Genomic DNA, 41,305 nt, shown 5'->3' with positions numbered 1-41,305 from the left:
CCGGCTTATCACACGCCATAAAACACTTATGTACGACAGGAAAGTGACATACCGAATTTGTGCACGCAAGAAACGTGCCGATTTTCCCAGCTTCAGCGCGCCTCAGCCCGACGAGCTGAAAGAGCAACAACCGCCTGCACTTCGGTGAGCAACCTGACCGGATCTACCGGTTTCACCATGACGCGATTGGCGCCGTTGAGCAAGACCTGTCGCCGCGATTCGTCGCTCTTGTCCGCAGTCAGAACGATGACCGGTACGGGCAGAAGATCGAGCCGACGTTCATGTCCCCGAAGGCGTCCCAGCATGTCGATGCCGTTGCCGCCGGGCATGGAAAGATCGCTGATGATGATATCAGGCCTGTCGTCACCAAGCGCATAGTCGAGCAGGGTCTCGAAATCATCCACATGCCTGACGGAGTGGCCGCCCTTTTCCAGCATGACACGCACCAGCATGGCATTGATCGGATCGTCCTCGCCGAGAAGGACGGAAAAGCCGACGCCCATCGCCGTCCGCTCTGCAATAGAGGGACCAAGGCCAGGCTGGTTGTCGTTCAGCGCATCGCGCTTCTCCATGCCGCGCATGCGCCCACGCAKCACGTCGATCAGCGACTGCTCACGCAGCGGCCGGATCAGCCATGCATCGAACAGGTCGAGCGAATGCGAATTGCGCTCTTCCGGATTGACGAGCAGCACCTTGCGCAGGCCAAGCGCTGCGATCTCCGTGCGATCGGCAATATGCAGCGAGAATTCCTCGGACATGCGGTGATCGATGATGATATCGGTCGGCCTGTCGCCGCTGCGGGCTAGCGACAGCAGGCTTTCGCGCGCCGCCTCGCCGCTGGCGACCAGGTGGCAGCGCCCTCCAAGCGTCGTAATCGTCTCGGCGATCGCCGTGCGCGCCGCACCGGCCGGGGCGAGCAGCACGATACTGTTGCTCGCCAGCAATGTTTTCCGGCTAGCGGTATCCTCTTCCGAAAGTTCGATGGGGAAGCGAATGGTGAATTGACTGCCCTTACCCCTCTCGCTTGCAACTGTCAGCGAGCCGCCGAATTCGCGCATGATGCGGGCGGAGATCGCAAGGCCAAGCCCCGTGCCGTTGCTCTTCTGGGCAAGCGAGCCGCCCTGTTCGAATTCCCCGAATATACGCGCCTGCTCCTCCGCCGTCATGCCGGGGCCGGTATCGGTCACTGATATCAGCAACTCGCCGGCGGCCCTGGAGATGCGGATGAAGACGCCGCCCGCCTGGGTAAACTTCACGGCATTGCCGATGACGTTGAAGAGCACCTGCCGCAGCCGCGCCGGATCGAAGCTCATCAGCTCCGGTACATCGGAGGAAACCGTCGCGCCGATCTCGATACCCTTCTCATGGGCGCGGTGGGCCAGCATCTCCACGACGCTTTCGACAAGCTTGCGCAGCGATTCCGAGCGCGGGCGGAGCTGGAACCGGCCAACCTCGATGGTGGAGAAGTCGAGCAGGTCCTCGACGAGCTGGGTCAGCGCGTGGCCTGACTGGCGGATGCTGGTCAGATAATTCTGCTGTTCCTGCGTCAGCTTCGTCTCTGAAATCAGATGCGCCATGCCGAGAATGCCTGACAGAGGCGTGCGGATTTCATGGCTGACGGTCGCAAGGAGCCGCGATTTGGCCGCGCTGTTATATTCGGCCTTCTGCCGCGCCTCCTCGCGGCTCTCCGCGGCAAGCCGCTCTTCGGTCACGTCGCGCGCGATGCTCTGCAGGAGCAGGCGCCCGTTTGCCGGGTCGCGAGTGACGACATCATGCCAGAGAAAGATGCGCTGCCCGGCCGGTGTCGAGATCTCCACGTCATAGCGATGCGGCTGCGGGCCGGGACGGAAGGCAAGGCCGATCTCTTCGCAGGTCTGGCCTTCGGGTTTGGCACGTCCGGTCAGGCGGCGGAACGTCTCATTGGAGCCGATGATGCGCCGGTCCATCATGCGGGTGACGACGATATCGCCGAGCACGTCGTGGACAGTGCCGAGCAGGCCGGTCGCATCGACGCGTTCCGGCCTCTCCGGGCTGCGGCCTCCGGGTCTGTTTCCGTTCCTGAAAAAAAGAGCAAGATAACCTGCAATGGCGGCGATCAGAATGATGCCGAGGCCTGCCATGAACGGGCCGCCCCAATGAGAAAGAAGCAGCAGCAGGATGGCCGAAAGAAGACCCGATCCGCCGAGCCACTGGAAGAGCAATGGATGCCGGGAGCGAAAARCAGCCGACGACAATTCCGCAGCCGTGCGGCCGCGATGGGCCTTAACGGCAGTTCCGCCGAATGCGGCGGACAATCGTTCCTGGAGCTGCGCCAACCTCTGCATGCAATACAGCTAACATATTGCCCGTTCCGAATGTTTTCAGGAATCCGCTAAAAATTTAGTGATCCGCCTTTTTCGGCTTCTGCACCATCTCGTCGAGGATGACGCAGCCGGCGCCGACGGTGATGAAGCTGTCGGCGAGGTTGAACACGGCGAAGGACCAGGTTTCCGTATGGAAGAGGATGTAGTCGATCACATGCCCATAGGCGAAACGGTCGATGAGATTGCCAATCGCCCCCGCAATGATGAACGCATATCCAAGATGCGCCAGCCAGCGGTCCTTCGAGGTGCGATGCCAGAGGTAAAGCACGAAGGCGACGATGACCAGGCGCATGCCGACGATGAACCAGCCATCCATACCTGACAGCATTGAGAAGGCGACGCCGAGATTGTAGGTGCGGTAGAGCGCCAGCATCGGAATAACGGGGACGGCTTCCTGCAGCGGCAGGTAGTGGTCGACGGCGATCTTGACGATCTGGTCGAGGATGACCGCGATCACGATGAAGATCAGGATCGGCAGCGGTCGAGAGAAGAGCGCCGGGCGTGCGGTCGTCAGATCGGTCATTTGCCCTCGGACAGTGAGAGGAGATGGCGGCGTGCCTCAAAAAGCATGACGGCGGTGGCAACGGCGAGATTGAGGGAATCGGCGCGGCCCTGCTGCGGAATGCGGGCAAGCGCGTCTGCCTGCCCGGCAAGCTGGTCCGGCAAGCCGGATTGTTCGTTGCCCATCAGCAGCACGACCGGCTTTTTCTTGTAGTCGATCGTGCGGTAGTCGACCGAACCGGCAAGATGGGTCGCAACGACAGAAACGCCGGCCTGCTTCTTCCAGGCAATGAACTCCTCCGCCGTCGCATGGGCAACCGGAACGGCGAAAACCGAGCCCATGGTGGCGCGCACCGTTTCCAGCGAGAAGGGATCGGTGGTCTCGCCGACGAGGATGACGCCGGAGGCACCTGCTGCATCGGCGGTGCGGATGATCGTTCCGAGATTACCGGGATCGCGCACGCGGTCGAGCGCTACCCAGGTCTCGCCCTCCTTCGGCCGGACATCCCTGAGCTTCGTCCAGCGCGTTTCGAAAATGCCGACCACCATCTGCGGATTGTCACGCCGGGTGATCGAGGAGATCACCTTCTCGTTGACTTCGAGCACGAGCCCGCCGGAGGCGACGGTCTTTGCCGCCATCTGCTCGACCAGCGGCTTACCCTTGGCTGCCTTGGCATAGACCAGTGTGCGGATCGTCCAGCCGAGTTCGATCGCATCGATGACGAGCTTCAGACCTTCGGCCATGAAGGTGCCGCTCTCCTCGCGCGACTTCTTGTTCGTCAGCGTCTTGATATCCTTGATGATAGGATTGGCGAGCGAGGTCACTTCCTTCACCTGCCCGACCTTGCGGGGGCCGCGATCGTGGAATTCGTTCATTTCGGCACCCAGCGGGAAAAGAGGGAGGTGGAGAGCGCCCGGCCAGGCGTCTTGCCATCGAGGCCAGCCTCGCGGATGACCAGTTCGCCGGATTCGACCACGCCGCCCGCCCCGCGCATCGTCTCGCGCATCAGTTCATGGATGGAATAGAAGCTTGCCCGGATCGAATAGGCCGTCAGCACCAGGCCGACCGCCTTCGGCGACAGGATTTCTCGGCAGATGTCCAGCATCAGCGGCAGGTGCTCGAAGAGGTGCCAGACCTCGCCATTCGGGCCGCGGCCGAATTTCGGCGGGTCGGTGAGGATGATGTCGTACTGGCTGCCGCGGCGTTCTTCGCGCAGGATGAATTTCATCGCATCCTCGCAGATCCAGCGGATCGGCAGCTTTTCCATGCGTCCCAGCGCCTGGTTTTCGCGCGCCCAGCCGATCGCCTTCTTCGAGGCATCGACATGGGTGACTTCCGCACCGGCAGCCGCAGCGACCAGCGAGGCGACGCCGGTATAACCGAAGAGGTTCAGCACCTTCAGTGGCCGTCCGGCGCTTTCMACCTGTTGCTTCATCCAGCTCCAGTGAACGATCTGTTCCGGGAAGACGCCCACATGGCGGAAAGAAGTGAAGCGGCCGAAGAAATCGACGCCGAGCAGGTTCAGAGGCCAGGTCTCGCCGTGTGCTTCCTTTGGAAAACGCCAGCGGCCGCTGCCTTCTTCATCCGTGTCACCGGTAAAGACGGCATCGACCTTTTCCCATACATGGGCAGGCAGCGATGGCTGCCAAAGCGCCTGGCCTTCGGGACGCACGATCCGGTAAGGGCCGTATTGTTCGAGCTTCTGGCCGTTGCCGCTGTCGATCAGATGGAAATCACCCGCACCCGTCGATTCCAGGATGACAGGCACGCGCTCGGCCGGCCGCTCGCCGTGGCGCGCCGTGAGCGGGCGTTCGATTGCCGCCGGAACCGCCGCCGGTGGGAGCTGTTCCCGCGCAGGTGCAGCCTTTATGGCCGTCTTTTCCGGCTGTACAGGCCGCGCATCGGAGCGGCGTCCGCCGGAAGGGCCTGCCGCCATCTTCGCGCCGGGCCGGCGTTCTCTTTGTTTCAACGTGGTCTTCCGCGTCTTAAATTCAATTGAGCCAGTGCAAATAGCATTCCGTCCGACCTTGGCAAAGCGCTTTCCCGTTATGATATGGTCCGGCTATGGAAATGGGGAACTGCTGATGGACTTGATCGGGGAGGAACGCATCGCCGCGCCGCGGGATGTCGTGTGGGCGGCCATGAACGATCCCGATATCATCAGGCAATGCATTCCGGGCTGCCAGAGCGTCGAAAAGCGGTCGCCAACGGAATTCGTGGCAACCGTCAAGGTCGGCTTCGGCCTGTTTTCGGTGACATTCAACGGCGATATCACGCTTTCGAATGTCGATGCGCCGCATAGCTATACGATTTCTGCGGAGGGGCGGGGTGGCATTGCCGGTTTTGCCAAGGGCGAGGCCGACGTTACGCTGGTCAATGAGGGCCTGCATACGCTGCTGCGCTATGAAGCCGACGGTGATACGGGTGGCCGGATTGCCGAACTCGGCGGCCGGCTGATCCGCGCCACGCTGGAAAAGCTCGCCCGCCGCTTTTGGGGAAATTTCAATGCGGCGGTCATCGAAAAGGCTGCAGGCTAGTCCCGCGGGCTTGGCATGTCAGACAATCCCTTTTACGCAAGATCGATGACTTGGAAAATCCGACCCAACTGCCCCGAAGACGTGACGCAGCTTGCCGACATCTATCTGTCCGTCCGTCGCCAGACCTTCACCTGGGTCGATCCAGGTAAATTTCATCGGGAGGATTTTGCCGCCCATACCAACGGCGAAGTCGTTTCCGTCTGCGAGGCGGCTGACGGGAAGATAGCCGGCTTCATCTCGATCTGGGCGGCGGATGATTTCATCCATATGCTCTATATCCTGCCCGAATTTCAGGGCAAAGGTGCAGGAACCGCCCTGCTGCAATCGCTCCCCGGTTGGCCGGCGCATAAATATCGGCTGAAATGCCTCGTCAACAACCGCGACGCCAAGGCCTTCTATCTGGCACATGACTTTCAGGTCACCGGCAGAGGCGCCTCAACCGAAGGCGATTATGAAGAGCTGAGTTTCACGCCGGCGTCAGTGGAATAGCGGCAATCACCGCGAGGGCAATTGCCCGACGATCTCTTCCGCGCGCGTCTTGTGACGATCTGCTTCGCCCTGCCAGCGGATAGCCTCTTTGGCTTCGACGCGTGCGCGCTTGCGATGCTTACCCTGGTTGAACCAGGTCGCAGCCGAGCCCACCAGCATGCCGACGATGAATGCGATGAGCAGGAAAACGAAGAGGGGCGCGGCGAGCGAAAGAACCTGATCCTCTGGCCGGAACGGATTGAAAGCGAGCGTCACACTCTGCCGGTTGGCGACGCAGAAGATGATCAGGATGACGCCGAGCGGCAGCAAAATCAAAAGGTTGATGATCTTCTTGGCCATATCGTTCTCCACGCCGGTTTGGCGAAGGCAAGCTTCATGGACGCCAGAATAGAAGTGCGGCGGCGAAGTTCAAGTGCGGCTTGATGCCCGTTTCAGAGGATCAATCCTCTTCGTCGGCCTGTCCGGGGTTCAGCCGCTCACGCAGTTCCTTGCCAGTCTTGAAGAAGGGAACCCACTTCTCCTCGACGAACACGGTATCTCCGGTGCGCGGGTTGCGGCCGGAGCGGGAAGGGCGGTTCTTCACGGAAAATGCGCCGAAGCCGCGCAGTTCGACGCGATTGCCAGCCGCAAGCGCATCAGTGATCTCGTCGAGGACCGCATTGACGATATTTTCGACATCCCGATGATAGAGATGCGGATTGCGTGCTGCAACAATCTGCACCAATTCGGACTTGATCACGTTCGCCCCCTTAAATTATTGATTTCTTATTCAATCCTGGCCAACCTGCCAAACTGAAAGCAGMCCGTCAAGGAGCAACTTTGGGGGCAGGATGCCGTTAATATCCTGGCCTTTGACAAGATCGCCATAACCAAGGATGGTAATCAACCGGGAAACAGCTCCAGCGAGCAGGAAGGGCGTGTTGCTCTTCTTGTCCCAGTCGACGACCGGCAGCTTGTCGCTGACATCTCGCGAGGTCAGATAAGCGCGGATTTCGTCTTCTCCACCGACGGCATCGATAAGTTTCACCTTGAGCGCCTGCCGGCCCGTAAAGATCGTGCCGTCGGCAAGCTTCAGCACCTCGTCGCGCGGCAATTTGCGCCTGTCCACAACGAGATTGACGAACCAGTCGTAACTGTCGAGAACCATATTGCGGATCATGGCTTTGGCCTCTTCACTCGTATCGTGAAAGGGCGAGGGCTCGGCCTTGAGCGGGGAGGATTTGATTTCCTGCAACGAAACGCCGAGCTTGTCGAGCAACGGCTGGATCTGCGGATACTGGAAGATGACGCCGATCGAACCGGTGATCGAGCTTTCGCCGGCAATGATCGTGTCGCCGGCCGTGGCGATCATGTAGCCGGCGGAGGCTGCAAGCGTCCTGACGTCGGAGACGACGGGCTTCTTTTCCGCGATCGCTCGGACCGCCTTGAAGATTTTCTCGCCGCCATAAGTCGTCCCGCCGGGTGAGGAGATCGAGATCACGACTGCCTTCACCTGATCATTGTCCCTGATCTTTGCCAGCCGCTCGAGCAGTTCATCGTCATCGGTGATGAGGCCGGAAATCGTCACATGGGCGATATGGGGCCGGGCGGTGCTGCCTTCGCTGAAGGCAAAATTATAAAGCGCAAAGCCGAGCGCGACGAGCAGCGCGATCGCGGCAAGGCGCCAGAAGCCAAGCCTGCGGCGCAGCAGCCGGCGGTCTGCGATGATCGAGCTATCCATTCCAACCTCCAGAGACGAAACCCAGCGGGCGGTTTGTCACCGCCGGGGAGATAAGGCGCAAGCTGCCGCGAGAAAATGCCCGGAAACCTGTGTTTTTCGGTTTTGTTGCTTGTTGCAGAAAAAAATCCATATTGGCAAGCCAATGTAATAATGCGAAACGAACTGTGATTGGAGCCCGGCATTGCTATATAAGCGGCACGATCATCACACACGGACCAGGCATATGCTCGATACCCTCAGGAACAACGGGAAACCCGCATACGCCGGGTCCAAGGATAGCGCCTACGGCGTTGCCCGGTTCCATTCGACGCGTGTGCGCCGCCTGAAGATATTGTTGCCGGTCGCAGCCCTCATCATTTCCTTGATCTTCATCGCCGTCTCGGTAATCCGCACTTATCTGCCGGATACCATCAAAATCGAGGGCGCCAAGATCGAGAACGGCAAGGTTGTGATGGAGAAGCCGGCCATTGCCGGCCGCAACTCCGACGGTATCAACTATTCGATGCTCGCCGAGCGCGCGCTGCAGGATATCCGCAATCCGGATCTCATCACGCTGGAGACGATCAAGGCTGCGGTGCCGATGAATGACGGCCTGATGGCCCGTGTTACGGCTGCGACTGCAGATTTCAACCGCGCCACCGACAACCTGCACATGACGGCGCCGTTCACCCTCGTTCTGAGCAACGGTCTCGTCGCGAATTTCCAGACCGCACATCTTGATATCAAGGGCGGAAATATGTCGACGGACGATCCCGTCAGAATCACCAAGGACAATGCTTCGATTGTTGCGCGGTCGATGAATATAACCGATAAGGGGCGTGTGATCACATTCGAGGGGAACGTTCGCATGAATGTTGAATCATCCGCCATCCACAAACAGGGCACCTAAAGAGCCGGGTCAAATGACAAAAGATTGTCGCATTTCAACGCGTAAGACTGGCGTAGCTTTCATCACCGGCGCACTTGCCATCGTCCTGTCGGTCGCGGGGGCGGCCGCCCAGTCGACGACCATGCCTGGGATGAAACTATCCAGCGATCAGCCGATCCAGATTGAAAGCAACAAGCTGGAGATCCATGATCAGGAACACACGGCGCTCTTCACCGGCGACGTCAAGGTCGTTCAAGGAACGACGACCCTGCAGGCCGGCAAGATGACGGTCTATTACAAGGACAAGTCGAAGCAGCCCGCAGCAGGCGATGCTGCCACCAAGCCGGCGCCTGCTGCCCAGACGGCTCCGGCCGCGGCGGAACAGTCGAACTCGCTTGCCTCCGGCAGTGCCGATATCGACAAGATCCTGGTGACCGACAAGGTTTACCTGACGTCGGGAACGCAGACGGCGACCGCCGATGACGGCAATTTCGATATGACTTCCCAGGTCTTTATCCTCACGGGCAAGAAGGTCGTTTTGACCGATGGCCCGAACGTCTTTACCGGCTGCCAGCTTACCGTTCATATGGCGACTGGTCAGGCGGAGCTTGAAAGCTGCGGTGGTCGTGTCCAGATTCAGCTCGATCCAAAATCGCAGCCGAGTCAGCAGCCAAAGCAGAATTGAGAAGTCGGCCTTACACGTGAAGCTATTCTCCTTATCCACCAAGTCCGGCAGAGCCGCGACGGAAGCTGCGGCCGCCTCCGTCGATAAGGCCCGCTACCAGGGAACGCTGATTGCACGCGGTCTCACCAAGACCTATGCGACACGGCGTGTCGTCAACGGCGTTTCGCTGGTGGTGCGGCGTGGTGAGGCCGTCGGCCTGCTGGGGCCAAACGGCGCCGGCAAGACGACCTGTTTCTACATGATCACCGGCCTCGTGCCKGTCGATGAGGGAACCATAGAAATCGACGGCAACGACGTGACGACGATGCCGATGTATCGTCGCTCCCGCCTCGGCGTCGGCTACCTGCCGCAGGAGGCCTCGATCTTTCGCGGCTTGACGGTGGAGGAGAATATCCGCGCCGTCCTCGAGGTCCATGAAAAGGACAAGGCGGCGCGTGAGCGCAAGCTCGACGAACTGCTCGAGGAGTTTCACATCGCGAAGCTCCGCAAGAGTGCCGCCGTGGCTCTCTCGGGCGGTGAGCGCCGACGCCTGGAAATTGCCCGCGCGCTTGCGACCGACCCGACCTTCATGTTGCTCGACGAGCCCTTTGCCGGTGTCGACCCGATCTCGGTTGCCGATATTCAGAACCTCGTGCATCATTTGACGGCACGCGGCATTGGCGTTCTCATCACCGATCACAATGTGCGTGAGACGCTGGGACTGATCGACCGGGCCTATATCATCCATGCCGGCGAAGTGCTGACCCATGGACGCGCCAACGATATCGTCAACAACCCGGAAGTGCGCCGGCTTTATCTGGGCGACAATTTCAGTCTTTGAGCCAAACCTGGACGACAGAAAATTACGCTGTCGTTTAGGTTCCGCTTGACCAAATAGGATAAAAAAGCAATTTTTGGGCCAACTCGGATTTCCGTGGCCCGAAGCCTTGATCGGACGCGGTTTCTTGGAGGAGTCGAGGGAGTTTCGCGTCCGCCATGGCCCTGTCTGCCAATCTTTTTCTGCGACAGAACCAGTCCCTGGTGATGACACCGCAACTGATGCAGTCCATTCAGTTGCTGCAGATGACGCATGTCGAACTCACTCAGTTCATCGCCCAGGAAGTGGAGAAGAATCCGCTCCTCGAATTTCCGTCGGGCGAAGGCGATGCCGGTGAACGCGGAGAGGCTGTCGAAGAACCCCACCCCCAGCAATCGGAGGACGCGGGCGACAGCGACTATGAAGGCCGCGACGAAACGCTTTCCGCCGACTGGTACGATAATGGCAGCCCGAGCCGGCTGAGCGATGAGCTGGACGCCAACTACGCCAATGTCTTTCCGGATGATGGAGCGCCGCAGCGGCTCGATGCGCCGGAACTCATCAGCCAGTGGAAGTCGATGCCCGGCAGCGCCGAAGGTGCTGACAATTACGATCTTGATGATTTTGTCGCCGGCCAGGTGTCCTTGCGCGAGCATCTTGCCCAGCAGATACCCTTTGTATTGCCCGATATGACCGATCGCCTCGTCGCCCAGAATCTGGTCGATCAGCTTGATGAGGCCGGCTATCTGCAAGCCGATGTTGGCGAAGCCGGCGAGCGTCTCGGCACTGATGCAGAAGATATCGAGCGCGTGCTCTCAGCGCTGCAGACGCTTGATCCGCCTGGCGTCTTTGCGCGTAGCCTTGCCGAATGCCTGGCTATCCAGCTTCGCCAGAAGGATCGTTTCGATCCCGCCATGCAGGCTCTCGTCGAAAATCTCGAACTTCTGGCACGGCGCGACTTCGTCACCCTGAAACGCCTCTGTGGCGTCGATGAGGAAGACCTGCTCGATATGCTCGGCGAAATCCGCCAGCTCAATCCGAAGCCCGGCAGCGGTTTCGAGGCCGGCGTTTCAGAGGCGATCATGCCTGACGTCGTCGTCCGCCCCTCCTCGGACGGCGCCTGGCTGGTCGAGCTCAATCCGGATACGCTGCCACGGGTCCTCGTCAATCAGTCCTATTTTTCGCACGTAGCGAAGAACGGCGAGGATCACGCCTTCCTCTCCGAATGCCTGCAGACCGCCAATTGGTTGACGCGCAGCCTCGACCAGCGCGCCAAGACCATCATGAAGGTGGCGAGCGAGATCGTGCGCCAGCAGGATGCCTTCCTGTTGCATGGCGTTGATCATCTGCGGCCGCTGAACCTGAAAACGGTGGCCGAGGCGATCAAGATGCATGAATCGACGGTCAGCCGGGTCACCTCGAATAAATATATGCTGACGCCGCGCGGGCTTTTCGAGCTGAAATATTTCTTCACGGTTTCGATCAGCGCCGTCGCGGGGGGCGACAGCCATTCGGCGGAAGCAGTTCGCCACAAGATCCGCGCCCTGATCCTGCAGGAAAGCCCCGATGCGGTGCTTTCCGACGACGACATCGTCGATATGCTCAAGAAGGGTGGGATCGATCTCGCGCGCCGTACGGTCGCCAAATACCGCGAGGCAATGAACATCGCCTCTTCTGTCCAGCGCCGCAGGGAAAAGCGCGCGCTGGCCAAGGTCGCCGGTTTCTGACTTGCAATGCTAGGGCGAGCAAATGATCGCCGCTAGGAACCGCTGATGGCGAAGACCTCCCCATTTCATGGGATTTTCATTGCACGTTTTCCGCGTATGATAGGTCTCGCTGTGCCGGGCTATTGACTTTCCGGGAGGCTGTCGCTAGAAGCCCGCCGCAATCGGAGCAGCGAAGGGCGTCCGGGCATTATCCCCATCATCCTCAGGACAGCAGGGACACGCGGACTTGAGCTCATCTTGCTTGAGATTGCGCGAAGTGCTTGGATGAGCCTGAGGCTTGGCGTAAACTGGTACTCGCAAACTACTATAAGAAGGGAAACTCCATGAGTGTGCGTGTATCCGGTAAACATATGGAAATTGGTGACTCCTTCCGTCAAAAGATCGAGGACCAAATCGGTTTGGCCGTCACGAAATACTTCGACGGGGGATATTCCGGTCAGGTAATCGTGGAAAAACAGAACTCTCGTTTTTCTGCCGATTGTAAGCTTCATCTCGATAGTGGCGTCGTGCTGCATGCAGCAGGCGAGGCCATGGATCCGCAGATTGCCTTTGATGCGGCATCCGAGCGCATCGAGAAGCGCCTGCGCCGCTACAAGCGGAAGCTCAAAGATCACCACGCCGGAAATCATCTGAACGGTAACGGCTTTGCAGAAGTCGCCTATACCGTCATGGACGCGGTTCCCGATCACGAAGACGAGGTCCCGGACGATTTCGCTCCGGCCATCGTCGCCGAAAGCACGAAGCAGCTCAAGACGATGTCCGTCGCAACCGCCGTCATGGCGCTCGACATGACCGACGAGCCGCTTCTCCTGTTCCGCAGCCCCGGCAAGGAGCAGCTCAACATCGTTTACCGTCGTCACGACGGAAATATTGGCTGGATCGATTCGGCCAATATCAAAGGCTGAGATCAGGGCGAGGGAGCGGCGCAGGCGCTGCTCCCTCAACCACTTGATTTCGGCGACAAAAGGAAAAAGAAATGGCATTGGCAGATTTGCTGCACCAGGATGCGATCATTCCCGCCCTCAGGGTAAATTCCAAGAAACAGTTGCTTCAGGAATTGGCAGCAAAAGCCTCCAGGACTACGGGGCTTTCCGAGCGGGAAATCTTCGATGTGATCCTGCAGCGCGAACGTCTGGGCTCGACCGGCGTCGGCAACGGCATCGCCATTCCTCACGGCAAGCTCGTCAATATCCATTCCATCGTCGGTATTTTCGCCCGGCTGGACCAGCCGGTTGATTTMGAAGCGCTGGACGACCAGCCGGTCGATCTGGTGTTCCTGCTCCTGGCGCCGGAAGGCGCCGGCGCCGATCACCTGAAGGCGCTTTCGCGCATCGCCCGGGTGCTGCGCGACCATGATCTGGTCGCCAAGTTGCGCGCGACCGATTCCGCTTCGGCAATTTATGCCTTCCTCAATGAAGAGCAGACGTCGAACGCAGCCTGACGGCTGGCGATCCACCCGGAATGCAAAAAAGGCGCCCGAATGATCAGGCGCCTTTTTCTTGTCATGAGATCGGCAATCAGAACTCTTCCCAACTGTCCTGGGCAACGGCGGCAGAACTGCGAGACTGGGCAACGGCCCGGCGCGGGGCCGGAGCAGCCGAACGTGGCGTCGGCGCAGCCGGTGTGCGCATCTGCTGTGTGGCCGAGCGCAATGCCCCGGCATTGCCCTGGCCGGAGACCCGGAAGCGGGTGACCAGTGCCTTCAGCGTCTGAGCCTCGTCGTTCAGCGTCACGCTGGCTGCGGTGGTTTCTTCCACCATCGCGGCGTTCTGCTGTGTGACCTGGTCCATCTGGTTGACGGCCTGGTTGATTTCCTTCAGGCCGACGGCCTGTTCACTGGCCGAGGCGGAGATCTGACGGATGAGGCCGTTGATGCCCATCACCTGCTCGGCAATCTTGTGCAGCGTGTCGCCGGCGCGGCCGACGAGATCGACGCCGTCCTTGACCTGGACGGCCGAGGTGTTGATGAGCGTCTTGATCTCCTTGGCGGCATTCGCCGAACGCTGGGCGAGTTCCCGGACTTCCTGTGCGACGACTGCAAATCCCTTGCCTGCTTCGCCGGCGCGGGCCGCTTCGACACCGGCGTTCAGAGCCAGAAGATTCGTCTGGAAGGCGATCTCGTCAATGACGCCGATGATGCGCGAAACCTCAGTGGAGGACTGCTCGATGCCGTGCATGGAGGCAATCGCCTTCTGCACAACTTCGCCTGATTTCTCGGCGTCTTCGCAAGCGAGATTGACGTTGTCGGCTGCCGTACGGGCGTTCTCGGCGCTGGAATTGACCTGGGCGGTGAGCTCGTTGAGCGCCGCTGCCGTCTCTTCCAGACTTGCCGCCTGCTGTTCGGTGCGCTTGGCAAGGTCGGAGGCGCTGTTGCTGATTTCGCCCGTGCCGGAGCCGATATTGACGACGCTGAGGCTCATCGTGTTGATGGTTTCCTCAATGCTTGCGAGCGCAGCGTTGAAGTCCTGCTTCAGCTTGCCGTATTCGCCGGGGAATTCCTCGGTAATGCGGTGGCCGAGATTGCCCTGTGACAGTTCGGAAAGGCCAGCACCGACGATCGAGACGATGTGACGCTGCAGGCTGACCGATTGCTGGCGTTMCGATTCCGAGCGACCGCGTTCGGTTTCGGCTGCAAGGCGCTGGCTGTCGGCCTCGGCTTCGAGACGCCGCGTATCGGCAAGCGCGAAGCGGAAGCCTTCGAGAGCCTTGGCGACCGAGCCGATTTCGTCGGCGCGGTTCTGGCCGGCGACCGTTTCGTCATATTTGCCGTCGCTCAGCGCCTTGACGCTGGAAACGAGGCCAGCGAGCGKACGCTGAACGAGCGAGCGGACGGCGAAGTAGAGGGCGATCAGCACGGCGCCGAGCACGATGATGCCGTTGATGACCATCATGAAGGTCTGATCCTGAACCGGCGCATTCATCGCAGCATGCGGAACGTCGACCAGCACGACCCAGTTGGCGTTCAGGCCGGGAACTGCGAAGGGATAGACAACACGGTCGAAGGGATCGAGGCCATCGAAGCTGAGATTCTTGACGAGACCGACTTTCATGGACGAAAGCGCAGCCTTCACGTCAGCAGAGCCGGGATTGTCGCCATAGGGCTTGGACATCAGGTCGGGGGCCGGAGCGACGATCCAGTTGCCGTTCTGGGCGATGAGCGTCACACGGCCGGAGCCGAAGGGYCGCAGCGCCTGCACCTTGTCGGTAAGCGACTTCAGCGAGATATCGACGCCCTCCACACCGATCATCTTGCCGCCGGACATGACCGGATAGGCAATCGACGTCAGCAGKGTCGGGACGTCGGTGCCTTCGGCGAGGTAGGGCGCCGTGATCGCGCCCTYGCCACTGTCGGCGGCGAGCTTCCACCACTCGGCGGTATAGTCGTTCTCGAAAGTCGAGAATTGGATGTCACCGGTCCTGGTTTTCGACCAGTAAGGCGTGAAGGCGCCGACCTTGTTGGTGCCCTCGTCATTGTTGTTGGCAATTTCCGTGGTCTTGCCGTCGAAGGTGCCAAGCTGCTCGCAGAACCAGCTGCCGAAGGCGAAGGCGTTCTGTTCGAGATTGGCCTTCAGAATGCTGATAATGCCCTTGCGATCGAGAATCTTGCCTTCATGTCCGCGTCCTACGACGCCCGACATGGTGCGGGCCGCACTCGCGAGTTCGCCGACATTGGCTGCAATCTCGTTGGCGATCGACTTGGCTTCCGAGTTGGCCTGATCCAGCGTCAGGGTCTGGACGCGGTTACGGGTCTGGTCGATGAGGAAGAGGTTCGAAACGACAAGCACCAGTGCAATGGCGGCACCGGTAATGACTATGAGCTTCGCCGCAAGCGATTTCATTCTGAAAATGAACATAGGTTCCTCGGGGCAAGGACGCACCGAAGGGCCATTCTCCGGCGCAGCGGGTAAGGCACGCTCTATCATGGAGCAGCCATGGGGGTGACCGCCTCGAAGATGAACGAAGTCGCGATCGCCCGAAGGATCGCCAGAAACCTCTTAAATTTGAATGAAATTCGCTATGTTTCGGCAGCAAATCCGGAAAGCCACCCCAAAACTAGGGGTAGCTTTTCATCGATTGTTCGCGGCTGGACTGGACTATATTCTGTCTGCGACTTCGGCTGCGAGCGGAATGGAGGGCTGAGCCCCCGGCTTCAGGCAGGCGAGCGAGCCGGCAACCGCTGCACGGCGCAGCGCCGAGTCGAAATCCAGACCCTCATCGAGGCTTGCTGCGAAATAGCCGCAGAACGTATCGCCAGCGCCGACGGTATCGACGGGTTCGATGACAAGGCCCTGCGCACGGGAAATCTGGCCATCCCGGATCGCGATGACACCATCRCCGCCGAGCGTAACGATCAGCGTCTGGCCGGTCTCGGCATGCAGCCGCTCCAACGCCGCCTCACGGTCGCCGGGACTCATGTTCTCCTCTCCCGCCAGCCGCTCGAATTCGGTCTCGTTGGCAATGACGATGTCGGCCAGCCGGCCGAGTCGCGGCGCATCCGGAATGAGCGGCGCAAGATTGAGAATGCTGGTGATGCCCTTGGCACGGGAGGCAGTAAGCGCACGCTCGACCGCCTCGACCGGAACTTCAAGCTGCAGCATCAGAATATCGCCTTCATTCATGGCGTTGACGGCGGCCTCGGCATTGCCACCGCTGACCTTGCCGTTCGCGCCGGGAATGACCGCGATCATGTTTTCGCCGTCGCCGCCGACGAGAATGAGGGCCGTGCCCGTCGGCCCCTCGACATGGCTGACGCGCGAAAGATCGGTGCCGGCGCCGTCGAGCAGTTCAAGGGCGCCTTCGGCAAAGGCATCCTTGCCGACAGCGCCCGCCATATGGACATAGCGGCCCGCGCGGCGGGCGGCGAGCGCCTGATTGGCACCCTTGCCGCCGGCAGCCGTTGCAAAGCTATTGCCGGCAACCGTTTCTCCGGGCTTCGGCAGGCGCTCGGTGGTGGCGATAAGGTCCATGTTGATGGAGCCGAAAACTGTGATCATGGAATGTCTGTCCCTTGCTTCGGGTCGCGACACTGCCGAAGCGATCACTCCTCGTCAACCACCCTGAGCTTGAGCAGTCCGGTCCTGCTTTCGACTGATTTCGCCGCCGGCTCGCTCACTTGCGCCGGCTTGCCGTCGCCGCCTGCCTCGAATTCCAGCGCCTCGATCTTCGCGCCGCGCTTGGTAAGCTTGTCCGCCGAGGTAATAATCTGGTCCACGTCGCGCTGCGTCTGGGAAAAATGTCCCTGCAGCTTGCGCACGCGCTCGTCGAGCCGGCCGAGATCGTCCATGAGCAGGGCAACTTCACCCTGGATGACATGCGCCTGCGCCCGCATACGTTGGTCTTTCAGCACAGCCTGAATGACCTGGATCGACAGCATCAGGAGCGAAGGCGAGACGATGACGACGCGTGCGCGGTGAGCCTTCTGCACGATCGCTTCGAAATTCTCGTGAATTTCAGCGAAGATCGATTCCGAGGGAACGAAGAGGAAAGCCGTCTCCTGCGTCTCGCCCTGAATCAGATATTTGTCGGAAATATCCTTGATATGGACTTCCATGTCGCGACGAAACTGCTGGCCGGCAAGCTTGCCGGCGTCCGCGCCGCCTGCATCACGGATCGCGTTCCACGCTTCGAGCGGAAATTTGGCATCGATGACGAGCGGTGGTGCCCCATTCGGCATTCGGATCGTGCAGTCAGGTCGCGAGCCATTGGAAAGCGTCTGCTGGAAGGTATAGGCGCCCATTGGCAGGCCATCGGCGACGATCGTTTCCATACGCGACTGGCCGAAAGCCCCACGCGTCTGCTTGTTGGAAAGAATGGCCTGCAGCCCGACGACATCCTTGGCGAGCGTCTGGATATTATTCTGGGCTACATCGATCACCGCCAGGCGCTCCTGCAGTTTCTGCAGGTTGTCATGCGTCGATTTCGTCTGCTCGGTCAGCGTCGAACTCATGCGCTGTGACATGCCGTCGATCCGCTGGTTGATCGCATGATTGAGCTCGGCCTGCCGTGCACCGAAGACCTCCGTCATGGTCGAGATGCGTCCCTGCATCTCCGCCTGGATTTTCAGAAGCTCGCCCATGCGCGCTTCGCTTTCTGTGGCGCGAAGATTGGCCTCCTCCGCCTCCTCGCGGCGGATGCCGGCATTGCGAAAGGCAAACACGATCGCCACGAGAATGAGAACGGCGAGCGCGGCGCCCGCGACTGCAAGCATGGCCGGGTTCGGCACGGGCAGGGAGAAGGTGAGTGAGTCGGGTGTCATGGTCATATTGCACCATAACAAAATGGACAGCGATATCCAGATCAAAACGTGAACAATCCGCGCCGGCCTGTCAGGCGCCGTCAGCGCTACTTCGCTGTAATCTGAGAAAAATTAGCGGGCATACTTAACGATTGCTAAACCATATTCGCCAAATCTGGCGCGGAAATTCCCCTCCGCATCCGCGCCAGATAGAGATCCTCCATGACTCCCCAGCAGACCGATAATGCCCTCAAGCAGCGCCTTGACTTCATTGAGCTCGACGATGAGGCACGCAAGAATCTGCGGGAGCTGCGGCCGGCGATCTCCGAGCTGCTCGGCGGCGCCCTGGACAAGTTCTACAATAAGCTTGCCAAGACTCCGGCTGTTGCAGGCTTCTTTTCCGACAAGGCCCATATGGGTCACGCCAAGAAGCGTCAGCAGGAACATTGGGGCAATCTTTCCGGTGGCAATTTCGACCAGAGCTATGTGAATGGCGTCACGGCCGTCGGCCGCACCCATGCCCGCATCGGCCTAGAGCCGCGCTGGTATATTGGCGGCTATGCGCTTGTCATGTCGGAGCTCGTCCGGGGCCTGATGGAAAAGCAGTGGCCATCGCTCTTTGCCCGCCAGCAAGGAAAGGCGCTTGCCGAAAAGCTGACCGCCGTCATCAAGGCTGCGATGCTCGACATGGATTATTCCATCTCCGTCTATCTCCAGGCGCTTGAAGAAAAGCGCCAGGCGCTGGAAGAAGAACGCGCTCGCTCCGAAGCCGATCAGGCGCTGGCACTGGAACATCTGCGCCGCGGCCTCGAAGCGCTGTCGCGCGGCGATCTCGAGGCGACCCTTCCTGCCGATCTGCCCGGCAATTTCCGGGAGATGGCCGAGGACTACAACAGGGCCGTCAACGCTCTTCGCAATTCCTTCACTTCCGTCCGCACGACGTCCGGTCACATTCTCGAAGGCGCCGATGTGATGTCGAAGGCAACGGACGATCTTGCCTTGCGCACCGCGCAGCAGGCTGCGGGCGTCGAAGAAAGCTCGGCTGCGCTACAGCAGCTCTCCGTCAGCGTCAGCCAGACCGCCGCCAATGCCGAGAAGGCGTCCGGCGCCGTGCGCGAAACACAGGAAAAAGCCAAGAATTCCGGCGAACTCGTCAACAGCGCCGTTTCGGCCATGGCCGGTATCGAGAAGTCTTCCACCGAAATCGCCAAGATCATTGGCGTCATCGATGAGATCGCTTTCCAGACCAACCTGCTGGCGMTGAACGCCGGCGTCGAGGCCGCCCGCGCCGGTGATGCCGGCAAGGGCTTCGCCGTCGTCGCACAGGAAGTCCGTCAGCTTGCGCAGCGCACGGCCGATGCCGCCAAGGAGATCAAGAATCTGATCTCCGAAAGCTCGACACAGGTGAACGAGGGGGTGAACATCGTCAGCAGCACCGGTGAGGCGCTGAGCGACATGATCAGCCGAATCGACATCATCAACAGCTTCGTTGCCGATATTGCGGCTGCCGCGCGCGATCAGGCAACGGGCGTCAACGAGGTGAGCGTAGCGATCCGTAATATGGACACCATCACCCAGCAGAATTCCGGCATGGTCGAGCGTACCTCGGCCGAAACCCGCAAGCTGAAGGATGGGGTCGAAAACCTCATTGAACTGCTGCAGCGTTTCCGTGCAAGCGCCGAAGGCCGTCAGGTTGCTCGTGCCGCTCGCCGCGCAGCCTGACAATCCGGGCGAAAACCGGGCAGGCGCTGCAAAAAACCGCAATCCCTGCCCGGCGGATAATTCCCTAGTGTGAAAAGATGGGTTATGGGAACGCCATGACCATCAAGCCACTCATCATTCTTCCCGATCCCGTTCTCCGTCAGGTTTCCAAGCCGATCGAGCGGGTTGATGCTGATCTCCAGCGCGTTGTCGACGACATGCTGGACACTATGTATGACGCACCGGGCATCGGCCTTGCCGCAATCCAGGTCGGTGTTGCGCGCCGGATGCTCGTCATCGATCTTTCGAAGGAAGGCGAGGAAAAACAGCCGCTCGTCTTCATCAATCCGGAGATCGTCAGCTCCTCGGACGAACGTTCCGTCTATGAGGAAGGCTGCCTTTCCATTCCCGATTATTATGCTGAAGTGGAACGGCCCGCCAAGGTTACCGCCAAATATCTCGACCGCGAAGGCAAGGAGCAGAGCGTGGAGGCTGACGGGCTTCTGGCGACCTGCCTCCAGCACGAGATCGATCACTTGAATGGCGTGCTTTTCATCGATCATATCTCGAGGCTGAAGCGCGAGATGGTGATCAAGAAGTTCACCAAGTCCGCCAAGTCTAAGGCGCTTTGAACCGCCAAGGCGGGAGAATACAAGGCTTCGAAGGGCTTGATCTCAAGCTCGTAAACCCGTTTGAAGACGGCTGATCCTCAATTGGCGAGATAGAATGTCTCTTCGTATTGTTTTCATGGGAACGCCCGACTTCTCCGTCCCGACGCTGCGCCTGCTCGTCGACGCCGGCCACCAGATCGTTGCCGTCTATACCCAGCCGCCGCGGCCGGGCGGGCGGCGCGGGCTCGATCTTCAGAAATCGCCGGTGCACCATGCGGCCGAACTGCTCGGCCTGCCGGTTTTCACACCAATCAATTTCAAAGATCCCGAAGAGCGTGAGCGCTTCCGCGCGCTGGGTGCCGATGTCGGCGTCGTCGTCGCCTACGGGCTGCTGCTGCCCGAAGCTATCCTGACCGGCACGCGTTACGGATGCTACAACGGCCATGCCTCGCTGCTGCCGCGCTGGCGTGGCGCGGCCCCCATCCAGCGGGCGATCATGGCGGGCGACGCAAAAACCGGCATGATGGTCATGAAGATGGACAAGGGCCTCGATACAGGCGACGTGGCACTGACCCGGGAAGTCGAGATCGGTGCCAATATGACGGCAGGCGAACTGCACGACAGGCTGATGCATGTCGGCGCCAAAGCCATGGCAGAAGCCATGGTCAGGCTGGAGATGGACGATCTGCCGCTCACACCGCAGCCTGCCGAAGGCGTGCTCTATGCCGCCAAGATCGACAAGGCGGAAACGCGCATCGATTTCGGCCGCAACGCCAAGGACGTTCACAATCACATCCGCGGCCTCGCACCCTTCCCGGGTGCCTGGTTCGAACTTGAAAGCAACGGCAAGCCCGAGCGTATCAAGGTGCTGGGCTCCGAGCTTGATACGGGTGAGGGCGCAGCCGGTGAACTTTTGACGGATGACCTTGTGGTCGCCTGTGGCGCCGGCGCCATCCGCTTGACCAAGCTTCAGAAGGCTGGCGGCAAACCGCTCGCCGCCGCCGATTTCCTGCGCGRCACGCCGCTTGCCGCGGGCACGAGGCTCGCCTGATGCCACGTTACCGCATGATCGTCGAATATGACGGCGGACCCTATGTCGGCTGGCAGCGACAGGACAACGGGCCGTCGGCGCAAGGCGCGATCGAAGCCGCGATCTTCTCGGCGAGCGGCGATACCGTTTCTATCCGTGGTGCAGGGCGCACCGATTCAGGCGTTCATGCCATGGGTCAGGTCGTCCATGCCGATCTCTCGAAGGAATGGTCCCCCTTCAAGCTGCAGAATGCGTTGAACGCCCATCTGAAGCTCGCCRGCGAGAAGGTGGCGATCCTGAGCGTCGAGCTAGCGAGCGAATTCTTCGACGCCCGGTTTTCGGCGCTTCGGCGGCACTATCTCTATCGTATCATCACCCGCCGGGCACCGCTCGCACTGGAGGCGGGCAAGGCATGGTGGGTGCCGAAGTCGCTGGATCATGAGGTCATGCATGCTGCCGCCCAGACACTCGTCGGCAATCATGACTTTTCCACCTTTCGTTCGGCTCACTGTCAGGCCAACAGCCCGGTGCGCACTCTCGACAGGCTGGACGTGACCCRCAATGGCGAGCTCATCGAGATTCGCGCCACCGCCCAGAGCTTCCTGCATAACCAGATCCGTTCCTTTGCCGGAACGCTGAAGCTGGCAGGCGAAGGCAAATGGACGCCAGAGGATGTGCGGGCAGCACTCGACGCGCGCGACCGAAAAGCCTGCGGCCCTGTAGCGCCGCCCGACGGGCTCTATTTCATGCAGGTGGATTATCCCGAAGTGATCACCGATCGCCGCAAGCCGATGGATGAAAACGATGACGGTGACGATCTATCATAATCCGGCCTGTGGCACGTCGCGCAACACGCTGGCCATGATCCGCCAGTCCGGCGAGAAGCCCGAGATCATCGAATATCTGAAGACGCCGCCGACACGCGAAAGGCTTGTCGAACTGATCGCCACGATGGGCATGTCCGTCCGCGATCTTCTTCGTCAGAACGGAACGCCTTATGCCGAACTTGGCCTGGATAATCCTGCTCTGACCGACGAAGAGCTGCTCAACGCGATGATGGCGCATCCGATCCTCATCAACCGGCCGATCGTGGTGACGGAAAAGGGCGTGCGGCTGTGCCGACCGTCCGAAGCGGTCCTGGGCATTCTGCCCAATCCGGACATCGGCACCTTCACCAAAGAAGATGGCGAAGTCGTCAAACCACGCTGACTACGATGGATAGATGCCCAGGAAGTTCTGCAGATATTCCGATAGCAGCATCGATGGGACCAGGAGCACCAGCGTCAGAGCGCCGAYCATCAGGGCATGGCCGTGGCAGATCATCCTCAGGACGCGCGCCAGCGCGAAGACCTGCGCCAGCATGAAGACGAGCAGCAGCAGCGACACGACACCGACGGAGCCCGGCAGGAAGAACACGAGCGCCAGTAGCAGCCCGTTGATATAGGCGAGCGGCACGTTGAGCCAGTTGAAGCCGACGACGACAGGCGCGAAACGCTCGCCCATGCGGAAAGCAAGCAGCAGCAGGCCGGCAAAAACCAGGGGCACGAACCAGTTCGCAAGCTCTACGAGCCCAAGCCGAAAATAGAAGGGAAAGCCGACGTCGGCCTCCGGCGGCATGGACCGGAGATAGGCATTGCGCCACCAGAGCCACGAAATGCCCGTCGGCGGCAGGCACCAGATGATCGCCCAAAAGGAGCGGTTCACGCCGCGATCCGATATGTCGAGGAAGCGGAAACCGCGCGGGTCGAGCTTGATCAGCAACCAGATGCCGGCGAGATAGTATTGAACCTCTCTAAAGCCCGGCATTCGCAAACCATCGTTCGATGAAGGTCTCGTAGATCGCCGTCAGCGTCTCCAGATCGGCAACCGCGACCCGTTCGTCGACCATATGCATGGTCTGGCCGACGAGGCCGAATTCCACGACCGGGCAATAATCCTTGATGAAGCGGGCATCCGACGTGCCGCCCGTCGTCGACAATGCCGGCGATGCACCGGTGACGCTTTCCACTGCCGAGGACAGCGAGGCGATCAGTGCGTTGTTGCGCGTCAGGAAGACATGGCTCGGGCGGTCTGCCCAGATGATCTCGTAGTTCACCGGCTCGCGGCCCGGCCGCAATGCACCGTCCGCCGCTGCCGCGTCGAGCCGCCGGACAATCTCGGCTCGCAGCGTATCGGCCGTCCAGGTGTCGTTGAAACGGATGTTGAAGCTCGCCGAGGCCTTTGCCGGAATGACGTTGGTCGCGGGATTGCCGACATCCACAGTTGTCACTTCGAGATTGGACGGCTGGAAATTATCCGTGCCGGTATCGAAGGGCGGATCCATAAGCGCTTGCGTGAGTTGCAGCATGCCGCGCACCGGATTGTCGGCAAGATGCGGATAGGCGGCATGACCCTGCACGCCATGCACGACGATCTTGCCGGACAGCGAACCGCGCCGGCCGATCTTGATCATGTCGCCGAGCTTGTTCGGATTGGTCGGCTCGCCGACGACGCAGGCGTCCCAGCGCTCGCCGCGTTCGGTCGCCCACTGCAGCAGCTTGATCGTGCCATTGATCGAAGGGCCTTCTTCGTCGCCGGTAATCAGGAAGGAAATCGAGCCCTGTGGCGCGCCGTGTTTTTCGACATGGCGGGCGACAGCGGCGGCAAAGCAGGCGATGCCGCCCTTCATGTCAACCGCGCCGCGACCGAAAAGCTCGCCATTGGCAATCTCGGCGGCAAAGGGGGGATGTGTCCAGGCGGCTTCATCGCCGACGGGCACGACATCGGTATGTCCCGCAAACATCAGGTGCGGACCTTCGGTGCCGAGGCGGGCATAGAGGTTTTCGACATCGGGCGTGCCGGCCTCTTTCGAAACCATCCGGTCGACYTTGAAGCCGAGGGGCGAAAGCATCGCTTCGAGCGCCGAAAGCGCTCCGCCCTCTGCCGGCGTCACGGACGGGCAGCGGATCAAGGTCTGAAGATTGGCAATAGGATTCGTGGCGGTCATGATGGTCGAATTATCCGGTGGGAATGGCAAAGGCGTGGCAAGGCGCGAGCTCGCCTTGCCCAAAAAGACGCCGATTGTTTACCGAATCAATGTCGGGCTGTCATCAATCTCTGAGCAGTTCGTTGATGCCTGTCTTGGAGCGGGTCCGCTCATCGACGCGCTTGACGATCACGGCGCAGTAGAGGTTCGGAGCCTGCTGGCCGTTTGCCATCGTCTTGTCCGATGGCAGCGAGCCGGCAACGACGACGGAGTAGGGCGGCACTTCGCCATAGGTAATTTCGCCGGTGGCGCGGTCGACGATCTTGGTCGACTTGCCGATGAAGACGCCCATGCCGAGCACGGAGCCTTCACGCACGATGCAGCCTTCGACGACTTCCGAACGGGCGCCGATGAAGCAATTGTCCTCGATGATCGTCGGGCCGGCCTGCATCGGCTCCAGAACACCGCCGATACCGACGCCGCCGGAGAGGTGTACATGCTTGCCGATCTGCGCGCAGGAACCGACTGTGGCCCAGGTGTCGACCATCGTGCCTTCGCCGACATAGGCGCCGAGGTTGACGAAGGACGGCATCAGGATGGCGTTCGGAGCGATATAGGCCGAGCGGCGCACGACCGCATTCGGCACGGCGCGGAAGCCGGCGGCGCGGAACTGGTTTTCGCCCCAGCCCTCGAACTTCGAGGGAACCTTGTCCCACCAGGTCGACTGGCCGGGACCGCCTTTGACGACTTCCATGTCGTTGAGGCGGAAGGACAGCAGCACGGCCTTCTTAAGCCACTGATTGACTTTCCAGACGCCGTCGGCGCCGCGCTCGGCCACGCGCGCCTTGCCTTCGTCGAGCAGGTTAAGAGCCGCCTCGACCGCATCTCGTACTTCACCCTTCGTCGACGTGTTCACATTGTCGCGATTGTCGAAGGCGGTTTCGAGGGTCTTTTCGAGGGATGCGAGGTCGATGGCGCTCATGGGAATTCCTTAAACTTCGATCTTTATCGTGGAGACGGCAGAGTCTCCGGAATTGCGGTTGGCGGGCTGTCACCCGATCTACAGCATGCGCCCGTAAAATGGAATAATTTTTCGGACAAGATCATATCTGGATTCAAGGCGTTATAGCGACATATCCGATCACTCGTGACCGGTGATACTGAAAGGCATTTCGACATGGCAAAGGCAAGAAACGGCGGTGCGCGGCGCAAGGACGGCGTCTGGGACCCGCTAAAGAGCAGTTCGACCGACAGGCAGCGCGCGGAAGCGGTTCCGAAGACGCCGCAGACGCTCTCGCCGGCCTATCGCCTTGCCTATGTGGACGAGGACTTCCTCTGCCGCGAGGAGCTGCGGCCGATCCGCCTGCAGCTCGAGCTTCTCAAGGTCGAGATGATGCTGGCTGAGCGCGGCATCAAGTCGACTGTCGTCATGTTCGGCGGCGCCCGCATTCCGGCACCCGGCCAGAGTGCCTGGGCTGCCCGCAACGAGACCCAGCGTGTTAACCTCGAAGCGGCATCGGTCTATTATGACGAGGCCCGCAAATTCGCCCGTCTCTGCTCGCGCTATGCGGCCGGTTTCGATTTCCACGAATATGTCGTGGTCACCGGCGGTGGCCCCGGCGTCATGGAAGCGGGAAACCGCGGCGCGGCGGATGAGGGAGCCCCTTCGATCGGCCTCAACATCGTGCTGCCGCACGAGCAGGCGCCGAATGCCTATGTGACGCCCGAGCTCAGCTTCAACTTCCACTATTTCGCGATCCGCAAGATGCACTTCATGGTGCGCGCCAAGGCAGTCGCAGTCTTCCCCGGCGGCTTCGGAACGCTGGACGAATTCTTCGAATGCCTGACGCTGATCCAGACCGGTCGCATGGAGCGTATCCCGCTGCTGCTCTTCGGTTCGAAATTCTGGCACAGCATCATCAACTTCGAGGCGCTTGCGGAATTCGGGACGATCGCCCCTGAAGACGTGAACCTGATCAGTTTCGTCGATACCGCCGACGAAGCCTGGAAGATCGTCCAGGATTTCTACGAGCACCGCGAGGGTCATCTCTAAAGGTCGCAACGAAAAACCCTCTCCCCGCAAGGCGGGAAGAGGGCACCGGGTGAGGGGCAAACCCCTCGCGATACCTAGCAAAGGATCTGTCATTTCCTCCTAGAGGAAGGGATGGTCCGGCATGTCATCAATCGAGATCACGCCGTCCTTGTTGCGGTCCATGCGATCGAAGAACTTGTTGAAGGCCGTTTCCGCCTCCTGCTTGCTGATTTGGCCATTCTCGTCGGTATCGATGCGATGCATCATCAGCGAGGCGCCCATGATGCGCATGTTCATTCCATGATGGCCGTCGTGATCGGGCCGGCCATGACCATTGTTGTCAGCCGTCTTCGGATCTGCTTTCTCATCCGCATTGTCCTGCTTGGCCGAGACCGCTTCACGGCGCGCCTTGAACTGCGCCTGGCGGTATTCGCGGATTTCGCCGGGGGTCAGCGAGCCGTCGTGATTGGTGTCAATAGCGGCAAAGATCTTCTCCATGCCATCGGTCGCCTCCTGCCTGGAAATCTRCCCGTCCTTGTTGGTATCGAACTGCTTCAGCATGCGCACGAAGGCGATTTCGCGGAAGGCCTCACCACGCGGACCGCCCATCATGCCATGCTGCATTTTGCCATGGTGGCCTGGATGATCGGCCTGGTCGCCTGGGGCTGCGAAGCTGGACCCGGCGGCTGCGCCGAGGAGAAGAACAGAGGAAAGCGCCGTCAGGATAAGCTTGTTACGGTACATATCAGTGCGTCCTTTCGTAGGATGTCCCTCGATACGAAAGGTAGGACCGAACAGTGCCACGGCCGAGTTAAACATCTGTAAGATGGATGAAACTTTGGTAAGCTAGCCGGTAATCTTCTTCAGGAAATCAGCGAGATMGTCGGTGACGAAATCGATGTGATCGTCCTCGCCGCTCGTTTTCTCCCACCATTCTACGACCGTCTCTTCCAGATTGCGCGGGACGAGCAGAACGGTCTGCATGCCGAGCGCCTTCGGTACGGTGAGATTGCRCGGCAGGTCCTCGAACATCGCAGCCTTGCCGGTCTCGACCTTTTTCAGCGCCGTGAATTTGTCGTAGGTCGCCTGCGCCGGCTTCGGCAGATAGTCGGCCGCGACGATATCGAATATGTCGTCGAAATGGTCGAGGATGCCGAGCGCGCCGGCCGTCGCCTGTGCATGCTGGACGCTGCCATTTGTGAAGATGAATTTGCGCCCCGGCAGGGATTTGATGGCTTCGGCGAGTTCCGGCTGCGGGGTGAGCGCCGTGTAGTCGATCGCATGCGCCTTTTCGAGGAAGTCGTTGGGATCGACGCCGTGATGGATCATCAGCCCCTGCAGCGTCGTGCCGTGATCGTAATAGTACTGCTTCTGCAGCTTGCGGGCCTCTTCCTGCTCCATTTGCAGAAGCGCCGAGACATAGGCCGTCATGTTCTTGTCGATCTGCGCGAAGAGATTGACATGATGCGGATAGAGCGTGTTGTCGAGGTCGAAGACCCATTCGGTCACATGCTCAAAATCGTTTTTGCTAGGCGTACGGTCGATCTTTGTCATAGCCGCCCTTATGGCATGGCCGCGGCGGGAAACCAAAGGCTTTTGCTTGCAGGTCCGGCCCACCCAAGCTTCCCTAAAAATGCCGCCAGATTTTCACAACTTTTGAGAGATTTTGGCTGACTTTCGCCACCGATCGCTGATGACCTCTGCTTGCGTCAGACAGGGGGCCCGCAAGGGTGAAGTCGCATGAAGATTATTCTGATAAATCCACCGCATACCGCGATCGGCAGCCGCATTCCCGATGATCATCTTCCACCGCTCGGCCTTCTTTCTGTTGCAGGTCCGCTGATCGACGATGGTGACATCGTCAGCCTCATCGATGCCGAATTCGGGCCGCTGACGATTCCAGACATCGTCAGCCGGGTCGTGGGCGGGAGTCCGGATCTTGTGCTGATCGGCCATTCCGGCTCGACGTCGGCCCATCCCACTGCCCGCGTGATCGCAGAAGCTATCAAGCGCGGCGATCCCAAAATCTCCATCATCTATGGCGGCGTGTTTCCCACCTATCACTGGCGAGAGGTGCTCGCCGAGACCGGGGCATTCGATATCATCGTGCGCGGCGAGGGCGAGGAAAYGATGCGGCGCCTAGCCGAAGCCCTGGCGGCGAACCGTCCGCTTGCGACCATCCCCGGAATCGCCTTTCGCGATGGCCACGGCGAGGTGCTGGCAACACAGCCATCGCAGGCGATCGCCGATCTCGATTCCTACCGCGTCGGCTGGGAGCTGATCGACCATCGCAACTACAGCTACTGGGGTGGCAAGCGCGCCGTCGTCATGCAGTTTTCCCGCGGCTGCCCGCATCTTTGCAATTATTGTGGTCAGCGAGGCTTCTGGACCCGTTGGCGTCACCGCTCGCCGGAGCTTTTCGCTCGCGAGATCGCAAGGCTCCATCGCGAAGAGGGTGTCGAACTCATCAACCTCGCCGACGAGAACCCGACATCCTCGCGAAAAGCCTGGCTGGCTTTCCTCGAAGCGATGATCGCCGAGAATGTGCCCGTGCAGATCGTCGGTTCGACACGGGCAGATGATATCGTTCGGGACGCCGATATCCTGCATCTCTACCGTAAGGCAGGCGTCGTGCGCTGGCTGCTCGGCATGGAAAACACCGACGAGGCAACTCTGGCCCTGATCAAGAAGGGCGGAGCCAAGACAACCGATCGCGAGGCGATCCGCCTCCTGCGCCAGCACGATATCCTCTCCATGGCGACCTGGGTTGTCGGTTTCGAAGAGGAGAGGCTGAGCGATCTCTGGCGCGGTTTCCGGCAGTTGCTCTCCTATGATCCAGACCAGATCCAGGCGCTCTATGTGACGCCGCATCGCTGGACGCCCTTCTTCCGTATCGCCCGAGAACGGCAGGTGATCGAGACCGATATCCGTAAATGGGACTACAAGCATCAGGTCCTGAAGATGCGGCACCTGAATCCGCTCGTGCTGACCGCCTGCGTCAAGCTGATCGAGGTCGCTGTCCAGGCGCGGCCGAAAGCGCTGCTGCGCATCCTCTTTCATCGCGATTTGGAACAGCGCCATTCCATGCGCTGGTACACGCAGATGGGCCGCCGTGTCTGGTTTCACGAGATCGTCGAATTCCTCTTTCGCCGCCGTCATCTCAAGGATGGCCCGACGCTTGAGAATTTCTCGGGTGCGCCACAGGATGCGGAGGAGGAATCCATGCTACGCCCGCAGCGGAATGTGAAGAGCCTCGACGCTGCGGAATAAAATAGACGCCCGATTTTCGGCGGACGGCGCAGGCGGAGGGTGTTAGAAAGCGGACATGCTTTTCGAACGCCCCGATGACGACACGCTCTACGATGCCCTGATCGCGCGCAGCGCCGATTATGAGGGCCAGGCCTATGTCTGCGTCAAGACGACAGGCATCTTCTGCCGCCTGACCTGTCCGGCGCGCAAGCCGAAGCGGGAAAACACCATCTTCTTCGATACGATCGCCGCCTGCATGCATTCCGGCTTCCGCCMCTGCCAGCGCTGCAGGCCGCTGGAGCAGCCGGGCAGGGAACCGATCGTTGATGAACTGCTGGCGCGGCTCGACAGCGAACCGGAGGTGCGCTGGACGGAAGATGAGCTTGTGCGCCGAGGATATGATCCATCGACGGTGCGCCGCGCTTTCAAGCGAGCGCTCGGCATGACCTTCCACGATATCGTTCGCTATCGCCGGCTGGGTGAGGCGGCGCGGCAGCTCGCCGATGGTGCGCGTGTCATTGATGCGCAGCTCGACGCGGGCTATGAGTCCCCGAGTGGCTTCCGGGCGGCTTTCCAACGCCTTGTCGGCAAGGCGCCGGTGCTCTCGCAGAACCGCGAACTGCTCTTTGCCGACTGGTTCGACACGCCGCTCGGGCCGATGGTCGCCGTGGCCGACCGAACGCACCTGCATCTCCTCGAATTTCACGACCGCAAGGCACTGCCGACCGAACTCGAAGCGCTGCAGAAGCGTGTTCGCTCCTCGGTCGCGATTGGCCGCACGCCGGCAATCGACCAGATCGAGGCGGAGGTCAGGGACTATTTCGAAGGCAGGCTCACCACCTTCAAGACGCCGCTGGCACTCGGCGGCACACCCTTCGAAAAACATGTCTGGGCAAAGCTCATCGAAATCCCCGCCGGCCAGACGCGCGCCTATGGCGATCTGGCGCGGGAGATGGAAAGACCGGAGGTGGTGCGTGCCGTCGGCCGCGCCAATGGCGCAAACCAGCTTGCCATCATCGTACCTTGTCACCGCATCCTCGGTGCGGACGGATCGTTGACGGGCTATGGCGGCGGACTCTGGCGCAAGCAATGGCTGCTACGGCATGAAGAAAAGATCAATGGACAAGCACCCGACCTGGAGAAGACAGCATGAACCAGACTGAAAAAGCCGAGCTTTTCGGCACGCTGCACCGCAAGGGCAAGCCCGTCATTCTGTACAATATCTGGGATGCAGGAACCGCCAAGGCTGTGACGGAGGCCGGCGCAAAAGCGCTTGCGACCGGAAGCTGGTCGGTCGCCGCCGCCCAAGGTTATGGCGACGGCCAGAAACTGCCGATGGATGCGCTGATCGAGACGGCGCGCTCGATCACGGCCGTCAACGACCTGCCGCTCTCGGTCGATTTCGAAAGCGGATATTCCACGGAACCCGCCGGTGCCGCGGCCAATGTCGCAAAGCTCATTGAGGCAGGTGCCGTGGGTATCAATCTCGAGGACCAGCGCGTCGGCGAGGCCGGCCTTCATCCCATCGAAGCGCAGGCAGCACGCATCCGCGCCATCCGAGAGATGGCCGAGGCACGGGGCATCGTTTTCTTCATCAACGCCCGTACCGACCTCTTCCTCCAAGAGGGCGATGGCTCCAGGCATGCTGGTCTGGTCGACGCAGCGATCGAGCGCGGCAAGGCCTATGCGGCGGCAGGCGCCAGCGGCTTCTTCGTGCCGGGCCTGATCGAACCGGCGCTGATCGAGAAGATCTGCGCCGCCTCCACGCTGCCGGTCAATATCATGATGAAGACGGGCGCACCCGATCCGGCAGCGCTGGCAAGGCTCGGCGTCTCACGCATCAGCTATGGCCCGGGGCCTTACCGGGCCATGATGGAAAAACTGAAGGAAGCGGCGGCCGCGATCTATTCGGCCAACTGACCGTTATTGGCAAGGCTCCGCATTATGCCGATGGCCTGAGCCAGGAAATTGCGGACGATAGGAGAGCGCTCGTCGCGGCGGGTGGCGAGCGTCAGCCGTGCTGTTGGCGCTCCGCCTGAAATTGCGACGTAGCGAACACCGGGAATATTGATCTTCACCATCTCCGCCGGCACGATCGAGACGCCGAGACCGACGGCGATCAAGCTGGCAATCGAGGTGATCTGCGGTGCCGATTGTCCGAGCTGCGGTTCAAAGCCCGCCCGCCGGCACGCGGCGATGATATCGTCGAAAAAGCCGGCACCTGCCTCGCGTGGAAAGAGGACAAAGATTTCTCCAGTCAGTTCATCAAGGCGCAAGGTCTGCGCCTCCGATCGGGGGTGGCCTGATGGCAGGATAATGACCATGGGTTCTTCGGCGAGCAGGTGACATCGGGCTTGCAGGCGGTCATCGCTGCCCGGGCGGACAAAGACGGCGTCGAGTTCTTCCGCATCCAGCAGCTCCAGCAATCGCGCAGTGGGTGCTTCCTCCAGATCGAGTTCGACGGCTGAGTATTTCTCGCGAAAGGCATTGACTACGGTGGGTACGATCGGATTGAAAACCGCCGAGCTGGTGAAGCCTATCCGCAGCCGTCCACGTTCGCCGCGCGCCGCACGCATAGCGGATTGCTTGGCCTGATCGGCCTGCAGCAATATTGCGCGCGCTTCCGGCAGGAAAACCTTGCCGGCTGCCGTCAGTTCCGCGCCATTCGACAGGCGACGGAAAAGTGATGCACCAATCTCGTTTTCAAGATCGCGTATCTGATTGCTGAGTGGCGGCTGGCCGATGCCGACCTTCCGCGCGGCGCGCGTAAAATTCAATTCTTCAGCGACCGCGATGAAATAACGAAGATGGCGAAGCTCCATGTAATACTTTTAAGATATCACATTCGTCTGTGCAATATATTGGAACTATCTCTCCTGCGCTGCCAAATGACGGTGTGCGCCACGTTGTGCGTGGCGCTTGCAGCAGGACAGGAGTTCACTATGAGTTCAATTGAAAAGCGGTTCCTGATCACCGGTGTCAGCTCGGGCTTCGGCCGCGCCTTTGCCGAGGCCGCACTGGAAAAGGGTCACCGCGTGGTGGGAACGGTACGGAATGATGAAGCGGCGGCCATGTTTGAAAGCCTGGCGCCAGGTCGTGCCGCAGCCGTCCATCTCGACGTCGCCGATATCGAGACAATCGAGCCGGCCGTTGCCGATATCGAGAGGTCAATCGGTCCGATAGATGTTCTTATCAACAATGCCGGCTATGGGCATGAGGGCACATTGGAGGAATCGCCGATCGATGAAATGCGTCGGCAATTCGAGGTCAATGTCTTCGGCGCCGTCGGAATGATGAAGGCCGTCCTGCCGTTCATGCGCGAGCGGCGGTCGGGCCATATCATCAACATCACATCGATGGGCGGGTTCATCACCATGCCCGGCATCGCTTATTATTGCGGCAGCAAATTTGCCCTGGAAGGCATAAGCGAGGTTTTGGCGAAGGAAGTCAAAGGCTTCGGCATTGCCGTCACGGCGGTAGCTCCCGGCTCGTTCCGCACCGACTGGGCCGGGCGCTCGATGATCCGCACGAGCAGGAGCATCGCGGATTACGATGCTCTCTTCGATCCCATTCGCCAGTCACGCGAGGAAAAGAGCGGCAAGCAGACGGGCGATCCACGCAAAGCGGCCGCAGCCGTGCTGGCTGTGGTCGAGGCTGAAAACCCGCCGGTCCACCTGTTGCTCGGCGCCGATGCACTGGCGCTCGTTCGCAACAGGCTCAAKAGCCTAAGCTCCGAAATCGATGCCTGGGAAGATCTGACGCTCTCGACGAGTTTTGCCGAAGCATAGGAAAAAGGCGCCCCGAGAGGGCGCCTTTTTCGATMAGGGAACGATCAGCGTGCCGACGCCGTGCTCGGTGAAGATTTCGAGCAGCACGGAGTGAGCGGTCTTGCCGTTCAGGATGACAACGCCCTGCACGCCGGCCTTGATGGCCTCGATGCAGGTTTCGACCTTCGGGATCATGCCGCCGGAGATCGTGCCATCGGCAATCAGCGCATTGGCTTCGGCCACCGACAGCTCCTTGATGAGCTGGCCCTGTTTGTCGAGCACACCAGGCACATCTGTCAGGAACAATAAGCGGGTGGCGTTCAGCGCACCGGCGATGGCGCCGGCAAAGGTGTCGGCATTGATGTTGTAGGTCGCGCCGTCGCGGCCCGGAGCAACCGGAGCGATGACCGGGATCATCTCGGAGCGGGCAAGGAGGTCGAGCAGCGTACGGTCGACTTCCACCACTTCACCGACAAAGCCGAGATCGAGCACACGTTCGATGTTGGAATCGGGGTCCTTGACGGTCTTGCGTGCCTTTTCGGCAAAGACCATGTTGCCGTCCTTGCCGCAGAGGCCGATCGCCCATTCGCCGGTCTGGTTGATCAGCGCGACGATTTCCTTGTTGATCGAGCCGGCGAGAACCATTTCGACGATCTCGACCGTCTTCTGGTCGGTTACGCGCAGGCCGCCCTCGAACTTGGATTCGATGCCCATTTTCGTCAGCATCGCGCCGATCTGCGGGCCGCCGCCGTGAACGACGATCGGATTAACGCCGGACTGCTTCAAAAGTGCGATATCGCTGGCAAAGGCCTTTCCGAGCTCGGGATTGCCCATGGCGTGGCCGCCGTATTTCACGACGATCGTCTTGTTTTCATAACGCTGCATGAAGGGCAGCGCCTGGGCAAGAAGACGTGCCTGCATTTCGCTTTCGGACTCGTTCATGGGGAACCCCGCGCAATTGATCGCGGCCTTTTATCTCAAGTTTTTGACAGAGGGAATAATCCGGCACGCAATAGTTTTTCGTATCTAAKGCCGACCTGGGAACTTGCCAGTTCATATTGAAACCACTGAACCGGAAATCGTTCAATCGAGGGCGGCATGACAGGCGACTTTGCAGAATTGATTGGCCGCATCGCGCTCGGGGACCGAAAGGCCTTCACCGCGCTCTATAATCAGACCAGCCCGAAACTTTTCGCCATCTGCCTGCGTATCCTGGATAGCAGGCCGGAAGCCGAGGAGGTGTTGCAGGAAGTCTATGTGAAGATATGGCAACGTGCCGGTGCCTTCACAGCAGGATCGGCGACATCTGCTGCCTGGCTTGCGGCTATTGCCCGCAATCAGGCAATCGACATGCTGAGAGCGCGCAAGCCCATAGCTGACGAAATCGATAGTGTGCTCGGCATTGCCGATACTGGTCCCGATCCTGAAGCACAAGTCGTGATTAAGGATGAAGGAAGGCGGATTGACACCTGCATGGAAGAGTTGGAAGCTGATCGTGCGGTCGCGGTGAAACGGGCTTATGTCGAAGGGCTGAGCTATCAGGAACTGGCCGATCAGTTTGGTGTCCCACTGAACACTGTGCGGACATGGCTAAGACGCAGCCTGCTGAAACTGAGAGAGTGCATGGAACGATGACATCGCCCGACAAAAGCAAGGGAGACCGCTCCCGGGATGAGGTTCTCGCCGGCGAATATGTGCTGGGCGTCCTCTCCCTTCAGGACCGCAGGATCGTCGAGGAGCGCATGCGCCGCGACCGGCCGTTTGCTGCCATCGTCAGCCGCTGGGAGGTCAATCTTTCCAGCTTCAACGATGAATATGGCACGGCCACACCGAGCCGCGAGACCTTCAAGCAGATCGAGGCGCGCCTTTTTGCCGATGCAGAAAATCCACCGCGCTTTTCGCACGGACTCTGGAATTCCGCCGTTTTCTGGCGCTCGCTGACTTTTGCCTCGCTTGCGGTCACCTTGGGCGTCATCGCCTTCGCCTCAGGTCTCGTGCCCCAGCCCCCGGCATCGGCGCCGCTGGTGGCGGACCTCTCGGGACAGAACAACCAGGTCAACCTGACGGCCTCTTACGATATTCAGAGTGGCCGATTGAAGATTGTGCCTGTTGCGGCCGGCAAACCGGAGGAGAAATCTCTTGAACTCTGGTTTATGCCTGGCGGCGGCACGCCTCGTTCCCTTGGTATTTTCCAGCCCGGCATGAATGGTGAACTGGTGATCCCGACGGATATGCGCAGCCAGATTTCCGATGGCGCGACGCTGGCCGTCAGCCTGGAGTCATTTGGCGGCTCGCCCACACATCAGCCGACCGGCCCCGTCGTCGCCAGCGGTGCGATCCACAGGCCTTAAAACAAAAATCAGTTTCCTGAAACTCTTCTGCAGCGCCTTCCGTAGTTGCTGATATCCGGGCGGCGCAGGGCATAAAGCCAGCGGCTGCGACCGGGTGCAGAGGAGAAAATCATGTTGAAGTCCGCCTTGCGCGCAACCGTTCTCGCCGCCGCTTTTTCCGCAATTGCATTTGCCGCCCAGGCAAAGAACCCGACGGTCGGCGGTGCCGCCATGTTCGAAAACAAGAACATCGTCGAGAACGCCGTCAATTCCAAGGATCACACGACCCTGGTCGCAGCCGTCAAGGCTGCCGGCCTCGTCAGCACTCTGGAGGGCAAGGGTCCCTTTACCGTCTTCGCGCCGACCAACKAGGCATTCGCTGCCCTGCCGAAGGGCACTGTCGAAACGCTGCTGAAACCTGAAAACAAGAACAAGCTGGTCAAGATCCTGACCTGCCACGTCGTTGCCGCTGACGCCATGTCAAAGACCGTCGCCAAGATGATCAAGGACGATGGCGGCGAGCACGACATCAAGACGGTCGGCGGTTGCGTGCTCAAGGCAAAGGAAAGCATGGGCAAGATCACGCTGACGGATGAAAACGGCGGCGTTGCCCACGTCACCATCGCCGACGTCAAGCAGTCGAACGGCGTCATCCATGTCGTCGACAAGGTGCTGCTGCCGAAGATGTAAACTTAAAGCATGTGGCGCAAAAGTGTGCGGCGGTTTTGCGATAACGACATGCGAAAAACAAAGACTTAAAGCGTGGCAAGCGAATCTGAAAGATTGCGACACGCTTCAAGTATCGGCAGAGGCAGGAGGCGTCCTTCGGGGCGCCTCTTTTATTTCCAGTTGGCGACACCGACCGTTTCGGCGATCGCCTGGCGCAGCTCGTCCAGCCCTTCGTTTTTTTCCGAAGAGGTGGAAAGCACGGCCGGATAGGCGGCCGGGCGCTTGCGGATTTTCTCTGCCGTTTCTGCGAGCAGCTTCGGCACGGCCGGCGCCTTGATCTTGTCCGTCTTGGTCAGCACGACCTGGTAGGAGACGGCCGCCTTGTCGAGCAGCGTCAGGACATCGTCGTCATTCTTCTTGATGCCGTGGCGGCTGTCGATCAGCACGTAGACACGCTTCAGCGTCGAGCGACCGCGCAGATAGTCGAAGACGAGCTTCGTCCAGTTATCCACCTGTTCCTTCGGTGCCTGCGCATAGCCATAGCCCGGCATGTCGACCAGCGCCATCGGCGGCAGGTCGCCGGCTTCGCCCGAATATCCATCCGGAACGAAGTAGTTGAGTTCCTGCGTGCGGCCGGGTGTGTTGGAGGTGCGGGCCAGACCTTTCTGGCCGACCAGCGCATTGATCAGCGAGGATTTGCCGACATTCGAGCGGCCGGCGAACGCTACTTCCAGCGGTCCTTCCGGCGGAAGGAACTTCATGGAAGGCACACCGCGAATGAAGATCCAGGGGTGGCCGAAGAGCGGCTTTGCGGTTTCAGGCATGCGAATTCTGCAATCTCCGGGTTCGGAATGAAACCGGCTTCGTGTTTTTAAGGCGGATTGTCAAGGTTCAGGCCACAAGGCGATCCGGCGGCCCGAAACAAAAAGCCCCGCCGAAGCGGGGCTTTTCGACTATTTCGATGGCGCCGGTTTTCGCTTGAACAGGCCCTTCAGATTGTCGAAGAGCTCGATCTTCACGCCGTGACGCCTCATGATCACCGACTGCTGCAGCACCGAGAGCGTATTGTTCCAGGCCCAGTAGATAACGAGGCCGGCCGGGAAGCTTGCCAGCATGAACATGAACACCAGCGGCATCCAGTTGAAGATCATGGCTTGCGTCGGGTCGGGCGGCGTCGGGTTCATGCGCATCTGCACGAACATGGTGACACCCATGATCAGCGGCCAGACGCCGAGATGCAGCAAGGCCGGTGCTTCGAAGGGCAGCAGGCCGAAGAGGTTGACGATCGTCGTCGGATCGGGTGCCGAAAGGTCCTTGATCCAGCCGAAGAACGGCGCATGGYGCATCTCGATGGTGATGTAGATCACCTTGTAGAGCGAGAAGAAGATCGGGATCTGCAGTGCAACCGGCCAGCAGCCGGCGATCGGATTGATCTTCTCTTCCTTGTAGAGCTGCATCGTCGCCTGCTGCAGGCCCATGCGGTCGTCGCCGAATTTTGCCTTCAGCTCTTCCATCTTCGGCTGCATGCGCTTCATGTTCGCCATCGAAGCGTACTGCTTGCTGGCGAGCGGGAAGAACAGCGCCTTGACGACGATGGTCGTGCAGAGGATCGCCACGCCGAAATTGCCGAAGTAGCGGAAGAAGAAGTCCATCAGCTTGAACATCGGCTGCGTGAGGAACCAGAACCAGCCCCAGTCAATCAGGCGATCGAAATTCGGGATGGAATATTTCGCTTCATATTCATCGACGACAGGCACTTCTTTGGCGCCGGCAAAGACGAGGTTCTTGACGTCGACCGTCGCTCCGGGAGCGATCGACAGGCCCTCGCCCTTGAAATCGGCCTGATAGCGCGGCTGACCGTCCGTGAAATGCGAGAAGCGGGAATCGAAGGGAACGGTCTGGCTCGGGATGAGAGCCGCAGCCCAATACTTGTCGGTAATGCCGATCCAGCCGCCAGTGACCTGCGGGTTGGACTGGTTTTCCTTTTCGATCGCCGTGTACTTGCTCTCGGAAATGCCGCTGCCTGCGCCGAGCACGCCGAGGAAGCCCTCATGCAGCACGTAGACCGAAGGCGTCGTCGGCTTGTTGTAGCGCGTCACGCGGCCATAATTGGACAAGGATACGGCGGCGTCGCCGCTATTGGTGATCTTGTCGACGACGGTGAACATGTAGCGGTCGTCGACGGAAATCGTCCGGCTAAAGGTCAGGCCCTTGTCGTTGGTATAGGTCAGCGTCACCGGCGTCTTTTCGGTGAGCTTTGCACCCTCAGGCGCGGTCCAGACGGTAGACGCGCCGGGAACGGCGCCTGTCGCGTCAGTGCCGATATAGCCGAACTCGGTGAAATAGCCGTCCTTGGTTTCAGCCGGCGAGAAGAGCGTGATGATCGGGCTCGAGTCATCGACGGTCTCGTGATAGCCCTTCAGCCTCAGGTCGTCGAGGCGCGCACCGGCGAGGTTGATGGAGCCGGAGAGGGCAGCCGTGTCGATTATGACGCGCGGCGACTTTGCAAGTGCTTCCTCGCGGGTAGCCGTCGCTGTGGCCTGACCGGTGGGAGCTGCGCCGTTCGGCTGCGCGCTTTGACCGCCGGCGGCAGGCTGTTGCGTCTGCTCGGTCTGCTGCTGTGCCTTCTGGGCTTCCTGAGCCTTGCGCTGAGCCTCGATGCGAGGGTTCATATAGAGGAATTGCCAGCCAAGGACGATCAGCACCGAGAGAGCGATCGCAATGAAGTAATTGCGGTTGTTTTGCATCATACGTTCCTGGGGCGCTCGTCTTTTGGGCGCCTGTGTTTCGGCCTGGTTTCCACGCGGGCTTTCAGTTCCGCGGCCAGTTCATCGAAKGACGCCGTCAATACGTCCCTGCGGGCGACAACCACATAGTCGTGTCCGGGCTGCATTGCAAACCCTGCATGAAKCCGCACCGCCTCTTTAAGGCGCCGCCGCATGCGGTTTCTTTCGACCGAGTTGCCATGTTTTTTGGTGACTGTGAAGCCGACGCGGGCTTCGCTTTCTTCCTTGCGGTTCAGCACCTCGAGAAGGAAGAGACTGCCGCGGCGCTTTTCGCCTTCGCGGACTGCAAGAAACTGCGGGCGGCTCTTGAGCCGCCCGGCAGTCTTTTTGTCTTCATTGGTCTTCAATTCGCCCGTCATGTTCTATCGGGCAATTCCGGCCTTAGGCCGAAAGACGCTTGCGGCCGCGTGCGCGGCGAGCAACGATGACCTTGCGGCCGCCCTTAGTGGCCATACGCGCACGGAAACCGTGGCGGCGCTTGCGAACAAGCTTCGAGGGCTGATAGGTACGCTTCATTTATTTTAACACCGCGGAGTGCGGCCCTTCTTGAATTTGCATAATGCAAGGAGCGTGGTTTTTCGAACGGGCGAGGTCATGAAGACCTGAAATGACCGGACGTGCGGCGGCTTATACGGATGAAGCCTGCCGAAGTCAATTATGACAGGCCGATTCGCTCCCGCGGCCCGGCGGGATAGTAAGATTTCGCACTCCGGTGTTAATGAATGCGACCGTTCACGATATGGTTGTATATTTCGTCCCAAAGCTTCAGCAAGCTTGCAGCCAGAGCTTTTATTCCTCGAAGATGCTCGAATCTTGACGGGGCATATCGTGCATCACAGTAAATATAGGTAATTTCTTGTAGCTGTTATTGTTAATATTCGAAATACAACATTAACGAATTTACCCGATCTTTCAGTGCATCGGCTGGGAATTTGCTTTCCGGGCATTGTGTGAAGCGAGGAGCGTTCGTTGAAAATTCGCGGCAAAATCAATCTTCTTGTGTCCGTCATGGGTGGCGTTGCGCTGTTGATCGGTGCCACTGCGCTGTCGGCGATGCGCGAGTACAACGCTAACCTGACGGCTTATGAGCATGCTGCGGCCCGTGCCTATGCCGGCGAACGCCTCAACCGCTTCGTCACCGCCGTCGTCATGGAATCGCGCGGCATCTATGCTGCAAAGAGCCTMGAACAGACACCTGCCTTTGCCAAGGGCCTGATGACCGATCTGGATGAGATCGACAAGGTCATCGCCGGTTGGACGCCGCTTGTGCCTGACAGCCAGAAGGATTCCTTCACCAAGCTTGTGGACCGTGCCAAGGAGTTCCGAACCTTCCGCACCGAGACGGCTCGCCTCGGCACGCAGGTCAGCCCGCAGGCGGCCAACGAACAGGGCAACAACGACGCCAACCGCGCGAACCGCAAGGCCTTCCAGGCCGAGATCGACGCGATCGTCAACACCGACAAGGCCGAGCTGACGGCCGTCAACGATCAGATCGAGGATTTCCGCAGCTGGATCCTGATGCTGGTGCTGAGCATCACCGGCATCGGCATCGCAGTCGGCGTTGGCATGGGCATGTACATCGGCACCAGCCACCTGAGCCGGMCTATCAAGAAGGTGACGCAGGCGATCAAGGACGTCGCGGACGGCAATTTCCAGGCGGAAGTGCCCTTCGCTGGTCGCAAGGACGAAATCGGCGAGATGGCAGCTGCCGTCGCCATCTTCAAGGAAAACGGTCTCGTCATCCAGCGCATGAACGCCCAGGAAGCGGCGATGCGTGCAAAGAGCGATGACCTTCAGTCCAGCATGTCGGTCGTCGTCGCGGCCGCAGCCGCCGGCGATTTCAGCCACCGTATCAGCAAGGATTATGAGGACGAGAGCCTCAACCAGTTCGCCGGCAATATCAATCGGCTGCTGTCGAGCGTTGATGCCGGCGTCGACGAAACCCGCCGCGTCATTGCAAGCCTTGCTGACGGTGACCTGACGCAGAGCATGCGCGGCGAGTTCCAGGGTGCCTTTGCCGAACTGCAGAAAAACGTCAACAACACGTTCGTGACGCTGCAGACGACCATGCGCGAGGTGCGCGAGACAACCGAAGCGATCAACGGCAATACCAACGAACTCCGGAACGCCAGCGACGATCTTTCCAAGCGCACGGAACAGCAGGCTGCAGCACTTGAGGAAACCTCCGCTGCTCTCGATGAAATCACTGCCGTCGTTCAGAATTCGACCGAACGCGCCCAGGA

42 protein-coding genes and 1 pseudogene (1 of these 43 running past the window's edge) are annotated in these 41,305 nt (G+C 60.1%); 22 read left to right on the top strand and 21 right to left on the bottom strand.

Translation table 11 applies throughout. The annotated features are described in order from the left end of the window. Positions 1 to 92: 92 nt before the first annotated feature. From AC1DNW_RS26100 to AC1DNW_RS26085, 4 genes are read right to left on the bottom strand one after another with little or no spacing between them, the layout of a single operon-like run. The gene (locus AC1DNW_RS26100; RefSeq protein ID WP_477854795.1) at positions 93 to 2,324 is read right to left on the bottom strand and encodes a hybrid sensor histidine kinase/response regulator; all 2,232 of its coding nucleotides are present in this window, start codon (positions 2,322 to 2,324) and stop codon (positions 93 to 95) included. Positions 2,325 to 2,379: 55 nt separating this feature from the next. Further along, complete coding sequence (gene lspA, locus AC1DNW_RS26095) at positions 2,380 to 2,886, bottom strand: signal peptidase II (RefSeq protein ID WP_113307770.1); 507 nt, start codon at positions 2,884 to 2,886, stop codon at positions 2,380 to 2,382. After that, entirely contained in the window at positions 2,883 to 3,740 is an 858-nt protein-coding gene (locus AC1DNW_RS26090; protein ID WP_113307771.1) for a TrmH family RNA methyltransferase, read from the bottom strand. The genes lspA and AC1DNW_RS26090 overlap by 4 nt, the downstream gene beginning before the upstream one ends. Next, positions 3,737 to 4,834 carry a class I SAM-dependent rRNA methyltransferase gene (locus AC1DNW_RS26085; RefSeq protein WP_113307772.1) on the bottom strand — a complete coding sequence of 366 codons (1,098 nt, stop codon included), beginning with the start codon at positions 4,832 to 4,834 and terminating at the stop codon, positions 3,737 to 3,739. Before AC1DNW_RS26085 ends, AC1DNW_RS26090 begins: the two co-directional genes overlap by 4 nt. Before the next feature lie 115 nt (positions 4,835 to 4,949). On the opposite strand from AC1DNW_RS26085, the gene AC1DNW_RS26080 reads away from it, so the two are divergent. Both AC1DNW_RS26080 and AC1DNW_RS26075 read left to right on the top strand, forming a co-directional pair. Continuing rightward, positions 4,950 to 5,402 carry an SRPBCC family protein gene (locus tag AC1DNW_RS26080; protein ID WP_113307782.1) on the top strand — a complete coding sequence of 151 codons (453 nt, stop codon included), beginning with the start codon at positions 4,950 to 4,952 and terminating at the stop codon, positions 5,400 to 5,402. Between the two features lie 45 nt (positions 5,403 to 5,447). Then, the gene (locus AC1DNW_RS26075) at positions 5,448 to 5,891 is read left to right on the top strand and encodes a GNAT family N-acetyltransferase (protein WP_113307783.1); all 444 of its coding nucleotides are present in this window, start codon (positions 5,448 to 5,450) and stop codon (positions 5,889 to 5,891) included. Positions 5,892 to 5,897: 6 nt separating this feature from the next. Here the strand turns inward: AC1DNW_RS26075 and AC1DNW_RS26070 are convergent, their stop codons facing one another. The 3 genes from AC1DNW_RS26070 to sppA all read right to left on the bottom strand — a co-directional run bounded on the left by AC1DNW_RS26070 (position 5,898) and on the right by sppA (position 7,611). Next, the gene (locus AC1DNW_RS26070) at positions 5,898 to 6,230 is read right to left on the bottom strand and encodes a LapA family protein (protein ID WP_113298360.1); all 333 of its coding nucleotides are present in this window, start codon (positions 6,228 to 6,230) and stop codon (positions 5,898 to 5,900) included. Positions 6,231 to 6,330: 100 nt separating this feature from the next. Continuing rightward, positions 6,331 to 6,630 (bottom strand): integration host factor subunit beta, encoded by a 300-nt coding sequence (locus AC1DNW_RS26065; RefSeq protein WP_003544934.1) that lies wholly within the window; start codon positions 6,628 to 6,630, stop codon positions 6,331 to 6,333. 30 nt (positions 6,631 to 6,660) lie between these two features. After that, complete coding sequence (gene sppA, locus AC1DNW_RS26060; protein ID WP_113307773.1) at positions 6,661 to 7,611, bottom strand: signal peptide peptidase SppA; 951 nt, start codon at positions 7,609 to 7,611, stop codon at positions 6,661 to 6,663. A gap of 223 nt (positions 7,612 to 7,834) precedes the next feature. Between sppA and lptC the strand changes: the two genes are divergently transcribed. The 6 genes from lptC (at position 7,835) to ptsN (ending at position 13,128) form a co-directional block, all read left to right on the top strand. Next, positions 7,835 to 8,500 (top strand): LPS export ABC transporter periplasmic protein LptC, encoded by a 666-nt coding sequence (gene lptC, locus AC1DNW_RS26055; protein ID WP_113298362.1) that lies wholly within the window; start codon positions 7,835 to 7,837, stop codon positions 8,498 to 8,500. Between the two features lie 13 nt (positions 8,501 to 8,513). Next, on the top strand, positions 8,514 to 9,164 hold the full coding sequence (locus tag AC1DNW_RS26050; RefSeq protein ID WP_113307774.1) for an LptA/OstA family protein: 651 nt from the start codon (positions 8,514 to 8,516) through the stop codon (positions 9,162 to 9,164). Between the two features lie 106 nt (positions 9,165 to 9,270). Continuing rightward, a complete protein-coding gene (lptB, locus tag AC1DNW_RS26045; protein ID WP_210276717.1) occupies positions 9,271 to 9,984 on the top strand; it encodes an LPS export ABC transporter ATP-binding protein in 714 nt (237 codons plus the stop codon). Positions 9,985 to 10,139: 155 nt separating this feature from the next. Beyond that, positions 10,140 to 11,687: an RNA polymerase factor sigma-54 gene (gene rpoN / locus AC1DNW_RS26040; RefSeq protein WP_113307775.1), complete on the top strand. Its 1,548-nt coding sequence runs from the start codon at positions 10,140 to 10,142 to the stop codon at positions 11,685 to 11,687. Positions 11,688 to 12,010: 323 nt separating this feature from the next. Further along, positions 12,011 to 12,592 carry a ribosome hibernation-promoting factor, HPF/YfiA family gene (gene hpf, locus AC1DNW_RS26035; RefSeq protein WP_113298366.1) on the top strand — a complete coding sequence of 194 codons (582 nt, stop codon included), beginning with the start codon at positions 12,011 to 12,013 and terminating at the stop codon, positions 12,590 to 12,592. A 71-nt stretch (positions 12,593 to 12,663) separates the two neighbouring features. Continuing rightward, on the top strand, positions 12,664 to 13,128 hold the full coding sequence (ptsN, locus tag AC1DNW_RS26030) for a PTS IIA-like nitrogen regulatory protein PtsN (protein WP_477854794.1): 465 nt from the start codon (positions 12,664 to 12,666) through the stop codon (positions 13,126 to 13,128). 76 nt (positions 13,129 to 13,204) lie between these two features. Here the strand turns inward: ptsN and AC1DNW_RS26025 are convergent, their stop codons facing one another. From AC1DNW_RS26025 to AC1DNW_RS26015, 3 genes are all read right to left on the bottom strand, one after another. Continuing rightward, positions 13,205 to 15,541, bottom strand: coding sequence for a methyl-accepting chemotaxis protein (locus AC1DNW_RS26025; RefSeq protein ID WP_477854793.1), 2,337 nt, complete (start codon positions 15,539 to 15,541; stop codon positions 13,205 to 13,207). Positions 15,542 to 15,781: 240 nt separating this feature from the next. Beyond that, positions 15,782 to 16,681 (bottom strand): ribokinase, encoded by a 900-nt coding sequence (locus AC1DNW_RS26020; RefSeq protein WP_477854792.1) that lies wholly within the window; start codon positions 16,679 to 16,681, stop codon positions 15,782 to 15,784. A gap of 44 nt (positions 16,682 to 16,725) precedes the next feature. Next, positions 16,726 to 17,949 carry a DNA recombination protein RmuC gene (locus tag AC1DNW_RS26015; RefSeq protein WP_113307072.1) on the bottom strand — a complete coding sequence of 408 codons (1,224 nt, stop codon included), beginning with the start codon at positions 17,947 to 17,949 and terminating at the stop codon, positions 16,726 to 16,728. Between the two features lie 195 nt (positions 17,950 to 18,144). On the opposite strand from AC1DNW_RS26015, the gene AC1DNW_RS26010 reads away from it, so the two are divergent. The 5 genes from AC1DNW_RS26010 to arsC all read left to right on the top strand — a co-directional run bounded on the left by AC1DNW_RS26010 (position 18,145) and on the right by arsC (position 22,473). Further along, positions 18,145 to 19,644 carry a methyl-accepting chemotaxis protein gene (locus AC1DNW_RS26010; protein WP_477854791.1) on the top strand — a complete coding sequence of 500 codons (1,500 nt, stop codon included), beginning with the start codon at positions 18,145 to 18,147 and terminating at the stop codon, positions 19,642 to 19,644. Positions 19,645 to 19,739: 95 nt separating this feature from the next. Beyond that, on the top strand, positions 19,740 to 20,255 hold the full coding sequence (gene def, locus AC1DNW_RS26005; RefSeq protein WP_113298605.1) for a peptide deformylase: 516 nt from the start codon (positions 19,740 to 19,742) through the stop codon (positions 20,253 to 20,255). A gap of 94 nt (positions 20,256 to 20,349) precedes the next feature. Then, on the top strand, positions 20,350 to 21,285 hold the full coding sequence (fmt, locus tag AC1DNW_RS26000; RefSeq protein ID WP_477854790.1) for a methionyl-tRNA formyltransferase: 936 nt from the start codon (positions 20,350 to 20,352) through the stop codon (positions 21,283 to 21,285). Further along, a complete protein-coding gene (truA, locus tag AC1DNW_RS25995; protein ID WP_477854789.1) occupies positions 21,285 to 22,091 on the top strand; it encodes a tRNA pseudouridine(38-40) synthase TruA in 807 nt (268 codons plus the stop codon). The genes fmt and truA overlap by 1 nt, the downstream gene beginning before the upstream one ends. Next, complete coding sequence (arsC, locus tag AC1DNW_RS25990) at positions 22,069 to 22,473, top strand: arsenate reductase (glutaredoxin) (protein WP_113307068.1); 405 nt, start codon at positions 22,069 to 22,071, stop codon at positions 22,471 to 22,473. Before truA ends, arsC begins: the two co-directional genes overlap by 23 nt. On the opposite strand, the gene AC1DNW_RS25985 is transcribed toward arsC, so the two are convergent. From AC1DNW_RS25985 to dapD, 3 genes are all read right to left on the bottom strand, one after another. Continuing rightward, a complete protein-coding gene (locus AC1DNW_RS25985; protein ID WP_477854788.1) occupies positions 22,474 to 23,070 on the bottom strand; it encodes a hypothetical protein in 597 nt (198 codons plus the stop codon). Beyond that, complete coding sequence (gene dapE / locus AC1DNW_RS25980) at positions 23,057 to 24,250, bottom strand: succinyl-diaminopimelate desuccinylase (RefSeq protein WP_113307067.1); 1,194 nt, start codon at positions 24,248 to 24,250, stop codon at positions 23,057 to 23,059. Before dapE ends, AC1DNW_RS25985 begins: the two co-directional genes overlap by 14 nt. Positions 24,251 to 24,353: 103 nt before the next feature. Continuing rightward, positions 24,354 to 25,211, bottom strand: coding sequence for a 2,3,4,5-tetrahydropyridine-2,6-dicarboxylate N-succinyltransferase (dapD, locus tag AC1DNW_RS25975; RefSeq protein ID WP_113307066.1), 858 nt, complete (start codon positions 25,209 to 25,211; stop codon positions 24,354 to 24,356). Positions 25,212 to 25,406: 195 nt separating this feature from the next. On the opposite strand from dapD, the gene AC1DNW_RS25970 reads away from it, so the two are divergent. Beyond that, positions 25,407 to 26,282: an LOG family protein gene (locus AC1DNW_RS25970; RefSeq protein ID WP_113298377.1), complete on the top strand. Its 876-nt coding sequence runs from the start codon at positions 25,407 to 25,409 to the stop codon at positions 26,280 to 26,282. A gap of 99 nt (positions 26,283 to 26,381) precedes the next feature. On the opposite strand, the gene AC1DNW_RS25965 is transcribed toward AC1DNW_RS25970, so the two are convergent. Together AC1DNW_RS25965 and AC1DNW_RS25960 are read right to left on the bottom strand one after the other, a co-directional pair. Beyond that, the gene (locus AC1DNW_RS25965; RefSeq protein ID WP_477854787.1) at positions 26,382 to 27,005 is read right to left on the bottom strand and encodes an EF-hand domain-containing protein; all 624 of its coding nucleotides are present in this window, start codon (positions 27,003 to 27,005) and stop codon (positions 26,382 to 26,384) included. A gap of 102 nt (positions 27,006 to 27,107) precedes the next feature. Beyond that, on the bottom strand, positions 27,108 to 27,815 hold the full coding sequence (locus tag AC1DNW_RS25960; protein WP_477854786.1) for a pyrimidine 5'-nucleotidase: 708 nt from the start codon (positions 27,813 to 27,815) through the stop codon (positions 27,108 to 27,110). Between the two features lie 186 nt (positions 27,816 to 28,001). On the opposite strand from AC1DNW_RS25960, the gene bchE reads away from it, so the two are divergent. The 3 genes from bchE to AC1DNW_RS25945 are packed head-to-tail and all read left to right on the top strand — an operon-like array spanning position 28,002 to position 31,430. Further along, positions 28,002 to 29,531 (top strand): magnesium-protoporphyrin IX monomethyl ester anaerobic oxidative cyclase, encoded by a 1,530-nt coding sequence (gene bchE, locus AC1DNW_RS25955; RefSeq protein ID WP_477854785.1) that lies wholly within the window; start codon positions 28,002 to 28,004, stop codon positions 29,529 to 29,531. A gap of 55 nt (positions 29,532 to 29,586) precedes the next feature. Continuing rightward, complete coding sequence (locus AC1DNW_RS25950; RefSeq protein ID WP_477854784.1) at positions 29,587 to 30,663, top strand: bifunctional transcriptional activator/DNA repair enzyme AdaA; 1,077 nt, start codon at positions 29,587 to 29,589, stop codon at positions 30,661 to 30,663. After that, the gene (locus AC1DNW_RS25945; RefSeq protein WP_477854783.1) at positions 30,660 to 31,430 is read left to right on the top strand and encodes an isocitrate lyase/PEP mutase family protein; all 771 of its coding nucleotides are present in this window, start codon (positions 30,660 to 30,662) and stop codon (positions 31,428 to 31,430) included. The genes AC1DNW_RS25950 and AC1DNW_RS25945 overlap by 4 nt, the downstream gene beginning before the upstream one ends. On the opposite strand, the gene AC1DNW_RS25940 is transcribed toward AC1DNW_RS25945, so the two are convergent. After that, entirely contained in the window at positions 31,415 to 32,332 is a 918-nt protein-coding gene (locus AC1DNW_RS25940; protein ID WP_477854782.1) for a LysR family transcriptional regulator, read from the bottom strand. The two genes, AC1DNW_RS25945 and AC1DNW_RS25940, sit on opposite strands and share 16 nt — an antisense overlap. A 120-nt stretch (positions 32,333 to 32,452) precedes the next feature. Between AC1DNW_RS25940 and AC1DNW_RS25935 the strand changes: the two genes are divergently transcribed. After that, entirely contained in the window at positions 32,453 to 33,298 is an 846-nt protein-coding gene (locus AC1DNW_RS25935; RefSeq protein ID WP_477854781.1) for an oxidoreductase, read from the top strand. Positions 33,299 to 33,334: 36 nt separating this feature from the next. Here AC1DNW_RS25935 and argB read toward each other — a convergent pair. Further along, positions 33,335 to 34,219, bottom strand: a pseudogene (gene argB / locus AC1DNW_RS25930) (acetylglutamate kinase); the annotation flags it as partial. A gap of 156 nt (positions 34,220 to 34,375) precedes the next feature. Between argB and AC1DNW_RS25925 the strand changes: the two are divergent. The 3 genes from AC1DNW_RS25925 (at position 34,376) to AC1DNW_RS25915 (ending at position 36,297) form a co-directional block, all read left to right on the top strand. Further along, complete coding sequence (locus AC1DNW_RS25925) at positions 34,376 to 34,912, top strand: sigma-70 family RNA polymerase sigma factor (protein ID WP_113298385.1); 537 nt, start codon at positions 34,376 to 34,378, stop codon at positions 34,910 to 34,912. Then, complete coding sequence (locus AC1DNW_RS25920; protein WP_113307058.1) at positions 34,909 to 35,628, top strand: anti-sigma factor domain-containing protein; 720 nt, start codon at positions 34,909 to 34,911, stop codon at positions 35,626 to 35,628. The genes AC1DNW_RS25925 and AC1DNW_RS25920 overlap by 4 nt, the downstream gene beginning before the upstream one ends. Before the next feature lie 111 nt (positions 35,629 to 35,739). Further along, positions 35,740 to 36,297: a fasciclin domain-containing protein gene (locus tag AC1DNW_RS25915; RefSeq protein ID WP_477854780.1), complete on the top strand. Its 558-nt coding sequence runs from the start codon at positions 35,740 to 35,742 to the stop codon at positions 36,295 to 36,297. Positions 36,298 to 36,446: 149 nt separating this feature from the next. On the opposite strand, the gene yihA is transcribed toward AC1DNW_RS25915, so the two are convergent. From yihA to rpmH, 4 genes are all read right to left on the bottom strand, one after another. After that, positions 36,447 to 37,100, bottom strand: coding sequence for a ribosome biogenesis GTP-binding protein YihA/YsxC (gene yihA, locus AC1DNW_RS25910; RefSeq protein ID WP_113298388.1), 654 nt, complete (start codon positions 37,098 to 37,100; stop codon positions 36,447 to 36,449). A 129-nt stretch (positions 37,101 to 37,229) separates the two neighbouring features. After that, positions 37,230 to 39,023 carry a membrane protein insertase YidC gene (gene yidC / locus AC1DNW_RS25905; RefSeq protein WP_477854797.1) on the bottom strand — a complete coding sequence of 598 codons (1,794 nt, stop codon included), beginning with the start codon at positions 39,021 to 39,023 and terminating at the stop codon, positions 37,230 to 37,232. Next, positions 39,023 to 39,421: a ribonuclease P protein component gene (gene rnpA, locus AC1DNW_RS25900; protein ID WP_477854779.1), complete on the bottom strand. Its 399-nt coding sequence runs from the start codon at positions 39,419 to 39,421 to the stop codon at positions 39,023 to 39,025. Before rnpA ends, yidC begins: the two co-directional genes overlap by 1 nt. Before the next feature lie 22 nt (positions 39,422 to 39,443). Further along, on the bottom strand, positions 39,444 to 39,578 hold the full coding sequence (gene rpmH, locus AC1DNW_RS25895; RefSeq protein ID WP_016552555.1) for a 50S ribosomal protein L34: 135 nt from the start codon (positions 39,576 to 39,578) through the stop codon (positions 39,444 to 39,446). A gap of 453 nt (positions 39,579 to 40,031) precedes the next feature. Between rpmH and AC1DNW_RS25890 the strand changes: the two genes are divergently transcribed. Continuing rightward, positions 40,032 to 41,305, top strand: the 5' portion of a protein-coding gene (locus tag AC1DNW_RS25890) for a methyl-accepting chemotaxis protein (RefSeq protein WP_477854778.1). 718 nt of this gene lie beyond the right edge of the window; 1,274 of the gene's 1,992 nt are visible here — the first part of the coding sequence; its start codon is at positions 40,032 to 40,034; the stop codon falls past the right edge of the window.

This window comes from Rhizobium sp. 05L429 (genome assembly GCF_056397645.1).
This window is presented reverse-complemented; position numbering and strand designations above follow the sequence as displayed.

What these genes read in the sequence shown, in the direction of transcription:
- AC1DNW_RS26050 (WP_113307774.1), top strand. Translation starts at nt 8,514, where the DNA reads ATGACAAAAGATTGTCGCATTTCAACGCGTAAGACTGGCGTAGCTTTC.
- AC1DNW_RS25945 (WP_477854783.1), top strand. Translation starts at nt 30,660, where the DNA reads ATGAACCAGACTGAAAAAGCCGAGCTTTTCGGCACGCTGCACCGCAAG.
- AC1DNW_RS25940 (WP_477854782.1), bottom strand. Translation starts at nt 32,332, where the DNA reads ATGGAGCTTCGCCATCTTCGTTATTTCATCGCGGTCGCTGAAGAATTG.
- rpmH (WP_016552555.1), bottom strand. Translation starts at nt 39,578, where the DNA reads ATGAAGCGTACCTATCAGCCCTCGAAGCTTGTTCGCAAGCGCCGCCAC.
- dapD (WP_113307066.1), bottom strand. Translation starts at nt 25,211, where the DNA reads ATGAGCGCCATCGACCTCGCATCCCTCGAAAAGACCCTCGAAACCGCC.
- lspA (WP_113307770.1), bottom strand. Translation starts at nt 2,886, where the DNA reads ATGACCGATCTGACGACCGCACGCCCGGCGCTCTTCTCTCGACCGCTG.
- def (WP_113298605.1), top strand. Translation starts at nt 19,740, where the DNA reads ATGACCATCAAGCCACTCATCATTCTTCCCGATCCCGTTCTCCGTCAG.
- yihA (WP_113298388.1), bottom strand. Translation starts at nt 37,100, where the DNA reads ATGCCTGAAACCGCAAAGCCGCTCTTCGGCCACCCCTGGATCTTCATT.
- lptC (WP_113298362.1), top strand. Translation starts at nt 7,835, where the DNA reads ATGCTCGATACCCTCAGGAACAACGGGAAACCCGCATACGCCGGGTCC.
- AC1DNW_RS25920 (WP_113307058.1), top strand. Translation starts at nt 34,909, where the DNA reads ATGACATCGCCCGACAAAAGCAAGGGAGACCGCTCCCGGGATGAGGTT.
- hpf (WP_113298366.1), top strand. Translation starts at nt 12,011, where the DNA reads ATGAGTGTGCGTGTATCCGGTAAACATATGGAAATTGGTGACTCCTTC.
- AC1DNW_RS26015 (WP_113307072.1), bottom strand. Translation starts at nt 17,949, where the DNA reads ATGACCATGACACCCGACTCACTCACCTTCTCCCTGCCCGTGCCGAAC.
- AC1DNW_RS25970 (WP_113298377.1), top strand. Translation starts at nt 25,407, where the DNA reads ATGGCAAAGGCAAGAAACGGCGGTGCGCGGCGCAAGGACGGCGTCTGG.
- AC1DNW_RS26070 (WP_113298360.1), bottom strand. Translation starts at nt 6,230, where the DNA reads ATGGCCAAGAAGATCATCAACCTTTTGATTTTGCTGCCGCTCGGCGTC.
- AC1DNW_RS26090 (WP_113307771.1), bottom strand. Translation starts at nt 3,740, where the DNA reads ATGAACGAATTCCACGATCGCGGCCCCCGCAAGGTCGGGCAGGTGAAG.
- AC1DNW_RS26080 (WP_113307782.1), top strand. Translation starts at nt 4,950, where the DNA reads ATGGACTTGATCGGGGAGGAACGCATCGCCGCGCCGCGGGATGTCGTG.
- AC1DNW_RS25925 (WP_113298385.1), top strand. Translation starts at nt 34,376, where the DNA reads ATGACAGGCGACTTTGCAGAATTGATTGGCCGCATCGCGCTCGGGGAC.
- rpoN (WP_113307775.1), top strand. Translation starts at nt 10,140, where the DNA reads ATGGCCCTGTCTGCCAATCTTTTTCTGCGACAGAACCAGTCCCTGGTG.
- AC1DNW_RS26075 (WP_113307783.1), top strand. Translation starts at nt 5,448, where the DNA reads ATGACTTGGAAAATCCGACCCAACTGCCCCGAAGACGTGACGCAGCTT.
- arsC (WP_113307068.1), top strand. Translation starts at nt 22,069, where the DNA reads ATGACGGTGACGATCTATCATAATCCGGCCTGTGGCACGTCGCGCAAC.